Below are 57,671 nucleotides of genomic sequence, written 5' to 3' on the forward strand. Positions count from 1 at the left end.
GATTGGAGGTACGTGTTATGGCAATCATCCTCATAGCTGTTGGCGTCGTCAGCGTCGCCTATGGTGCCGCGATGGGCGTTCTGTATCCCGCCCGCGGGTTCTTCCTTGCGTGGATAGTCGTGGGCGCGGCGCTTCTTGCTGCAGGATGGGCGCATCGAACAGGTGCCTGGCAAGCGCTCCCCGTATGGACCCGCCGGATTGCCGTTGCCGTGATGACGCTGGTTGCGTGCGGTATTTTTGCAGGTTGCGCGCTCATCATGAGCGCGGCCGTCTCTACTTCGCCGGCAAGCCTAGACTACATCGTCGTCCTCGGGGCGAATCTCAACGCGGATGGCTCTCCCAAGGAGACGCTTCGCTATCGCTTGGATGAGGCGGCGGCTTATCTGGAGCGGAACCCGGAGACCGCGTGCATCGTCTCCGGCGGCCAGGGTCCTGACGAACCATGCAGCGAGGCGGAGGCGATGGCCCGCTACCTTGAGGTCACTGGCGTAGATGCTTCGCGCATTCTGCTTGAGGACCGTTCGACCACCACGGCCGAGAACCTGCGCTTTTCCGCGGCGCTCCTCGATTCCCCGGACGCCTCCGTGGGCGTCGTCACGAATGACTTCCACGTGCTGCGAGCCACCCGCATCGCGCGCCGCCAGGGACTGAGCAACGTCTATGGCATTTCAGCGCCCACAAACCCCCTCTACCTGCCGCAAGCCTGCGTTCGCGAGTGCGTGGCGCTTGCGAAGGACGCCATGGTCGGAAATCTCTAGTCGGAGGCTGCCATGATCGACAAGCACCTGACCGGGGGTGCCAAGCCCGACGTTACGCCTGGTTCGCATCAGCCTGCTGTCGCGCCATTCGACACGCCTCACACCTCTGACGAGCCCTTCGATGTCACGTATCACAAGGGCCCGGTCATCCTGCGAGGAGACCTCATCCCCGAGCGAAGCACGACGGAGGAACTCCTCAACTCCGAGGATTCGACCGAGTGGCTCCACATGGATCCCTGGCGCGTCCTTCGCATCCAGTCCGAATTCGTCGATGGCTTTGGCGCCTTGGCCGACCTCGGCCCCGCCATCTCCTGCTTTGGCTCGGCTCGTATCAAGCGCGATGACCCGATGTATGCCGCGGCGCGCCGTGCGGGAAGGCTTCTCGCCCAGCGTGGCTTCGCCGTCATCACGGGTGGCGGTCCCGGCATCATGGAGGCAGCAAACAGGGGAGCGGCGAGCGCGCGTGGCAAGTCTGTGGGCCTCGGCATCGAGCTTCCACATGAGGAGGGTATGAACCGCTGGGTCAACCTCGGCATGACGTTCAGGTACTTCTTCGTGCGCAAGACCATGTTCGTCAAGTACTCGAGCGGAGCGATCGTGTTTCCGGGTGGATTCGGCACGCTCGACGAGGGCTTCGAGTTACTCACCCTCATTCAGACGCACAAGGTCAAGAGCATACCGGTCGTCATGTTTGGCTCGGATTACTGGCGCGGCCTCTTCGATTGGATCGAAGGCCCCGTGATGGACGCGGGCATGATTTCTCCGCTCGATCCTGAGCTCGTGAAAGTCACGGATGACGTGGACGAGGCGGTCGAAATCGTTACGTGCGGCCGCTCGCTCGTGTAAGCTGTGTCACTGAAACGTAGGATAATCGCCGGAACGCCGGAACGCCGGAACGCCGCCTGTCGAGGGTGACGTGGGAAAGGACAGTCACATGGAGCGCATCGCGAGCTTCTCCGTCAACCACCTTCTGCTCGAGCCGGGCATCTACGTGAGCCGCATTGACCGCGACCCTGTGAGCGGCATGGCGGTCACCACGTTCGACCTGCGCCTCACCGCCCCCAATGACGAGCCCGTCATGAACACGGCGGAGTGCCACACCATCGAGCACCTGGGCGCGACCTTCCTGCGCAACCATGCCGAGTGGGCCCCGCGTGTCGTCTACTTTGGCCCGATGGGCTGCCGCACGGGCTTCTACCTCGTGGTCTTTGGCGAGGTCTCCTCCGAGGAGATCCTGCCGCTCGTCCGCGAGATGTTCGAGTTCGTCCGCGAATTCGAGGGCGAGATCCCGGGTGCCAGGCCCGAGGAGTGCGGCAACTATCTCGACCAGAACCTCGGCATGGCCAAGTGGCTCGCCGCGCGCTACCTCGAGCGCGACCTCGACGGCATTGACGAGGCGCACCTCAACTACCCCTCGGGTGAGTAGCCTGGGTTCGAGATAATCGTGGCTGATTACCAGCACATAGATCATGGCTTCGAGCCTGTCTATGACGAAAGCTCCCGAGTCCTTGTGCTCGGGAGCTTTCCTAGCGTGCTGTCGCGCGCGAATGACTTCTACTACGGTAACCCGCAGAACCGCTTCTGGCGCGTCATGGCCGCTTGCCTGGGTGAGCCCACGCCCACGTCCATCGCCGAGAAGCGTGGGATGCTGCTTGCGCATGGCATCGCCCTCTGGGACGTCATCGCCAGCTGCGACATTCGTGGCTCGAGCGACGCGAGCATCAAGAACGTCGTGCCCGTCGACGTCGCGCGCGTCACGTCCGCGGTGCCCATCGAAGCCATCCTGTGCAGCGGCGCGACGTCGGGGCGGCTTTACCATCGGTACCTCGAGGCCATAGCCGGCCGCGCCGCCGTCGTGATGCCCTCGACCAGCCCGGCAAACGCCGCATGGTCGCTCGATCGTCTCACAGGGCGTTGGGCCGAGGAGCTAGCGGCGCTTGGCGTTTGCTAGCGGCCCTCCTCCCGCTCGACGATACGCGCCTCGAACACGTTGATCGTGTCGACGTCAGGGCAGCAGAAGCGCGCGCATCCCGGCTCGTTGCCGGGAACGGAACCGCCGTAGCGCAGGATGTCTACGTAGGGAAACGCGACGTGGGCGGCCATGGGGCAGAGCTTGCCTCGCTCGGTGTCGAAGTCCCAGGTGTCGCCGGGCTTATGCCCGTGGTGGCAGGGGTGGGCGCCGATGCGCTCCGTAAGCGTTATCTGGATGCGGGGCCTGCGAGCCATGGGCTCCTCCTCGGGGTTGTTGGCGTGTGAGTGCTCCTAGGCGTGGCCGACCTCGGCAATGCGGTCGAGGTAAAGTTCGATGGGTATGCCCTTGAACTTGTCCTCGTTGTGCTTGCACCTGACGAGAAGGTCACGGACGACGTCCATCGCTCGCCGGGTCGACTCGACAAGCCCCGTGCCACCAAGCATGTCGGCGATGAGGACGGCGGAAAAGATATCGCCCGTGCCGGGGAAGCGTACGGGCACCTCGTCATAGGGGAGAACCACGAGCTCGCTGCCTGCGCCCTCGCTTACGAGCGTGGTGTGCTCGCCATCCACGGCGCAGCTCGTGACAATGACCTTGGCGGCGCCCAGCTCGTGCATCCCGGCGACGAGCTCCTCGGCCTCCGAGTGTGTCAGGCACCTCGCCCCCGGAACAGTTCTCTCGCGGAAGAGGCCTGTCAGGAAGGCCGCCTCGGTGAAGTTGGGCATGACGACGTCCGCGCTGCCGCACATCTCGCGCATGAAGCCAACGGTCGCCTCGGTCACGCCGTTATAGAGCGCACCCTCGTCGCCCATGATCGGGTCGACGAAGACGGTGGCTCCCGTCTCGTGTCGCGCGCGGCAGAAGTCTGCGACGAGCTTCGTCTGCTCCTCGCTCACCAAAAAGCCCGTCGCCACGGCGTCGAATTCAAAGCCGAGCTTCTCCCAAGCGTCCATGGCCCCGCGCATGTAGCCCGTGGTCTCGAGAATGTCGAAGGTGCCGTAGTCGAGCGTGTTGGAGACGAGCGCCGTGGGCAGGTTGAACACCTGATGGTGCGCGGAGGACAGGATGGGGATCATGGCGGCGAGGGCGACCTTGCCGTAGCCGGCCATATCGTTGACGAGCAGGATGCGCTTGGAATTGGCGTTGTCTGCCATGGGGGCTCCTTGGGTCTTGGGCTGTCATGCTTCGTCGTGGGGCGTTTGCGCGGAGTGGGTGATTACCCCTCGATGAGGTCGATCTGACACATGCGCATGGTGGCGAGGGCCGCCTCGTGGGTCTCCGGCGTGACGCCAGCGCAGAGTTTCGGGTTGACACGGACGGGAACCTCGGGCATGAACGCCTTGATAAGCAGGGCGTTGCTCACGACGCAGATGTCCGTGCAGAGGCCGCAGAGCTCGATCGAGGCCACTTTGCCGCCGTGGGCATTCTTGTCGAGGAGCCAGGAGGCGAGCGCGGTGGAGCCAAAGGTGCGCTTCTCGAAGACCTCCGCGTTGCGGGCGCGGCGGACGAGGTCACAGGCGGGGGTGAGCTTCCAGCCTGGCGTCCCCTTGATGCAGTGGGGGACGGGGAGGTGCTTGCCCTCCTGTGTTTCGAGGTAGTCGTCGCGGTGGGTGTCATAGGTGAAGACGACGGTTCCCTCGAACGCGCGGGCGTGCTCTGCGACATCGTTCACGATCGCCGCCGCCTCGGGCGTGCCGAGGGAGCCGTCCACGAAGTCATTCTGCATGTCGATGACGAGCAAGTAGTCGCGAGCCATTGCATCTCCTATCGGTGATGGTGCGGGGCGCATGCAAATGTGCACTTCCGGCTGTGCATTTAAACAAGGATAACGCAGGCGAAACCTAAGAAAAGAGTGGGCGAGAGACACATGCTAAGGATTTCGTGTGGCAGGGGCACTTGACGCGTTATAGTAGTCAAGTTGGAAATCCGCGCGAGCGACTTGCATCGCGCAAAGGCACGGCGCTAACGGGCGCTTCGTCATGGGGAAGGATCGTACATGAACGTTCTCGTCATCAACGCAGGCAGCTCCTCGCTTAAGTACCAGCTGCTCGACGTCGACACTCGCGAGGTCTACGCCAAGGGCAACTGCGAGCGCATCGGCATCGAGGGCTCCTTCATCGGCCACTCCGAGATGGGCGGCAGCAAGCAGCAGCTCGACGTTGCCCTGCCTGATCACAAGACGGCCATCAAGCACGTCTTCGAGATTCTCGAGAGCGTTGACAAGCCCATCGACGGCATCGGCCACCGCGTCGTTCAGGGTGGTTGGTACTTCCCCGAGTCCAAGGTCGTCACCGACGAGACCCTCGCCTGGGTCCGCGAGGTCGCCCCGCTCGCCCCGCTCCACAACTACGCCGAGGCTGACGTCATCGAGATCTGCCGCGAGATGTTCCCGGAGATCGGCAACGTCATCGTCGCTGACACCTCCTTCCACTACAACATGCCCGCCGAGGCCCACAACTACGCCCTCCCGAAGGACGTCGTCGACAGCCTGCACATCCGCAAGTACGGCGCCCACGGCACCAGCCACCGCTTCATCTGGCGCACCGTCGACGAGGTCTCCAACCACACCGCTCACAAGGTCGTGAGCTGCCACCTCGGTTCCGGTGCCTCCCTCTGCGCCATCAAGGACGGCCAGTGCATGGACACCACCATGGGCCTCACCCCGCTCGACGGCCTCATCATGGGCACCCGCTGCGGCACCGTTGACCCGGCCACCGTCTTCTACCTCTCCCGCGAGGGCCACTACTCCATCGACGAGATCGACACGATGATGAACAAGCAGTCTGGCCTCGCCGCCATCTCCGGCGTCTCTAGTGACTGCCGCGACATCGAGGCCGGTGCCGCCGAGGGCAACGAGCGCTGCCAGATGGCCATCGACATGTGGAGCTACCGCGTCGCCTCCCAGTTCGCCACCATGGTCCAGGCCATGAACGGCGTTGATACCATGGTCTTCACCGCTGGGGTTGGCGAGAACTCCGCTCACATGCGCAAGGAGGTCGTGAACCGCCTCGCTTGGATGGGCGTCAAGATCGATGACGACAAGAACGCCGTCCGCAGCGACGACCCGCGTGAGATCTCCACGCCGGATTCCAGCCTGCACGTCTGGGTCATCCCGACCAACGAGGAGCTCATGATCGCCCTCGACGTCAAGGCGCTCCTGGGCTAAGGTTCGCATCACATAGGCTGCTTTAGCTGGGCGGCGGCGAGCATGGTGCTCGTCGTCGCCTTCTTTGTTTCAACCCAATTACACCATTCTTTAGTAGGATTTATAAAGTCATGGAAATTGGGTAAAGTATGCGCAACATCCCAACCAGTACACTAATTATGGGATTCAAGTCATAGGGAAGGATAATCCATGAGCAAGAACACCTTCAGCAGGCGTCAGTTCATCACCCTTGGCCTCGGCGTTATGGGCGGTACGGCGCTCTTCGGCCTCGCTGGCTGCTCTGATGGCCCGTCTGCCACGTCCGGCGCCGCCGCTACCGCTGCCGCTGCGGATACTTCCGCCACGGGCATCGACAAGGACGCCTTCAACGGGCTTGTCGCCTCGATCGAGCCCGCCGCTGATGACGTTATCGCCGCCAACCCCTGGGCCTCCGCGATTAAGTCTGCCGGCACGTTCCGCCTGGGTGCCACCCGCACCTCGACGATCTTCTCCCAGCTCGATGAGCAGGACAACAAGGTCTACGGCTTCGACGCCGGTATCTACCTCGGTCTCATCCGCTATATCCTCGGCGACGAGAACAGCTATGAGTACACGCAGGTCACCTCTGACACGCGCGAGTCCGTCCTCCAGAATGACACGGTCGACGCCGTCTTCGCCAGCTACACCATCACGGACAAGCGTAAGCAGGTCATTTCCTTCGCCGGCCCGTACATGACCACCCAGTACGCCATCCTCGTGCTCGATGGCAACACCGACATCAACTCTGTCGATGACCTCGCCGGCAAGAAGGTCGCCGTCCAGTCCGGCTCCACCGGCCCCGAGGTTGTGGGCAAGTTCGCCCCCGAGGCGGAGATCCAAGAGTTCTCGAAGGATGACGAGTGCCGTGCCGCCCTCGAGCAGGGCCGCGTCGACGCCTATGTCGTCGACAACACCCTCCAGATGGGTAGCGTCATCAAGAACCCGGGCAAGTACCGCATCGCCGGTGAGCCGTTTGGCCCCGAGGAGTACCTCGGCATCGGCGTCCAGCTCGACAACACCGACGCTGTCAACTTCATCAACGACTTCCTGAGGAAGTTCGAGGACGACGGCAAGTGGGCCGAGCTCTACAAGATCGTCTTCGCCGACCGCTGCGGCATCGAGACGATTCCCGAGCCGCCGGCGCTCGGCGCCTAGGTTGTCGCTTGGGGCGCCCGTTCGAGTAGGTTGCGCCCCGCGCCCTCGGCAAGTTCTTAGATAGTTCGGGGCCCTCCGTCCGTTTGGGCGGCGGGCCCCTTCCCTGTAAGGAGGTACGATGGGGCTTCCAGAGCTAATCTCCGGATACGGGCCTCTGTACCTGACGGCGCTTCTGACGACGTGGCGGCTCACGCTCGTCTCCTTTGCGCTCGTCATGGTCTTTTCCGTGCTCGTAACCGTCATGCGCGTCTCGCCGTTCAAGCCGCTGCGCTTGCTCGGCGATCTCTACGTGCAGATCTTCCGTAACATCCCGGGAGCGGTTCTGCTGCTCATCGTGGTGTACGCGCTCCCTCACCTGAAGCTTCTGCTCGACTACGAGCCGAGCGTCATCCTCGCGACCGTTCTTCTCGGCACGGCGTTTGGCTCTGAGAACTTCATGTCGGGCATCAACACCATCGGTGTCGGGCAGATTGAGGCGGCGCGCTCCATCGGTCTCTCGTTTGGTCAGATTCTGCGCAAGATCGTCATTCCCCAGGCTCTGCGTTCCACCGTGCTTCCCATGACGAACCTCTTCATCGCCGTCATGCTCACCACGGCGCTCGGATCCCAGGTGCCCATGACGCCGCAGGAGCTTACGGGCGTGGTCACCTACATCAACACTCGTGAGTCCGCGGGCATCGTGACGTTCTTCGTCTCTGCCGCCGGCTACATCTCGACCGCTTTGGTGGCGGGCTTCGTTGGCAATGCCATCGATAAGAAGGTCAGGGTGATCCGATGAGCGCAAAGACGATGAGGGACGCCCTCTATGAGGAACCGGGTCCCAAGACGCGCAGGAAGATGGTCATCGGTACGGTCGTCTCCCTCGTGCTGCTCGTTGCCCTCGCCGCCTGGGTGGTGTATTGCTTCTGGGTTACCGGCCAGCTCTCTGCCAGGTACTGGGAGCTGTTCTCCTGGCGCACGACGTGGCGCTACCTGTTCAAGGGCCTCGAGGGCACGTTCGCCGTCGCGCTCACCGCGGCGGCGCTCTCGCTCGTGCTCGGCATGCTGCTCATGCTCGGGCGCACGAGCCACCTTCGCGTGTTGAGCGCCGTGTGCGCCGTGCTCACCAACGTGCTCCGCGGCGTCCCCAGCCTGCTGTTCATCTACTTCTTCTTCTTTGCTATGCCCAACCTCGGCATCAAGATGCCCGCCTTTTGGATGCTGTGCATCCCGGTGACGCTGGCCGCTTCCGGCGTCCTCGCGGAGGTCTTCCGTGCCGGCGTCAACGCGGTGCCTCGCGGCCAGACCGAGGCGGGCCTCTCGATCGGCCTCACGCGCTGGAAGGTCAAGACGAAGATCGTGCTCCCTCAGGCGATCCGATTCGTCATCCCATCGCTCATCAGCCAGCTCGTCGTCGTCGTGAAGGACACGGCGCTCGCGTATGTCGTGAGCTATCCAGACCTCATGCAGAACGCCCAGGTCCTTCGTACGAACTATGACGCGCTCGTCTCGACGTATCTTGTGGTCGCCGTCATCTACATTCTCATCAATAGTCTGATCAACAAGGCCGCGGTCACCGTTTCGCGCCGCACCGGCATCAAGATCATTCGCTAGCGGCACTTGCCAAGGGAGAAAGCCATGAACCAGACATCCGCGGGCGAGCAGCCCGTCATCGAGCTACGCCACGTCGACAAGCACTACGGCGCCCTTCACGTCTTGAAGGACATCAACCTCGAGATCGACAGGGGAGAGGTCCTCGTCGTCATCGGTCCGTCCGGATCCGGCAAGTCGACGCTGTGCCGCACGATCAACCGCCTCGAGACCATCGATTCCGGCGAGATCCTCATCGAGGGCGAGCCCCTACCGCAGGAGGGCAAGGAGCTCGCACGCACGCGTGCCGAGCTCGGTATGGTCTTCCAGCAGTTCAACCTCTTCGCGCACAAGTCGATCCTCGACAACGTGACCCTCGGTCCCATCGAGGTCCTCGGCCTTTCCAAGGACGAGGCCGAGAAGCGCGCGATGTCCCTGCTCGAGCGCGTCGGTGTGGCGGAGCAGGCCAAGAAGGTCCCCGCTCAGCTCTCCGGTGGCCAGCAGCAGCGCGTCGCCATCGCCCGTTCCCTCGCGATGAATCCCAAGGCGATGCTCTTCGACGAGCCCACGAGCGCCCTTGACCCCGAGATGATCAACGAGGTCCTCGATGTCATGACGGAGCTAGCTCGCGGCGGCATGACGATGGTCGTCGTCACGCACGAGATGAACTTCGCGCGCCGTGTCGGCAACCGCGTCATCTTCATGGCGGACGGTGCCATCGTCGAAGAGGGCACGCCTGACGAGTTCTTCGACAACCCAAAGACCCAGCGCGCCCGCGATTTTCTCAACTCGATCAAGGAGCACTAAGGCATGGTGGAGAACGAAGCTCAAACCAAGATGTCTCAGAGCCGCAGGCCCATCATTCTCGTCGCTGCGCGTTATGAGGAGGGCCACCTCCACAAGACCGAGAAGCTCGCGCCCAACGAGTGCGGTGCTACCGTCTTTATCGACGCGATTCTCGCGGCGGGCGGCCTTCCCGTGCAGATGGCCCTTACGGATGACGAGGACGTGCTCGACCAGTACGTTGAGCTGGCTGACGGCGTTGCCATTCCCGGTGGCCCGGATGTCGACCCCAAGCTCTGGGGAGACGAGCGTCCCTATGACGAGTCCCTTCTCTGCCACGTTCGTGACGCCTGCGAGGTCCCGCTCGTCCGCAAGGTCGTGGAGGCCGACAAGCCCCTGTTCACGACGTGCCGCGGAACCCAGGTGCTTAATGTCGCCCTTGGCGGCTCGCTAGACATGGACGTGCCGTCGATTCCCCGCCGGCAGGGGTCTACCTCGCACGATCACGCAGACCTCCTCACGAGGACTTGTCATGAGGTCGAGATCGACGAGGGGAGCCTCCTTGCGCGCGCGAGCGGTTCGCGTGGCTACTGCGTCAACTCGGCGCACCATTGCTGCGTGAAGGATTTGGGCGACGGACTCGTGCTCTCCGCGTCGTCCGACGACGGCATCCCCGAGTGCGTCGAGATGCCGGGGAAGCGCTTCGTGCTTGGCGTGCAGTGGCATCCCGAGTACACGTGGGAGAAGAGCGAGGAGGACTTCAACCTCTGGAAGGCGTTCGTCGCGGCGTGCTAACGTAACGGAAAGCCATCTCGCGCATAGATAATCTAATATGAATGGCCATACGATTAGACATCTATAAACGTATGGCCATTCTCTGTTTGCACGCGGCCAAGACGTGTTGGAAGGAATTGTTATGGCTCAGGACCTCATTTTCACGAAGCCCATCTTCCACGAGAAGATATGGGGAGGACGTAGGCTCGACACGGTCTTTCACTATGACATCCCTGAAGGCGCCATTGGCGAGTGCTGGGCCATCAGCGCGCATCCCGCAGGTGACTGCGAGGTCGTGGACGGGCCTTATGCGGGCAAGACGCTCTCGCAGCTTTGGGACGAGCATCATGAGCTGTTCGGCGATGCGGAGGGCGATCGTTTCCCGCTGCTAATCAAGATCCTCGACGCAGACGGTGACCTTTCGATCCAGGTGCACCCTAATGATGAGTATGCCGCTATCCACGAGAACGGAAGCCTTGGCAAGTGCGAGTGCTGGTACGTGCTCGACTGCGACGAGGACGCTACGATCATCGTGGGCCAGAAGGCCAAGGACCGCGAGGAATTCGCCAAGCTCGTGGAGGAGGGCCGCTGGAGCGACCTCGTGAACGAGGTGCCCATTCACAAGGGCGACTTCTTCCAGATCAACGCGGGAACGCTCCACGCCATCAAGGCCGGCACGCTCATCCTCGAGACGCAGCAGAGCAGCGACGTGACGTATCGCGTCTATGACTATGACCGTGTTCAGGCCGATGGCACCAAGCGCGAGCTTCACCTCGAGCAGAGCATGGATGTCGTGGACTACGCCGCCAAGGCGCCCACTTCTGGTGTCATCACGGCTCCCGAGGTCGACGGCATCACGCTCCTCGAGTCGAACGAGCGCTATACCGTCGAGCGCGTTCGCGTCGCCGGGACCAAGGCGCTCGTCCAGGACCATGACTTCGTGTGCGTGAGCGTCATCGAGGGCGAGGGTGCGGTAAATGGCGCCAAGCTCGAGAAGGGCTCCCACTTCGTGGCGCCTGCGCAAAGCGGTGACCTCGCGTTTTCCGGTGACATGACGCTGATCTGCTCCTGGGTGTAGTCGAGTTCGCGTCGACAAGTCTCTCCGGCGACGCCGTCTTGTCTGAAGGCGCAGCGAAAGCTGTTGGCGAGGGTGAGCCGCTAGCGCGCTCCTGAACCGGCCGGATATAACGTTCGTCCTGTGGGGCGGTCGCGTTGAGCGGCCGCCCCTCTGCTTACGCGTCCTTTGTCCCTGCTTAACGATACGATGCAAGCAGCTAGCAACCCGACAAGTTGGCGACGTAGATAGGACCGCAATGTTTTGCAGCAGATGTGGCCACGAACTACCTGATGGCGCCAAGTATTGTGATTCCTGCGGGTCGGCCGTCGTTGCCTCGACGGCTCCCATCGCGAGCGCGGCACCTATACCTCCCGTGGCGGGTCCGGTGCCCGTGCCTCCCACGTCGAGCCCGACGCCCATGCCTCCCGCGGCGGGTCCGGCACCCATGCCTCCCGCAGCGAGCCCGGCGCCGCTTCAGGCGCAGGACCCCGGTCAACAGCAAGCCCCGCGCAAGGGTCCTAACCCCGCCGCCATCGTCGTCGTAGTTGCGGTGCTGGCCGTACTCGTTGTGGGTGGCGTGTTCTTCCTGCGCACCCGCGGTGGCGAGGACTCGGCGCCGGCCACTCCCGCCCCATCTCCCGCGGCAACGGACTCGCGTACACCACAACAGATTGCCTACGGGCTCTACCTCGATAAATGCATCGAGTACTGTGACGAGTACGGCTACCCCGATTCGAAGGTCGTGGATGGAGACGTCTCCGTCGCGACGGGCCTTTGCGTTGCCAAGCTCGTTGACTTTGACGGGGATGGCTTCGAGGAGCTCCTCGTTTGCTACAACACGAACTCCGCCGAGAATGATTCCTCCGCCATCTTCACCGATGACCAGGTCCTCGCCTTCAAGGTCGAGGTCTGGAGCTACAAGGACGGCGCCATCTCGCTGGTCTATGACGAGCCCCGTACGGTTAGCCATGCGAACGGCGGCTCGATGTGGCTCACCGTCTTCGAGGTGAACGGCAAGCCTGCCCTCAACACGCTCGCCTATGACGCCGGCACTGATTCTTCCGGCTATTACTACGAGAACAGCGAGAGCGTCTACCACACCTTTGACGGCTCGGCCTTCTCCGCGGCGCTATCTCTCTCTGCCAGCTTTACCGTCTCCGATCAGTCCTACAAGGTCAACGGAAAGACTGCGACCGACGAGGAGTATGCAAACGCCGCGTCGAGCGTTCATGACGATGGCTCTCCCTTGGGTCTCGTGACCTTCACGACGTATAACGAGAGGTGCCTTCCCTCATCCGAGACCATAGACCTTACCAACCAGGTCATCGACGTCCTCAAGTCCGGCGAGCCCAGGCCCGTTGTCGCTCCGGCCTCCTACACGTACGAGATTGTCGCGACGACCTATACCATCGCTGACGCCTATACCGCCTCGGGCGATGGGTCAGCACTTGCCACCGTGGAGACCACCTGGTCCTACCCGCGTTTCACCCTCTGGGATGGATCGACGACTTCCGCGCTCGAGAGCATCAACGCCGACCTTCGCAACTCATGCGAGTTCGACGCGAGCGCTGCCGCCGAATGGGATTTCGATACCCAACTGATGCAGACCGACTACCACGAGGACAAGGTCATGAGCATTAGCGGGAACATCGCGAGTGTCTTGTGCGTTCGAAGCGAGACCGCCGGCGGCGTCCATGGCTTTGACGGTAGCTACGGCAAGTTCTTCGACCTTTCGACCGGCGACGTCCTTACTGCGTACGACGCTCTCGGCACGACGGAAGATGAGCTCGCCTTCAAGGGCAAGACCGCCATCCGCGCGTTTCTCGCAGATAACCCGAGCGACCTCGGGGTCACGGAGTCCGACATCGAAGCCTATGCCACGGACATGTCCCGCTACGCTCGCGACGACAAGGGCATTTTCATCATCACGCGCGGCTACGAGCTCGGCTCCTACGCCTTCGGCTCCCATCGCATCTATGTCGTCTCCAACGACGGCGGCTCCAGCTTCACCGGCACCGAAGTCGACCTAGGCCACTAACCCCGACCCTCCACAGACCAACGACCCTCCACAGACTGTAGCGAGAGAGGCCCGCCGAGCCCGTCCGGCGGGCCTCGCGTCCGTGTCACGCCGCTACAAGAAAGGCCCCCTGTCCTGCTCGCCACGAGTTTTTCGGCGCCACGCGCCGAAACTGTCTGAGTGGAGAACAGAGCCCGAGGGGCCCAAGCCTTGCAGGTTGCTACATCACCGTGATCGCGAAGGCTCGCCTGACGGTCTCGCCCGGCGCGGCCATCAGGAGCCCCTGCTTGAGTTCGAAGGTGTCGTCTTCGTCGGTGCGAGTCGCGGTGCCGCACCAGGGCTCGAGCGCGACGAAGGGCGTCGGTGTGCCGTCTGCCGCGGGAAGCGCGCTCCAGATGCCGATGTAGGGGAAGTCCGGGAAATCGACGCGAACTCCGTGACCGGAGGGGCCTACCATCGTGATCGTGTCGTCGGGGACGTTGGTGAACATGAAGGAGTCGTCGTCGAAGAGAGAGTGGCGGAGCGGCAGCGTGTCCGAGTCCTCGAACAGCGTGGTCATGTGCGCATAGTCCTGAAGGCCATCCGAGGTAAGGCCTGGCGTGGTGCCCGTCCAGGGACGCGTGAACTTGAGGGAATAGTCCTCGAACGCCTCACCCTCGACCACGGGAACGTTGAACGCCGGGTGACCGCCCAGGAAGAAGGGCAAGTCGATCTTGCCCGTGTTCGTCACCGAGAAGGTCTGGCGCAGCGTGCCCTCGCCTTCGAGGGCGTAGGTCATCTCAAGGCGGAAATCATACGGATAGCTCGCACGCATCTCAGGAGTGCTGTCGAGGCGGAACGTCACGGAGCTGCCGGTGTTCTCGATTACCTCGTGCTCATAGTTACGGGCGATGCCATGGCGACCCATGTGGCACTCTCCCTCGGCGGACATCGCGAATCCGTCGCGAAGGTTTCCCACGATGGGGAAGAGGATGGGGGCGCTGCGAGGCCACCACTTGGCGTCTGCCTGCCACAGGTACTCGATGCTACCGAGCTTGAGGCTCCTGAGCTGCGCGCCTTGCGCGTCGATGGAGGCCTCGAGCCCTCCGCGGGAGATGGTCGTGATGTCTGCCATGCGTCCTCCTCGTCACAGTCCATTCGTAGCCATGATTCTATCGCTCACGGGACCGCGCGCCGCTTGTCCCGCCATTTGGCCACGCCTAAGGAATTGTTTTGCAGCCTAACAATAAGTTATTCAAATGTATGCGAATCTGTATGCATCTATTGGGTGGCGGCGCCGGAGAGGGCGACGCGTCGGGGTCCCAAGGCGCCGATTTGGGGAGGCCGGGCCCCGAGCGACAGATTGGTGATCGCAATGGCAAGACTGCACGTGATGGAGAGGAGCCATGCCCAGCAGGTCATGGACGAGCTCCACGACGCGTTGGGGCGCAGGCTGGCGGTGAGCTCGCTCGCGCCCTGCCCCGTCGAGTTCACGGCTGCGCTCGTGAATCTGTGCTCCACGCAGAGCTGTGGCAAGTGCACTCCGTGTCGCGTGGGCCTGCGCGCGCTCGGGGACCTGTTCGACGACGTGCTCGAGGGCCGCGCGTCCGAGGGGACGCTCGAGCTCATCGAGCGCACGGCCGAGACGGTCTACCTGTCGAGCGACTGCGCCATCGGGTACGAGGCCGGCTCCATGGCCCTCACGGCAATCCGTGGCTTCCGTGATGACTTCGAGCACCACATCAAGCATCATAGCTGCGGCTTTGATCGCGCTCAGCTCGTCCCGTGCGTCTCCGGCTGTCCGGCGGGCGTCGACATCCCCGGCTACATCTCGCTGGTGGAGGCGGGCCGCTACTTGGACGCGGTGAAGCTCATCCGCAAGGACAACCCGCTGCCCATCGTCTGCGGCCTGGTGTGCGAGCACCCCTGCGAGATGCACTGTCGCCGCGGCATGGTCGATGATCCCATGAACATCGTGGCGCTCAAGCGCTTTGCCACCGAGCACATGGAGCACGACTGGCGCCCCTTGATCGCGGAGGCCACGGGCAAGCGCATCGCTATCGTGGGAGGCGGCCCCGCGGGCCTGTCGTGCGCCTACTACCTTGCCATTATGGGCCACGACGTCACGATCATCGAGCAGCGTCACCAGCTTGGCGGCATGCTGCGCTACGGCATCCCAAGCTACCGGCTGCCCCGCGAGCGCCTGCAGGAGGAGATTGACTGGATCTTGGCCTGCGGCATCCACGTCCGACTCGACGAGCCCGTGGACGGCGCGGCGTTCGCGGCCCTGCGCGACGAATACGATGCGGTTTACCTTGCCATCGGCGCGCACAACGACAAGAAGCTCGGCCTGCCCGGCGAGGACGCGGCGGGCGTGGAGAGCGCCGTCAGATTGCTGAGAAGCGTGGGCGACGGCGAGGCTCCCGACCTTACGGGCGAGCGTGTCGTGGTCATCGGCGGGGGCAACGTCGCCATGGATGTCGCACGCTCGAGCGTGCGTCTTGGTGCCGAGAAGGTCTCGATCGTCTACCGACGCCGTATCGCGGACATGACGGCCCAGGACGCCGAGATTGCCGGTGCGCAGGCTGAGGGCTGCGAGATCCTTGAGCTTACGGCACCCGTGAGCATCGAGGTTGACGAGGGCGGCCGCGCGTGCGGCGTGTGCGTGCAGCCCCAGATCATCGGCGAGCCGCGTCGCGAGCGCCCTGCCCCGCGCGCCGCCGAGACGCCCGAGCGCGTCATCGCGTGCGAGCGCGTCTATGTTGCAATCGGGCAGGACATCGACTCGGCGCCGTTCGAGGCCATCGGCGTGCCGTGCGAGCGCGGGCGGGTCGTCTGCAACCCGGACGGCTCGGTTCCCGGCTTCGACGGGCTCTTCTGCGGCGGAGATTGCCAGACGGGCCCGGCCACGGTCATCCGCGCCATCAACGCCGGCAAGGTCGCGGCGGCAAACATAGACCACTGTCTCGGCTTTGACCACAAGGTTCGCCTCGAGGTAGAGCTGCCGCCCGTCAAGTTCAAGGGCAAGCGCCTGTGCGGGCGCTGCGAGCTCAAGGAGCGCGAGGCAAGCGCGCGTACAAAGGACTGGGACCTCGTCGAGGAGGGCTTCACCGAGCAAGAGGCGAGGCAAGAGGCCTCGCGCTGCCTCAGGTGCGACCACTTTGGCTTTGGGGCGTTCCGCGGGGGAAGGATCGAGCAGTGGTAGACAACAGCATCGTGCGTGCCGCCCGGGCGGCCGCCACGCCCGTGCTTGCGGGTGACAAGACCGTGAGGCTCATCATCGACAACCGCGAGGTCGAGGTGCCCGAGCACACCACGATCCTTGACGCCGCCCGAGCCGCGGGCATTTCCATCCCCACGCTGTGCTACCTGCGTGAGCTCAACGAGGTGGGGTCGTGTCGCGTCTGCGTCGTCGAGGTCGAAGGCATCGACCAGCTCGTCGCCTCGTGCAACAACTACGTGCTCGACGGCATGGTCGTCCACACCAACAGCGAGAAGGTGCGCCGCGCCCGCCGCATGAACGTCGAGCTGCTCCTTACGCAGCATGACGCCACGTGCCCCAGCTGCGTGCGCTCGGGCAACTGCGCGCTTCAGTCGCTCGCCAACGACCTCAACGTCTATCACCTGCCGCTGCGCCGCCACCTCTCCGGGGATGCATGGGACTACTCGTATCCCCTCATTCGCGACAACGACAAGTGCGTCAAGTGCATGCGTTGCATCCAGGTCTGCGAGAAGGTCCAGACGCTGGGTATCTGGGACCTCGTGAGCCGCGCGAGCCACACCGCCGTGGGCGTCTCGGGCTCGCGCGATATCGCCGAGACCAGCTGCGCCCTGTGCGGTCAGTGCGTGACCCACTGCCCCACGGGCGCCCTGCGCGAGCGTGACGACACGGAGCGAGCGTTCGAGGCCATCGCGGACCCCAAGAAGGCCACGCTCATCCAGGTGGCTCCGGCCGTGCGTGCCTCCTGGGGCGAGGAGTTCGGCCTTGATCCCGAGGTGGCGACCATCGAGCGGCTTGCCGCGGTGCTTCGCCGCGTGGGCTTCGAGTACGTGTTCGACACGGACTTCTCGGCAGACCTCACGATCATGGAGGAGGGCTCCGAGCTGCTCGCACGTATGCAGGCCAAGGCCGCCGGCGGAAGCAGCGCACCGCACGGGCCCATGTTCACGTCGTGCTGCCCGGGCTGGGTGCGCTTCGTGAAGGGCAACTACCCCCAGTTCGTGGGCCAGGTCTCCACGTCCAAGAGCCCCCAGCAGATGTTCGGTGCCATCGCCAAGACCTGGTTTGCCCAGGTGCTCGACATGGACCCGCACAACGTTTTCTGCGTCTCGGCCATGCCCTGCGTGGCCAAGAAGGCGGAGGCGGCGCTGCCCACGATGGTGGGGCAGAGCGGCGAGCCAGACGTTGACTGCGTGCTTACCGTGCGCGAACTCGCGCGCATGATTCGCGCCTCGCACGTGGACCCGGCAAAGGTCGAGCCCGAGCCGCTCGACGCGCCGCTTGGCTTTGGTACGGGCGCCGCCGTGGTGTTTGGCGCCACGGGTGGCGTCATGGATGCGGCGCTGCGCTCGGCTTACTACCTCGTGACGGGCGAGAACCCAGACCCTGACGCCTTCAGCGAGGTGCGCGGCATGGGCGGCTGGCGCGAGAGAACGTTCGACCTCGCGGGCACGCCGGTGCGCACGGCCGTGGCGCACGGACTGGGCAACGCACGCAAGCTTCTCGACGCCCTCGTGGCGGGCGAGGTCGACTATGACTTCGTCGAGGTCATGGCCTGTCCCGGCGGATGCGTGGGCGGGGGTGGCCAGCCCATCCACGACGGCCTGGAGATGGCCGCCGAGCGAGGTCAGGTGCTCTGGGGACTCGACGCGGGGGCCAAGGTTCGCTTCTCGCACGAGAACCCATCGGTCCAAGCCTGCTACCATGACTTCCTTGGGGAGCCCCTCTCCGATCGTGCCGAGGAGCTGCTCCACACGGACCAGTCCGGCTGGAAGATGCCGGGAGAGCCCGCCTAGGCGCGAGCGCACCGCCTGCGCCATCACATATCGCTCGAGACCAACGGCCGGCCCCGCGGGGTCGGCCGTGACATCGAGGGCCCAAAGAAGGGAAGCACCATGTCCAAGAAGCTCACGAGGAGGGGATTCGTCGCCGCGTCGCTCGCCTGCGTGCTCGCGCTCGCCGGCTGCGGGTCGGCCAACTCCCAAGCCACTACCCAGGCCGCTACAACGGCTGCCGAGCCCACCGAGGTTCACGTGGCCTCGCTCAAGGGCCCCACGTCCATCGGGCTTGTCTCGTTCATGGACAAGGTCGCCAACGGCGACTCCGGCCTTGCTAACACCTATGACTTCTCGATCTCTGCTGCGGCGGACGAGATCGTCCCCAAGGTCATCAACGGGGACGTCGACATCGCGCTCGTGCCCGCCAACGTCGCGAGCGTCCTGTACAACAAGACCGAGGGTGCCGTCCAGGTGCTCGACGTCAACACGCTCGGCGTGCTCAACGTCGTGACGGGCGACGCGTCCGTGCACACGTTTGCAGACCTCGCGGGCCGCACGGTCTACCTCACGGGCAAGGGCGCCTCGCCCGAGTACGTCATGAACTACCTGCTCGAGAAAGCCGGCATCGCAGACCAGGTGACGCTCGAGTTCAAGAGCGAGGCTGCCGAAGTCGTGAGCGCGCTTGCCGCCGACCCGTCTGCCGTGGGCATCCTGCCCGAGCCGTACAAGACTGCCGCGCTCGCCAAGAACTCGTCCCTGACCTCGCCCATCAACCTCACGGACGTCTGGGACGAGTATGCGACGGACGGCTCGCGCCTGCTCACGGGCGTCACGGTGGTGCGTCGCGAGTTCGCCGAGCAGCATCCCGAGGCCGTTCGTGAGTTCGTGGAGCAGCAGGCTGCCTCCGTCGAGGCGGTCTCCGCAAACCCCGCCACCTACGCGCAATCCGTCGTTGACCATGGCATCATTGACGCTGCCCCTGTGGCAGAGAAGGCCATCCCTGGCTGTGGCCTCACGTGCCTCACGGGCGACGAGATGAAGTCCGCGCTCTCCGGCTACCTGGGCGTCCTCGAAAGCTCCGACGCGAGCTCCGTGGGCGGCAAGCTTCCCGGAGACGACTTCTACTACGTGCTCTAGGCGCGCGGAGTCGCGACTCTGTTGAGACGAGGCAACAAATACCAGCTTGAGAGGGCAACGGCCGAGCGCGTGGCGGCCGTTGCCCTGTGGGTGTGCGTCTGGCAGGCGGCAAGCGTGGCCGTGCGCCAGCAGCTCATCCTGCCCGGCCCCGTCGACGTCGCCGTGGCGCTCGCGGGGCTCGTGTGCTCCGGGGCGTTCTGGGCAAAGGTAGGCTTTTCGGCCCTGCGCATCGTTGGCGCTACGCTTGCCGCCTATGTTGCGGCCATTTCTCTGGCGCTTGCCTCGGCACGCTGGCACATCGTGCGCGTCGTGGCAAGGCCGCCGCTCGTGGCCGTGAAGTCCACGCCCGTCGTGTGCGTCGTGGTCTTGCTGCTCATTTGGCTCGGGTCTGCCAATGTGAGTGTGGCGGCTGTCTTTCTCATGGCGCTCCCCGGGCTCTACTTTCCCATGCTTGAGGGTCTCGACCATGTGAGCGTGGCGCGCCGCGAGCTGTTCTACGTCCACGGCGTGCGCGGGGCCGCGCGCTCGCTGGGCCTCGTATGGCCGGAGGCCCTGCCGTTCCTGTGCGCGGCGAGCGAGACCGTCGTGGGCATGGCTTGGAAGGCCGGAGTTGCCGCCGAGCTCATCGGCGTGCCCGCTGGCTCGATCGGCGAGCGCATCTACCAGGCAAAGCTCCTGCTCGAGACACCCGATCTGTTTGCGTGGACCATCGTGGTCATCGCGCTCGCGGCCGTGTGCGAGCGCGTTTTCCTGCGTCTGCTTAGGTCCTCTGGGCCGGCTGCGGTGCGCCTTGCTGTCATCTCCCGCGTGCATCCGGCGGGGGAGCGCGCGAGCTTGCCGCGCGGGGGCTGGGACGTGAGCGGGCTCAGGCTCTCCCATGGGGTCGCGAGCGCCGTCTCGGTGAGGGTAGCGCCCGCCGGCAGGTTGTGCGTCATGGCGCCGAGCGGTACGGGCAAGACGACGCTTATCCGCACGCTTGCCGGTCTCGAGCAGACCGTCGCGGGCTCCGTGGCCCGGCCGGACTGCGTCTCGGTGGAGTTTCAGGATGCGCGGCTCGTGGAGCGGGCATCGGCGCTGCAAAACGTGGTCCTCACGGCTGGCGAGGGCGTTTCCCCTGATGATATGTGTGCTCTTCTCGAACGCCTCGTTCCCGGCATTGATGTGGACGCGCCCGTGTGCGCGCTGTCCGGTGGGCAGCGCCGGCGTGTCGAGCTCGCGCGGGCGCTCGTGGCCCCCGGTGACTCGGTGCTGCTCGACGAGCCGTTCGCGGGCCTTGACGCGGCCGCGCGCGATCTTGCCTGCGCTGTCATCGCAGACGAGCTCCGTGGCCGCTCCCTTATCGTGGCCACGCACGACGCGCGAGACGCAGAACGCCTGGAGGCGGATACACTAGTGCTCAGCGAGTAAACCAAACCCCGGAGGTCCCATGTCTTTGTCTCTCTCGCGCCGCGCGTTCGTCCTGTCCACCCTCGGCCTTGCCGCCGGCCTCAGCGGCTGCGGCGCATCGGGCTCGGCCGGCTCTGCCGCCACGTCCGCTTCGAGCTCGGCGTCATCCTCGGCATCCTCGTGCGTGACGAGCGCCTCGGGCACCTATGCCTCGGGCACGCACCACGCCACGATCGAGATAGAGGGCTTTGGCACCATCACGCTCGAGCTTGACGCGGATTCCGCGCCCATCACGGTCTCCAACTTCGCGAAGCTCGCCAACGAGGGCTTCTACGATGGCCTCACGTTCCACCGCATTATCCAGGGCTTCATGATGCAGGGCGGTGACCCCAAAGGCAACGGTACGGGCGGTTCGGGCGAGACCATCGTCGGCGAGTTCGGCGACAACGGGATCGACAACCCCATCAAGCACGTGCGCGGCACCATCTCCATGGCGAGGTCTTCCGCTATGGACTCTGCGAGCTCGCAGTTCTTCATCATGCAAGAGGATGCGGACTACCTCGACGGCCAGTATGCCGCGTTTGGCCATGTGACGGACGGCTTGGATGTCGTCGACGCCATCTGCGACTCCGCCAAGCCGAGCGACAACAACGGCACCATCGCCCCCGCTGATCAGCCTAGGATCGCCTCCATCCGCGTGGATGCCTAGCACTTCTGCGGCAACCTTCTTCGCCAGGTCCAAGCAAACCTGGCGTCAGTCTCCAAATCCCGCTGACGGCACGATGGGCGCCGCCCGCCGCTAGGGGCGCTTTCTCTCTCATGCCATTGGGTATCAATGCTCCAATGACGTCTCGCGCCGTGCGAGCCAGGGGCAAAGGCTCGATTTTCGCGAGGCAGAGGCAACATCGCCTCGCTTTGCGGGGCAGGGGGTAATGGAGGCAACCATCATGAAGCAGACTCTTACGGGGCGTCTTCTCAAGCGTGAGCAGGCGGTCCCTGGCAGCGCCAGGGTAAACGAGGACCTTGCACCCGCGAGGCTCGTCGAGGCTGCCCTTGCCAACGGCGAGGGCGTGCTCGCGTCGAACGGCTCTCTCGTCGTCGATACGGGGGAGCGCACGGGGCGCTCTCCGCTCGATCGCTTCGTGGTCGATGATCCGGCGATCCATGACAAGGTGTGCTGGGGTAAGGTCAACACCCCCATTTCGCGCGAGAGCTACGAGCACATCTGCTCGGGCGTCGCGGGCTACCTTTACGGGCGCGAGCTCTACGTCGTCCGTGGCTTTGCCGGGTCTGATCGCAACCACTCCCGCAAGGTTTGCGTCATCTGCGAGCGCGCGAGCCAGGCGCTGTTCATCCACCAGATGCTCGTTCGCCCGTCGGCACGCGAGCTCGCGAGTTTCGGCGAGCCGGACATCTACGTCCTCGCCGCTCCGGGCTATCACTGCGACCCGGAGTCCGATGGCGTCAATTCCTCCGCGGCCGTCATCCTCGACCTTGCCCATGGCGGTATCGTGGTCGCCGGCACCGGTTATTCCGGAGAGATCAAGAAGGCGATCTTCTCCTACATGAACTACCTGCTCCCGGTCGAGGATGACGTTCTGTCCATGCACTGCTCGGCCAACATCGACCCGCAGACCGGCCAGACCGCCGTCCTCTTCGGACTTTCCGGCACCGGTAAGACGACGCTCTCCGCAGACCCCAACCGCCTGCTCATCGGTGATGACGAGCACGGTTGGTCAGAGCATGGCATCTTCAACATCGAGGGCGGCTGCTACGCCAAGGCCATTGACCTGAGTCCCATCGCCGAGCCTGACATCTATCAGGCGATTCGCTTCGGTGCCGTGTGCGAGAATGTCATTCTTGACCCAGAGAGCCGTGAGCCGGACTACACGGACGTCTCGCGCACCCAGAACACGCGCGTCGCGTATCCCGTGGAGCACATCAAGAGCGTCAAGCTTGACGGGCGTGGCGGCGTTCCGAGTGTGGTCCTGTTCCTCACGTGTGACGCCTTTGGCGTTCTCCCTCCAATCTCGAAGCTCTCGCGTGAGGCGGCGATGTACCACTTCATGGCCGGCTTCACCTCGAAGGTCGCTGGTACGGAGGAGGGCGTGGTCGAGCCCCAGCCCACGTTCTCCGCGCTCTTCGGCGAGCCGTTCATGCCGCTCGCTCCCAGCGTCTACGCAGACATGCTGGGCTCTCGCATCGACAAGACCCGCGCTCGCGTGTACCTCGTGAACACGGGTTGGCAGGGTGGAGCCTATGGCACGGGCTATCGCATCAGCCTCGCCGTGACGCGCTCGCTCGTGGCGGCGGCACTCTCGGGTGACCTCGACAACGCAGGTTACGAGCATGACGATCGCCTCAACCTCGACATCCCGGTCGAGTGTCCGGGCGTGAGCCCCATGGTACTCAACCCGCGCAATACCTGGGCGACGGGCGAGGCCTATGACGAGGCAGCGGAGAAACTCGCGTCGATGTTCGAGGCCCACATGGCCAAGCGCTATCCGGAGCTTGACACGGCCGTACTCAACGCGGGTCCGCACCATATCGCCTAGACGCGGGTTGCGAATATTAGCCTCTCCTTTGACCCCGGTCGCTCGCGGCCGGGGTTTTCGTTTGCTGTGCATCGGTGCCTTTCGCGCCCCTTGCGAAGGGGCGGGTGGACTCTCCCTGGGCGATTTCTCGCGAATGCCTTATGCTCGCCTGCTGCTTGTCGGGCGGTATCGTTCGGCTATTTCGACAAGGATGCGCCGGCTAGGATGCGAGGCCACAAAAAGCGGGGCGCCCGCAGGTGAATGCGAGCGCCCCGTTGGCGTGCGATATGTGACGCCCTGTTACTCGGCCATCTGAGCCTGGACGGCGGTGATGGCGACGACGCCCACGATGTCGTCAGCGGAGCAGCCGCGGGACAGGTCGTTCACCGGCTTGGCGATGCCCTGGAGAATCGGGCCGTAGGCCTCGGCGCCACCGAAGCGCTGGACGAGCTTGTAGCCGATGTTGCCAGCCTCGAGGTCCGGGAAGACGAGGATGTTGGCGTTACCGGCGACGGTGGAGTTCGGGGCCTTGAGATCAGCGACGCTCTGGACGAGAGCCGCGTCGAGCTGCAGGTCGCCGTCGAGGGCGAGCTCGGGGTTCTTCTCGTTGGCGAGCTTGACGGCCTCCTGAACCTTGGTGGGAACATCGCCCTTGGCGGAGCCCATCGTGGAGAAGGAGAGCATGGCGACCTTGGGCTCGACGCCGGGCATGAAGGCCTTCCAGGACTCGGCGGAGGCAAGGGCGATCTCGGAGAGCTCGTCGGCGTTGGGGTTGATGTTCAGGCCGCAGTCGGCGAAGAGGAGGGTGCCGTCGGCGCCATACTGCTCGGTCTTGGTGCACATGATGAAGAAGGCGGAGACGAGCTTGGTGCCCGGGGCGGTCTTCAGGATCTGCAGGGCGGGACGCAGGGTGTTGGCGGTGGAGTGGCAGGCGCCGGAGACCAGGCCGTCAGCATCGCCCATCTTGACCATCATGGTGCCGAAGTAGGTGGCGTCGTTCATCTGCTCGAGGGCCTCGGGAAGGGTGACGCCCTTCTTGGCGCGGAGCTCGGCGAACTTCTCGGCGTAGGCCTGCTTGCGCTCGGCGGTGCGGGGGTCGATGACGGTGACGCCCTCAACCTGGATCTCGTCCGGGTTGCCGAGGATAACGAGGTTGGCAAGGCCCTCCTCGACGATCTTCTTGGCGGCCTCGATGGTGCGTGGATCCTCGCCCTCGGGAAGGACGATGGTCTTCTTCTCAGCCTTTGCAGCAGTCTTCATACGATCTAGGAAATCGCTCACGTTCGCTCCTTTTTTGGCGTTTTGCTGGCAATGGATGACACGATAGTCATTATAAGGTTGTCTGCTATAGAATGACATGCAGATTGGACGCACGTTATCGCTCTAGAACGATGGCGTGCGTCACGTTTGAACCGCAAGTTTGTCGAGAGGACATGAATGGGTATCGCAAACGGGCTTCCCGCTGGTTTTTCTGCCGACAGCTACGACATGATCGTCGTCGGAGCTGGCTATGCGGGTTCGGTCTGTGCTCGCCGTCTCGCGGAGGCCTGTGGCTTCCGCGTCGCCGTCATCGAGCGCCGCGACCACATCGCTGGTAACGCGTATGACTACGAGGACGAGGCTGGCATTCTTGTTCACAAGTATGGTCCGCACATCTATCACACGCAGGACGAGCGTGTCCACCAGTTCCTTTCTCGCTTCACCGAGTGGACGGACTACCAGCACAAGGTACTCGCCAACATCCACGGCACGCTCATGCCGGTCCCCTTCAACCACAAGAGCCTGAAGCTCGCCTTTGGCGAGGAGCGCGGCGAGGCCCTCTACCAGAAGCTCGTCGAGACCTTCGGCGAGAACAAGAAGGTCCCCATCCTCGAGCTCCGCGAGAAGAACGATCCGGATCTCCAGGAGGTCGCGGATTACGTCTACAAGAACGTCTTCCTCTACTACACGATGAAGCAGTGGGGCACCACGCCCGACCAGGTCGACCCCTCCGTCACCGGTCGCGTCCCGGTCTTCGTCGGCGATGACGAGCGCTACTTCCCGCGCGTCGCTCACCAGGGCATGCCGGCGGAGGGCTACACCAAGCTCTTCGAGCGCCTGCTCGACCATGATCTCATCGATGTCTTCCTCGGCGTCGACGTCCGTGACATCCTTACGATCGACGAGGACTACGCGAAGGTCTGCGGCAAGCCCTACGGCGGTGAGATTGTCTATACGGGCCCGCTCGACGAGCTCTTCGGCCTCGATCTCGGTGCCCTTCCGTATCGTACGCTTGACATGGTGTTCGAGACCCTCGATGAGGACCAGTTCCAGCCCGTGGGTACCGTCAACTACACCACGACGGAGGATTTCACCCGCATCACCGAGTTCAAGAACATGACCGGTCAGGTCGTCCCGGGCAAGACCACGATCATGAAGGAGTACTCGAAGGCCTATACGCCCGAGAGCGGCGAGACTCCCTACTACGCCATTCTCGAGGACGAGAACAAGGCGCTTTACCAGCGCTATCTCGACCGTGTGAGCCGTCTCACGAACTTCCACCCGGTGGGTCGACTCGCCGAGTACCGCTACTATGACATGGACGGCGTCGTCGCCAGCGCGCTCGACCTGTCTGACGAGCTCGTCGCGGCTCACAACTAGCTCGTTCTTTTAGGGAGTTGCCGGCGTCCATGCGGCGCCGGCGCTCTTATCCGTATAGGCAATGCCTTGCTAAGGCAGAGGGCAACCAGGAGATTTCTCGTATGGCAAAGGGCAAGACCATAACCTTCGGCATCCCGTGCTATAACTCGGCCGAGTATATGGATCACTGCATCACCTCGATTCTCGAGGGCAGCGACTACGCCGATGACGTGCAGATCGTCGTCGTTGACGATGGCTCCACCAAGGACAACACGTACGAGAAGGCCCTTGAGTGGCAGAACCGCTATCCCAGCATCATTAAGGCCGTTCATCAGGAGAACGGCGGTCATGGCATGGCCGTCCTTGCCGCGCTCGAGAACGCCGAGGGCCTCTATTTCAAGGTCGTTGACTCGGATGACTGGCTTGACGAGGACGCCCTCTCGAAGCTCCTTTCGACGCTTCGTGACTTCGAGTGGCGTGACATGCGCGTGGACCTCGTCATTAGCAACTACGTCTACGAGCACGTCGAGGACAACACGCACAACGTTGTCGACTTCAGGTATGCGCTTAAGCGCGGCAAGGTGATTACCTGGGATAAGATCGGCCACTTTAACATGGCTCAGAACCTGCTCATGCACTCGCTTTGCTATCGCACCGACGTCCTTCGTGACGGCGGCGTCCCGATGCCCGCCCACACCTTCTATGTGGACAACATCTATGCCTATGTGCCGCTGCCGCGTTGCAAGACGCTCTATTACCTCGACGTTGACCTCTATCGTTACTTCATTGGTCGCGATGACCAGTCCGTCAACGAGAAGGTCATGGTCAGCCGCATTGACCAGCAGCTGCGCGTCACGCGCATCATGATGGACGCGTATCACCTCTATGACGACGTCGAGAGCACCAAGCTCCGTAACTACATGATCGGCTACTTCACCCTGATGATGGCCGTCTGCTCGATCTTCTCTCGCCTGAGCGATGCTCCGGACGCCATGGAGAACTGCGACAAGCTCTGGGTGCACCTCAAGCACTATGACAAGCGCATGTACCGCCGTGCTCGCATGGGTGTCGTGGGCATCGCGACGAACCTCCCCACGAAGGCGGGGGAGAAGTTCACGCTGGGCATCTATCGCATCGCCTCGAAGCTGATGAAGTTCAACTAGAGCAGCGTTTGCCCTGCGCACCGCTTGCGCTTGCGGCGCGTGCCGACCTGAAAAAGGGACAGTCCCTTTTTCAGGTGCTGCGCATCATTTGACGTTTGCGGGACCCGTTCGTGTGGGCGGGTTCCGTTTTTTAGCGATCCCCACCTGTTGGGGCGCGTGCCATTGTTTATCTGCAGAGGTCCCAGAACGCGACGGCTGTGGCGGCGGCGACGTTCAGGGAGTCCACGCCGTGCTGCATGGGGATGCGCACGGTGAGGTCACACGCCTCGATCGTCTCGGATGCCAGGCCGTCGCCTTCGGTGCCGAAGAGCATCGCGAGCTTCTCGATGCCGTAAAGCTCTGGGTCACCAAGTGAATAGGAATCGTCGCGAAGAGCGAGCGCCGCGGTCTTGAAGCCGAGCTTGCGGAGGAGCGCCATGCCGTCCGCATCTGCAGCGCCCGCGCTGGGCCAGACGTCAAAGCGCGCCCAGGGAACCTGGAACACGGTTCCCATGCTCACGCGGACGGCGCGCCTCACGAGGGGGTCGCAGCAGGTGGGGGTGAGAAGCACTGCGTCCACGCCAAGTGCCGCCGCGCTCCTCATGGCGGCACCGACATTCGTTGCGTCGGTCACGCCTTCAAGAACGGCAACGCGGCGAGCTTCGGGCATGGAGGCGAGGAGCTCGGCTGCGCTCAGCTCAGAGGGGCGGCGCATGGCGCAGAGGACGCCGCGCGTCACGTTGTAGCCCACGAGCTTCGATATCTCCTCATGGGGGAGCACGTAGACGGGGAGGTCGTCGACCGGTTTAATCTCGAGATGGCCGGCATGCTCGAGGACCTCGGCGCCCGCCATGCCCTCGACGAGCCTCACGAGGTCCGCCTGCGTTTCGACCTGTCTCTCTTCTAGCAAGAGGGAGAAGGGCTCGAGTCCCTGTGCGATAGCGAGGCGAACGACCTTCTCGCTCTCGGCGACGAGCACGCCCGAGGTGGACTCGAGGCGACTCCTGAGCTGGCGATCCGTAAGACGCGCGTAGACGTCAAGGCGCGAGTCGCTTGCGGAATCGATGCGAATGATGCCCATGCTCTTATCCCTTTGCTACGGTCCCGCGGACGGAGGCGAGGCGGCTTGATGCCCGTCCTTGTTGGGACAAATGTCGCTATCTGTTAAACCGATGCCATGGAAGCCGAATGGCGGGAGTCATTGTCTTCTCCATGCGCTACGATACAGCATACTGTGTGTCGGGAAACAAGCGGCTGCGTAGGCCGGGGAAGACAGATAGCCTCAATGCGGAAAGAATCGAAGCCCGGTATGGGAAAGCACACCGCCGTCCCTGAGAAGCCGGAAGGTCGCAAGGGTAAGGTCGCGCTTATCGTCCTCGCGGTGATCGCCGGCGTCGTCCTCGCAGCCTACCTTGCCGGCGTTCTTGCGTTTTCATTTCTGTTCATGCCCAACACCACGCTTGACGGCACTGATGTCTCGCTCAGGCTTGCGAGTGACGTGAGCGCGGAGTTTGCCACCAAGGCTTCTACCTATAAGACGAAGGTCAAGGGAGACGGCATCGACCTTGACCTTTCCGGGAGCGACGTCAACCTGACATTTGACCAGGGCGCCTATACCAGGGATATCGTTTCGCAGCAGCATGCCTGGGAATGGCCCCTGCGCATCCTTGCCTCTCGTGATATCAAGCCTACGACGGGTGCTTCCGTCGATGTGGATAAGCTCGACGCGTTGCTGTCACCCCTCGTCGATGAGATTAACAAGACGGCGACCCAGCCCACGGATGCCACGATTGGCTTCTCGGAGCAAACGCAACAGTACGAGGTCGTGCCCGAGGCGGTTGGCACCGCCATCGACATGGACGCTACCGTCAAGAAGATCTCGACGGATGTCATGAGCCTGCCTGCGAGCATCACGCTCGATGATTCCTGCCTCGTCCAGGCCAAGGTCACGCAGGATGAGCCGAGCCTGGCCACCGCCGCCCAGAACGCGAATCGCTTCATGAAGGCCGACATCCCGCTTACGCTCAACGGCATGCAGGCCGGCGAGGTCACCCGCACCCAAATCTCGAACTGGATCGCGCTGGATGACCAGCTCAACGCCACGATTGACGCCAACAAGCTGAACGAGTGGCTAAAGACCGATTTCTGCGCCCTGTATGACACCCGCGGCGCGGAGCGTACCTACACGCGCCCTGACGGCAAGCAGGTCACCGTTCCTGCCGGCACGGGTCATTGGGAGAACCTCTATGGCTGGACCATTGACGAGGAGGCTCTGGCGCCCATGCTCCAGCAGGCTGTCGAGGCCGGCTCTACGGATCCCGTCGCGGTCCCCACGAAGCACGAGGCCAACGCCGCTCCTGATGCGGGCCGCAGGGATTGGGGCAATCGCTACATCGATGTTGACCTTACCGAGCAGCATGTTCGCATGTACGACGACTCGGGTGCGGTCATCTGGGAGTCTGACTGCGTCACCGGTGACCACTCCAAGGGCCATGACACGCCCACGGGAGTCTTCACGCTCAACGGCAATCGCGCATCCGGAGACGTCGAGCTCCGCGGTGCCATCGATCCTGCGACGAAGCAGCCGTCCTACATCAGCCACGTGAAGTACTGGATGCCCTTCATCGATAACCTTTGGGCTTTCCATGACGCGAGCTGGCGTGGAAGCTTTGGCGGCACCATCTATCAGTACGCCGGCAGCCATGGGTGCATCAACCTGCCATCCGATAAAGCCGCTGACCTCTATTCTGCAACTCAGATCGGCGACGTGGTGGTCGTTCACTACTAGGCCTCGCTCATTTCCTATAGTAAGTTGACCAGTAAATCGTGGTCAATCTATGGGCATCCTGGAACAGTGCGTTAAAAACGGCGCGTGCGTCATACCATGGCAGGACGTCCATCGACCACGGGGGTGCGCCGTGCCGCAGTGCTTTGCCACAGAGCAGCAGATCAAGTACCTGACGCTTCTCTCTGAGAAGTTCCCTACCTGTCAAGCCGTTTTTACCGAGGTCATCAACCTCGAGGCAATCCTCAACCTGCCCAAGGCGACTGAGCATTTCATCTCGGATGTCCATGGTGACTTCGAGCAGTTTGACCACATCATCAACAACTGCTCTGGCGTTATTCGCGAGCGTGTTCGCGCGGTATTTCGCCATCGCCTCACCCCGAGCGAGCAGGCAGAGCTCTGCACGCTCGTCTACTATCCCGATGAGAAGCTCAGGCGCATCAAAGAGACGAAGCAGGATACGCCTTCCTGGTATAGAGCTTCTCTCGGCATGCTTATCGAACTCGCCCGTTACCTGTCTGATGCCTACACTCGCTCAAAGGTGCGTAAGGCCATGCCGGTGGCATATGCCTACATCATCGACGAGCTCCTCCACGCGAGCCCCGGCGAGCAAGCCGATCGCGCCGCTTATCACGGGCGCATTATCGAGTCGATCATCGAGACGGGAAGCGCCGGGCACTTCATTCGCAGTCTGGCGTCGCTCATCAAGCGCCTCGCCGTCGATCACGTGCACGTTGTGGGAGACATCTATGACCGTGGCGCCCACGGTGACGCCATCGTAGACCGCCTCTTGCGCTATCACTCGCTCGATATCCAGTGGGGCAACCACGACATCTGCTGGATGGGTGCCGCAGCTGGCTCCGCCGTGTGCGTGGCGACCGTCGTGCGCAACAACGTCCACTATGACACCCTCGACATTCTCGAGGGCTCTTATGGCATCCAGCTCCGTGAGCTTGCGCTCTTCGCGGAGAAGACCTATCGCGACGGCGAGTCGCTGAGCCCCACCGAGAAGGCCATCTCCGTCATCATGTTCAAGCTCATGGGGCAGGTGATCGCTCGTCGTCCCGAGTTTGACATGGGGGATAGGCTCCTGCTCGAGCATGTGAACGCCGAGAGGGGCACGGTCCGTATCGGCGGGCACGAGTACGAGCTCACCACGAAGGACTTCCCAACGCTCGACCTGAAGCATCCTTACGAGTTGACGGAAGACGAGCAGCGCGTCGTCACGAGCCTTGTGGACAGCTTCACGAACAGTCGCCGCCTCCGCCGCCACGTTGACTTCCTCTACGAGCATGGCTCTGTCTACCTCGCCTACAACGGCAACCTCCTCTTCCACGGCTGCGTCCCCATGCGCAAGGACGGCAGCTTCCGCCCGATCAGGGTGGGGGACCGTCACATCGCCGGCCGCGCGTACCTCGACGCATGCGACCGCATCGCTCGCCGTGCCTGGCACGATCACTCCGAGGAGACGCTCGACTGGATGTGGTACATGTGGTGCGGCCTCTCGAGCCCGCTCGCCGGCCGCAAGGTGAAGACCTTCGAGCGCACCTTCGTGAAGGACCGCTCGACGTGGGTCGAGGACCAGGACCCCTACTTCGAGCTTGCCTGCAGGCCCGATGTCTGCCAACACGTGCTCGAGGAGTTTGGCCTCTATGGCGAGGGTGGCCACATCATCAACGGCCACACGCCCGTGTCGAAGGCCTCCGGAGAGACCCCGATCCGCGGCGCTGGCAAGCGTCTCGTCATCGACGGCGGCTTCTGCCGCGCATACCACTCGAAGACGGGTATCGCTGGCTACACGCTCATCGTTGACGCGAACGGCATGAGGATCAAGGCGCACCGTCCGTATGACGAGATTGGCGATGTCGTGGCAGACCGTGGCGACATCTATTCGGATGATGACCAGCTTGAGGTGAACCCTCGTCCGCTGAAGGTCGCGGACACGGACACGGGCGCTCATATCCGTGCCCAGATCGATGACCTGACGGCCCTTCTTGACGCCTATCGCAACGGCGAGCTGCCTGAACGCGGTGACGCTGCCTAGCTTTTCAATAATCGCTCGGATGTCTGTTTCAGGACCGTCCGCTTGGGTATCCTTGACTCCATCTAAAGCCGGAGCCAAGGACGGACAATGAACGACAAGAAAAAGCGCCAATCGATGATCTTGTACGTGATCATCGCCATCGCGGCGATCGTCGCGTTGCAATCGGTGGTGTACCCAAGCCTCGAGCGCGCCCAGGTGCGTGAGGTCTCGTACAGCGAGTTCATCGACATGGTTGACGATGATGAAGTTGCCGACGTCCACCTCGACACCGGCAGCGGCAAGATCACGTTTACGAGCAAGGACGAGGAGAACGTCACCTATCGAGCCACCATGTGGCCCAATGACGACACGCTCTCTGAGCGCCTGAACAAGCACAACGTCACCTATTCGGCCCAGATCGCGGATCAGAACTCCGGGTTGTGGATGTACATGCTGCTCGTCTACGGCCTGCCCGTGCTCCTGGCGATCGTTGGCGGTATCTGGCTTAACCGTCGCATGAAGAAGATGATGGGCGATGACGGCCCGTCCATGAACTTCGGCGGTGGCGGCTTTGGCATGGGCGGCGGGCTCGGCAAGAGCCACGCCAAGGAGGTCAAGGGCACCGAGACGGGCGTCAAGTTCGCGGACGTCGCCGGTCAGGACGAGGCCAAGGAGTCGCTCCAGGAGATCGTCAGCTTCCTCAAGAACCCCGACAAGTACACCGAGATTGGCGCGCGCTGCCCGCGTGGCGCGCTTCTCGTTGGCCCTCCGGGTACGGGCAAGACGTTGCTCGCAAAGGCCGTCGCTGGTGAGGCTGGCGTTCCGTTCTTCCAGATCGCCGGTTCTGAGTTCGTCGAGATGTTCGTCGGTCGTGGTGCCGCGAAGGTCCGCGACCTGTTCAAGCAGGCCAAGGAGAAGGCTCCCTGCATCATCTTCATCGACGAGATTGACGCCGTGGGCAAGAAGCGCGATGGCTCCCTCAACTCCAACGACGAGCGCGAGCAGACCCTGAACCAGCTCCTTTCCGAGATGGACGGTTTCGACAACCAGAAGGGCATCGTGGTCCTTGCCGCGACGAACCGCCCCGAGTCCCTCGACCAGGCGCTTCTGCGTCCCGGCCGCTTCGACCGTCGCATCCCCGTCGAGCTCCCTGACCTCGCTGGCCGCGAGGCCATCCTTCGCATCCACGCGAATGACGTGAAGATGGAGAATGGCATCGACCTTGGCGTTATCGCTCGTTCGACACCTGGTGCCTCTGGTGCTGATCTCGCAAACATTATCAACGAGTCCGCCCTGCGCGCCGTTCGCTTTGGTCGCAAGCGTGTGACCCAGGAGGACCTCGTCGAGTCGGTCGACGTCGTCATCGCTGGCGAGAAGAAGAAGTCGACCGTTCTCTCCGAGCACGAGAAGGAGGTCGTCGCCTACCACGAGACGGGCCACGCCATTGTCGCCGCGGCTCAGAAGGGCTCCGCCCCTGTCTCCAAGATCACCATCGTTCCGCGTACCTCTGGCGCCCTCGGCTTTACCATGCAGGTCGAGGAGGACGAGCACTTCCTCACGACCCGCCAGGAGGCCAAGAACAAGATCGCCGTCCTGTGCGGTGGCCGTGCCGCCGAGGAGATCATCTTCGGCGAGATGACGAGTGGTGCAAGCAACGATATCGAGAAGGCGACCTCCATCGCCCGCGCCATGGTCACCCAGCTCGGCATGAGTGACAAGTTTGGCATGGTGGCTCTCGGCCAGCAGCGTAACCGTTACCTGGGCGGCGGCGCCGAGCTCACCTGTTCGGAGGGAACCGCGCAGCAGATCGATGCGGAGGTCCAGCGCCTGGTCGAGGAAGGCCATCAGACCGCCCTTAACACGCTTAAGGCCCATCGCTTCAAGCTGCATGAGATTGCCCACTATCTCCAGAAGAAGGAGACGATCACGGGCGAGGAGTTCATGAACATCTTCACGCGTGACGACGGTTTCGCGCCTACGCTTCCTAAGACTCAGGAATAGGTGATGGGGCTCCCCAGGTCATGTGCCGGGGAGCCCCTGCGCTATTAACGTCCGGGACGTCATCTATGATGGTATCCGGGCGTTATTTTGTTGGATCGATCGAGAGACATGAAGGAGGCGACGTGGGAGCAGGCGCAAGCAAGAGGGATGTGGGGCTCGATCTTTTTAGGTCCGTGGCGATGTTTGCCGTCGTCGCGGTTCACGCCGTTCCGTATCTCGGAGTCGTGTGCGGCGCCGATGTTACCGAGGGTCTCGCGAAGCTCTTCCTTCTCTGCGATCCGGTGTTCTTCGCCCTCTCGGGCTATTTCGCAATCCGGCCGCTCAAGGGAACGTTGCGCGACTATTACCTTGGTAAGTTCGTGAGCGTTGTCGTGCCGATTATCGTCTATTCCGTCGTGGCCTATGCCTTTGCGGCGAGGTTTGGCTATCTAGGCGCTCTGGGGCTTGACGGGGACGCTTCCTCCGCCGTTTCCCCCGCGGGCTACCTCGCTTTCGCCTCGAGCATCATCTCTGGCGCGTGGTGGTTCGTCCCCGTTCTCATGCCGATGCTCCTGGGTGCCCCGTTCCTGTTCGTCATGTTTGAGGCCCTGAGCGGCTCGCAGCTCAGGCTGCTCGTCAAGGTCGTTATCGTGCTCTCCCTTTGGGGCGTCGCCTGCGATCTCGTTGCCTCACTTTCTGCGTTTGGCGTGACCTGGGCGCCCGACCTCTCCTCGACCCTGCTTCACCTCATTCCGGCGCGCATGGAGCCGCTCTTTGGATACCCGCTCTTCTTCTGCATGGGGTATGCGCTCCGTCGCCTTGGACCGGTCACGGCGAGCGAAGCCCGCAACCACGCCCTTCTCCTCGGTCTTCTCTTCTGGGTTGGCGACGCCCTCCTCGCGCAGTTCGGCTTTGAGCGCTCCAACCCCAGCCATCTTTGGGTTTTCTCCACAGTGGGAGCGTTCGTGCTTGCGGCGAGGGTACGCGTGAGGGGCTCCCGCGCAACGCGTTTCATAGAATGGACGAGTCGTCGCAGCTATTCGATCTATCTCTTTCAAGCCGCTGCTATCGTGCTCGTCTTTGGGCATGCCGACCTTGCGGCTTTTGATGGGACCACGCGCGTCTGCCTCTGGCTGGTGGCGACCTTTGCCTCGTACGCGCTCTCCTGGTGCGCGGCATCCGTTCTTGACACCGTACTTCTCGCTCCCATTCAACGTTGCCTCAAACAAGCCTTCGGGATAGCTGACGCTCGGCAGGTATCAACTAAGGCTAACTAATTAGTAGAAAATACTTATTGATATCTAGTCGCAATTGGATATACTACTAATTAGCTCACATAAGGAAGGAGGGGACATGGCAGCAAGAAACACGGTCCAGAAGACCATCATTCGTGACGCGCTTGTCGAACTTGCTAATCATCCCACGGCGGATGAGGTCTATGAGGCCGTTCATGCCACGCATCCCTCCATCAGCAGGGCAACGGTCTTTCGCACGCTTTCGAGGCTCTCGGATGAGGGAGTGGCGCTGCGCGTCAGAATCAACAATGGCGCGGATCACTTCGATCACCAGACCTTCCCGCACTATCACGTTCACTGCGTCGAATGCGGCAGGGTGGATGACGTGATAATGCCCGCCGTTGACGATCCAGCGCTTCTCGACGAGAGGGCGTCTGCCGTATCTGGGTACGCTGTGAGTGGACACGAGCTTCAGTTCGACGGCGTGTGTCCGGCTTGCCAGAAGGCGCATGAGGTTGCCTCGTCCCAGGTGAGTGAAGCTTAGACATCTCGGTCAGCAATGGCCGTCATGCATAGGAGAGGATGGCGGTGCCTGGGAGCGCCGACACAACAAAGGAGGATCATATGGATAAGTGGGTTTGCAAGGTCTGCGGTTACATCTACGAGGGCGCCGAGCCGCCCGCGGAGTGCCCGGTCTGCCACGCTCCGGCCAGCGCTTTCGAGAAGGTCGAGGGTGAGCTTACCCTCGCCGCCGAGCACGAGTACGGCATCTATGACAAGACCGTCAAGGACAACCCTGAGATCTCTGACGAGGACAAGGCCTACATCCTCGAGCAGCTTAAGGCCAACTTCACCGGCGAATGCTCTGAGGTCGGTATGTACCTCTGCATGGCCCGCATCGCTCACCGCGAGGGCTACCCTGAGGTCGGTCTCTACTGGGAGAAGGCCGCCTACGAGGAGGCCGAGCACGCCGCCAAGTTCGCGGAGCTCCTTGGTACCGAGCTTGAGCCGAACATGAAGGCCACCACGAAGGACAACCTTGCTTGGCGCGTTGACTGCGAGTTTGGTGCCACCCAGGGCAAGTTCGAGCTTGCCTCCTGCGCCAAGAAGAACGGCCTCGACGCCATTCACGACACCGTCCACGAGATGGCTCGTGACGAGGCCCGTCACGGCAAGGCCCTCAAGGGCCTGCTTGAGCGCTACTTCGGCTAATGCCGGGCAAGAGCAAAAAGAGCTCATCCAAGTCCAAGCCCTCGGGGCCGGTGCCTTGCGCCGTGCTCTGGGGGCTTGGCCCTGATTCGGAGCGTGGCGCGGCCGTGCGCTCCGTGCTTCGCGAGATGGGCCTCGTCTGTCGCACGGCTATGCCTGAGCGTCTCGGTGATCCTGCGGGAGCTTTCGCCCGCCTCCCGGCGATGAGGCCGCGCCCCGTGCCCTATGCGGGCCCGATGCCGGCAGGGGAGTTCGTTCTCCTTTGCGGCCTCACCCAGCCCCAGGTGGAGGAGTTCTGCGCGCGCTGCCGCGAGGAGGATTGCGTCGTGGGTGCCAAGGCCGCCCTCACGCGTGAGAATCGCATCTGGCCCCTCGTCCGTCTCATTGAGGCCGTCAAGGCCGAGCATGCGGCCATGACGGGAGAAGGTTCCGCGACTTCCTAAAGCGAGCCTCATCGCCCGTCGAATACGTGCTAAGATATCCCTTCGAAAAGCTGTGATGGGGAAGAGTAACCTGGTCACTGTGGCATAGAGCGAGCGGGGACGGTGGGAGCCCGCAGTCACACCCAAGCGAAAATCACCCCGGAGCTGCGGCCCAAACAGGCGCGCGTAAGCGTTGTCCCCAGTAGGCGTCGCCGGAATGGTCCCCGTGACGGGCCAGCCGAGTAAGGCGAGTTCCTCGCCCGCTGGGTGGTTAAGCGAAACGTCACGGCGCAAGCCGTATCCAGGCGCTTCGTCCCGGCGGTCGGGGCGGGCGCTTTTTTCGTGCGCATTTCACGCGCGCGGGCGCTTGGCTGATGTGGGCAAATGCCCGCGAAAGGAGTTTTTGCAGGTGGCAAACGAGTACAAGCAGACGATGAACCTCCCGAGTACGAGCTTCCCGATGAGGGCGAGCCTCGCTGCCCGCGAGCCCGAGCGCCTCAAGGCCTGGAACGACAACAAGGTCTATGAGCTGGCGCGCAAGAAGAACGAGGGTCACGACAAGTTCGTCCTGCACGATGGCCCTCCGTACGCTAACGGCCCGATCCACATCGGCCACGCCATGAACAAGATCTCGAAGGACATCATCAACCGCTACTGGTCGATGATGGGCCGCGACGTCCCCTACGTTCCCGGCTGGGACTGCCATGGCCAGCCCATCGAGCACAAGGTGGAGGAGAAGGTCGGCACCGCAAAGTTCAACGAGATGCCCACCTCTGAGATCCGCGAGATGTGCAACGAGTTCGCTGTCGAGAACATCGAGCTCCAGAAGGCCGGCTTCCGTCGCCTTGGCGTCCTCGGTGACTGGGACAATCCCTACCTCACGCTCTATCACCAGCACGATGCCGCTGACATCGAGGTCTTCAAGAAGATGTTCGACAAGGGCATGGTCTACCGCGGCCACAAGCCCGTCCACTGGTGCTCTCACTGCCACACGGCCCTCGCCGAGGCAGAGATCGAGTACGGAGACGAGGTCAGCCCTGCCATCTTCGTGCGCTTCGAGATGACGACCGTCCCCGCCGGCCTCGAGGCCTGGGCGGGCAAGCTGTTCGTCGACATCTGGACCACCACCCCGTGGACCCTCCCTGCGGATGACGCTGTCATCCTGCACCCGGAAGCCTCTTACGTCGCCGTCATCCACGACGGCCACGCCGAGCTCATGGCCCAGTCCCTGGTCGAGCGCGACTGCGCGAAGTTTGGCTATGGCGACGTCGAGCTCGTCCTCGGCGAGGACGGCGAGCCCTGGAGCATGACGGGCACCGAGCTCTGCCACAACAAGTACAAGCAGCCGATCTTTGGCGACCAGGGCATCGAGGGCGAGTTCATCTACGCTGACTACGTTACGCTCGACGACGGCACCGGCATCGTCCACGCCGCTCCCGGACACGGCGTTGACGACTACCTCGCCGGCCAGAAGTTCGGCATCCCCGTGGTCATGCCCGTCGACGACGACGGCCGCTTCTACGTTGGCGACACCATGGGCACCGGCGGCCCGTGGTCTGGTCTCGAGGTCAACGAAGCCAACCCGAAGATCATCGCCTGGCTTGACGAGCGCGGCATGCTGATCCTCCACGAGGACATCAACCACAGCTATCCGCACTGCTGGCGCTGCCACCAGCCCGTGCTCTTCCGCGCCACTGACCAGTGGTTCATCTCCATGGACAAGACCGGCCTTCGCGAGGAGGCTCTCGACACCATCGAGAACAAGGTCGCTTGGTACCCCGAGCACGCCAAGAACCGCATCGGCGCGATGGTTGAGGGCAGGCCTGACTGGTGCATCTCCCGTCAGCGCAACTGGGGCGTGCCCATTCCGAGCTTCACCTGCGAGGACTGCGGCGAGACCGTCATGAACGACGCCACGCTCGACGCGGTCATCAAGCTCTTCCACGAGAAGGGCTCCGACGCCTGGTTCACGGACGCTCCCGAGTCCTACCTCGGCGATGCCTGCGTCTGCCCCAAGTGCGGCGGTCACCACCTCAAGCCCGGCAAGGACATCCTCGACGTCTGGTGGGACTCCGGCGTTTCCTGGAGGGCTGTCTGCGAGTTCCGTGACGAGCTCCAGTATCCGGCGGACATGTACCTCGAGGGTTCTGACCAGCACCGCGGCTGGTTCCAGAGCTCGCTGTTGACCTCGCTCGGCGCGAACGACGTCGCCCCATTTAAGGCTGTCGTCTCCCAGGGCTTCACGCTCGATGGCCAGGGTCGCAAGATGAGCAAGTCGCTCGGCAACGTCATCGACCCGAACAAGGTCTGCGACGAGATGGGAGCTGACATCCTGCGCCTTTGGGTCGCCTCCACCGACACGAGCCACGACGTCGCCGTCGACCACGAGATTCTCGCGCGCACCTCTGACGCCTACCGCCGCTTCCGCAACACCTTCCGCTTCCTCCTCGGCGAACTCGAGGGCCAGTTCGATCCCGAGCGCGACCTCGTGCCGGTCTCCGAGATGGAGGAGTATGACCGCCTCGTGCTGGCTCGCGCCTGCGAGATGCACGAGAAGGTCAGCGAGGCCTACGCCGGATACCGCTTCTACCAGGTCTATCGTGCGCTCTATGACTTCGTCGTCACCGAGCTCTCCAACGGCTACCTGAACGCCACGAAGGATCGCATGTACTGCGACGCTCCTTCCGCCAAGACCCGCCGCAGCGTCCAGACCTGCTGGTACTACCTGCTCGAGATGCTCCTTCGCGATCTCCAGCCGATCCTGTCGTTCACCTGCGACGAGGTCATGGAGCACCTCCCGGCCTCCGCTCGCGACGGCCAGAAGTTCGCCGCTCTCCTCGATTGGTGGACGGCTCCTCTCGCCCACGACGAGGTCGAGGCCCTGCTGCCCGCCTACAACGCCATGCTTGAGGCTCGCGGTGCCTACACCAAGGCCAACGAGGCCGCCCTCGCCTCTGGTGTCGTCACCGAGAAGACCAGTCAGGCCACGCGCTGCGTCCTGACGCTCCCGGCGGAGTCCTACGAGCTCCTCAAGGGCTCCGAGGCTCTCCTCGCTGAGGCCTTCGTCTGCTCTGAGGTCGAGCTCGCCTCTGGCGACGAGCTCGCTTGCGAGGTCCTTCCTGCTCACGGCGAGAAGTGCCCGCGTTGCTGGAACTGGCGTCCGCTCGGTGCCGACGGTCTGTGCTGCCGTTGCAGCGAGGCCGTTGCCGAGGCCGCCGCGAAGGCGGAGTAGCCTTGACGGGCTCTCGTCGCATAGCTGCGTTTGCAGGGGTCGCCGCCTGCGCCGTCGCGCTTGACCAGGTCACCAAGGCCTGGGCGCGCGAGGCGCTGGCCGGCGGCCCCGTGCCCTTCATTCCCGGCGTGCTTGATTTCTCCCTCGTCATGAACACGGGCGCGGCATTCTCGATCGGCTCTGGTTCAACCTGGGTCTTCGTCGTGCTTGCCGTCGCCATCTGCCTGGGTCTTGCCATCTGGGTCGCTCGCGAGCACGAGATGCCCGCCTCACTTGTCTGCGCGCTTGGCGCCGTTGCAGGCGGGGGAGTGGGCAATCTCATCGACCGCGTGGTGGCAGGCCGCGTGACTGACTTCTTCTGCACGACTTTCATCGACTTCCCGGTCTTTAACGTCGCCGATATCTTTGTCACCTGTGGCGTAGTCATTGCCTTCGTGCTTGCCTGGCGCTGGGATGCCGCTCGCGAGGCGGAGGATGACTCGGGTGCCGCCAACACCGCGTCGAATGCCGAGAACACGCGCGAGGAGAATTAGCATGGCGCAGCGCATAGTCGACCTTCTTGTGGGGCCGGAGTCCGATGGCTGCCGCCTTGACGCGTTTCTTGCGACGGGCGAGGGCATGCCGTCTCGATCTGCCTGCTCAAAACTCGTGGAACAGGGCCTCGTCACGATCAATGACACGCCAGCGACCTCGAAGAGCGAGAAGGTCCTTCTCGGAGACAGGGTGCGCGCCACGGTTGATGACCCCGAGCCCCTCGTGCCCGAGGGAGGCCTCGCGCCCAACCCCTACATCGACCTCGACATCCGTTATGAGGACGATCACCTCATCGTGCTCTCCAAACAGCCGGGTCTCGTCTGTCACCCTAGTCCTGGTCACGTTGATGACACCCTCGCGAACGCCCTCGTCGCCCACTGCGGGCTTGCTCACCTGGGGACGCTTCAGGGTGATGACCGTCCAGGCATCGTCCACCGCCTCGACATGGATACTTCCGGTCTCATGCTCGCCGCCAAGGACGACTCAACTCAGAAAGCGCTCCAGGACCTCATCCGCCTGAGGACTCTCGACCGCCGCTATGTCACGCTGGTCTGGGGTTATGTCGCCGCGGATTCGGGCACCATCGACACGGGCATCGCGCGCTCCACGCGCGATCGCATCCGCATGGCCGTCTCTGACGAGCCCGGTGCGCGTGAGGCGATCACGACCTTCCGTGTTCTCGAGCGTTTCGAGGCGGCGCGTCGCGACGAGGGCTACACGCTGCTCGAGTGCCATCTCTACACCGGCCGCACGCACCAGATTCGCGTTCACATGCGTCATATCAACCACCAGGTTATCGGCGACCCGCTCTATGGGCGTGGCGACCTTGCCCAGAATCTTGGTCTCACGAGGCAGTTCCTGCACTCGTGGAGCGTCTCTTTTGCGCACCCCGTGTCCGGAGAGACCGTAGAGCTTCGCGACACACTCCCTAATGACCTCGCAGCTGTACTAGAATCGCTCGAAGGTCGTTCGATGGGCCGCACCGAGGCGGGGGAGGGCATTTGCCCCATGCTCCTTGGGCGTGCCTAACACTCGTTTGGCCATGGTCGCATAAGCATTCGATTCGAGCGAGAGGCCGTTTTGGAACTCAATCGTCTGGGTATCACGCCCATTGTGGTCTTCAACTTCATCATTTGGTGCTTCTTCACCTTCGCGTACTTCTACCAGTTCGTCTACATCCTCGTGACGTGGAGGCGCGGAGAGGTCAAGCTCCCGGAGGCAAAGAAGAACCATCGCTATGCCTTCTTCATCGCCGCGCACAACGAGGAGAGCGTCATCGCAAACCTCGTGCGTTCGATCAAGGCTCAGGACTACCCCTCTGAGCTCATCGACACCTTCGTGGTGGCAGACGCCTGCACTGACAACACCGCGGAGGAGGCAAGGCGAGCCGGCGCCATAGTCTATGAGCGTAATGACCTCGCCCGCAAGGGTAAGAGCTGGGTTCTTGACTACGGCTTTGCCAGGGTCCTTGAGGAGTATCCCGGTAAGTACGAGGCCTTCTTCGTCTTCGACGCGGACAATCTCCTGTCTCCTACCTACGTGACGGAGATGAACAAGGTATTTGACCAGGGCTACCTCGTGGCCACGAGCTACCGCAACTCCAAGAACTTCGACTCGAGCTGGATTAGCTCAGCCTATGCGCTGTGGTTCCTCCGCGAGGCTAAGTTCCTCAACAACTCACGCATGCTCTGCGGTACGGGCTGCGCCATCTCCGGCTCCGGCTGGATGGTCTCGTCACGCATCATCCAGGGCATGAACGGCTGGGACTTCCACACCCTCACTGAGGACATCCAGTTCTCGACGTTCTGCGCCGCCAACGGCATCCGCATTGCATACGCCCCGGCCGAGTTCTATGACGAACAGCCGATTGACCTCAAGAGCTCCTGGACCCAGCGCATGCGTTGGACTAAGGGCTTCTACCAGGTATTCTTCTCGTATGTGGGAGACCTGTTCCGTGGCGTCGGCAAGAAGCGCTTCGGTTCCTATGACATGCTGATGACCATCGCGCCGGGCAACATCCTGACGCTCGTCTCTGCCTTCGTGAACACGGTCTATCTCGTCATCGGTGGTCTAAGCCACGGCTTCCTTGCCACGCAGAACGAGCTTTCCATGGCTGTGGGCTCGCTCATGATGACGTTCGGCTCGATGTACGTGACGTTCTTCGTTCTCGCCGTCATCACGACGATTTCTGAGCGCAAGCACATCATCTGCCGCAAGGAGCGTCGCTGGCGCATCTTTACGAACCTCTTCACCTTCCCGCTGTTCATGATGACCTACATCCCCATCTGCATCGCGGCCCTCTTCAAGAAGGTCGAGTGGGTTCCCACCAAGCACACGGTTTCCATCTCCATGGATCAGATCAACGCCGCCGAGAACTCATAGAACCCCTGCTACATTGGTTCATTGCGTGGCCATGCGTTCGCTCCAACCGGGCGTTCGTGTGGCCACGCTTTCTTTATGCGTTGCGTGTTTGCGCTTGCGGCGTGCACCACCTGAAAAAGGGACAGTCCCTTTTTCAGGTGGTGCACGCGTCGCGTGCCAATTTGCGTGGCAGTCGGCGACTTTCGTTCGCGCGTTGTGCGACCTGCCAAAAGGTTAGGTCCCCTGAATTAGATAGTGGTAGCAAGCCATCGGTATCAGACGTTACAATTGTCAAGATTGAGTCGGCATACGGCCAGCGGACTCCCGTCCGCGGCAATAGACAGATTGGGAGAGCATACATGGCAACGTTCTTCGAGGGCGAATCGCACACTTTCTCTGAGTACCTGCTCGTACCTGGCTATTCTTCTTCTGAGAACATCCCGGCTAACGTCTCCCTTAAGACGCCCCTCTGCCGCTACAAGGCCGGCGAGGAGCCGAGGGTCACGCTGAACATCCCCATGGTCTCCTCCATCATGCAGGCCGTTTCCGGCGAGCGCATGGGCATCGCCCTCGCCACCGAGGGTGGCATGAGCTTCATCTACGGCTCCCAGACCCCCGAGGCCGAGGCCGCCATGGTCAAGGCCGTCAAGGACTACAAGGCCGGCGTTGTCGTGTCTGACTCCACGCTCACGCCTGAGATGACGATGGAGCAGGTCATGCGCCTCAAGGAGCAGACCGGCCACTCCACCATGCCCGTGACCGAGGACGGCTCGCCCCACGGCAAGCTCCTCGGTATCGTTACGAGCCGCGACTACCGTCCCTCCCGCGATGACCACCAGGCCAAGGTCGCCACGTTCATGACCCCGCGCGAGCAGCTCATCGTCGGCACCGAGGAGACGACCCTCAAGGTCGCCAACGACATCATTTGGGACAACAAGCTCAACGCCCTTCCCATCGTCAACGCCGATGATTGTCTCGTTGGCATCGTCTTCCGTAAGGACTATGACTCTCACAAGTCCAACCCGGACGAGCTGCTTGATGCTCACAAGCGCTATATGGTCGGCGCTGGCATCAACACCCGTGACTACGCCACCCGCGTGCCCCTGCTTCTCGAGGCTGGCGCCGATGCCCTCTGCATCGACTCTTCCGAGGGCTTCTCCGAGTGGCAGAAGCTCACGATCGATTGGATCCGCGAGAACTACGGCGAGGACGTCATCGTCGGCGCCGGTAACGTCGTTGACGCCGATGGCTTCCGCTACCTCGCCGAGTGCGGCGCTGACTTCGTCAAGGTTGGCATCGGCGGCGGCTCCATCTGCATCACCCGCGAGACCAAGGGCATCGGCCGTGGCCAGGCCACTGCCCTTATCGACGTCTGCCGCGCCCGTGACGAGTACTTCGAGGAGACCGGCATCTACGTTCCCGTCTGCTCCGACGGCGGTATCGTCTATGACTACCACATGACCCTCGCCCTCGCCATGGGTGCGGACTTCATGATGCTCGGCCGCTACTTTGCCCGCTTCGACGAGAGCCCGACCAACCGCGTGAACGTCAACGGCCAGTACATGAAGGAGTACTGGGGCGAGGGTTCTGCCCGCGCTCGCAACTGGCAGCGCTATGACCTCGGTGGTGCCGCGAAGCTTTCCTTCGAGGAGGGCGTCGACTCCTACGTGCCGTACGCCGGCTCGCTGAAGGATGGCGTCAACATGACCATCTACAAGATCAAGTCCACGATGTGCAACTGTGGTGCCAACAGCATCAAGGAGCTACAGGAGAAGGCTCGACTAACGCTAGTCAGCTCGACTTCCATCGTCGAGGGTGGCGCTCACGACGTCGTCCTCAAGGACCGCACCCAGTCTGTGTCCTATAACTAGGACCACGTAGAATCGTTTCTGTGGCGCCGTCCTTCGAGGAAGAGGGGCGGCGCTTTTTGTTGTGGGGAGACGTGGCGGCGCTCGGATCGCGGGCAATCTGTTCGCCGTGGTAACCATTTGGATAACCGGGCGTTTTCCGCGATCTCCTTATTGTCAGTAAAGCTGTTACTATTTAGCAGTTATCCGCTTGTATCCATGGAGGGCACGTACGATGTGCGACGAGAAGACTAACGATAGGTACGAGTTCCCCGCCTATGACGCTCAGGCCATTGAGGAGAAGTGGCAGCGCGTCTGGGCCGAGGAAGGCACCTACAAGACCGACGAGGATCCCAGCAAGCCCAAGAAGTACGTGCTGGAGATGTTCCCGTACCCTTCCGGTGACCTTCACATGGGTCACGCCCGCAACTACACCATCGGCGATGCCATGGCTCGCCAGGCTCGCATGCGCGGCTTCGACGTGCTTCACCCCATTGGATTCGACGCCTTTGGCCTTCCCGCGGAGAACGCGGCTATCAAGCACAACACCCAGGCTGGCAAGTGGACGTACCAGAACATGGATAATGCCCTCGCCACCATGCGCCGCATGGGCTTCTCCTATGACTACGACCGTCTCGTCCGCACCTGTGATCCCGAGTATTACAAGTGGGGCCAGTGGATGTTCCTCAAGATGTGGGAGAAGGGTCTTGCCTATCGCGCCACATCTCCGGTGAACTGGTGCCCCAAGTGCCAGACGGTCCTCGCCAACGAGCAGGTCGTCGATGGCAAGTGCTGGCGTTGCGGCTCCGTGCCCGAGAAACGCGAGCTCTCCCAGTGGTACCTCAAGATCACTGACTATGCGCAGGAGCTCCTTGACGACCTCGACAAGCTCGAGGGCTGGCCTGAGAACGTCAAGGCCCAGCAGCGCAACTGGATCGGCCGTTCCGAGGGCGCGGAGATCGACTTCACCCTTGCCGCCGAGGACGGCGTGACGCCCACTGATCGCAAGATCACCGTCTTCACCACCCGCGCCGACACCCTCTTCGGCGTCTCGTTCTTCCTGCTTCCGCCCGAGAGCCCGCTTGCCGCGGAGCTTGTCGCCGGCACCGAGCACGAGGCTGCCTTCAAGGAGCTCAAGGCCGCCACGGAGAAGGTCTCCAACGTCGACCGCCAGGGCTCTGAGCGCGAGAAGCACGGCATCTTCACCGGCCGTTATGTCATCAACCCGATCAACGGCCGCCCGGCCCCCATCTGGGTCGCAGACTACGTCCTCATGGACTATGGCACCGGTGCCGTCATGGGCGTGCCCTGCGGCGACCAGCGCGACTTCGACTTCGCCAAGAAGTACGGCCTCGAGATCGCGCCGATCATCTGCGAGAAGGACGACCCCCTCTACGAGGAGCTCAAGGACGAGCGTGAGCTTCGCGTCACGTCCGTCGACTGGGACCACGCCATGGTCGCCGAGGGTTACCTCGTCCAGTCCGGCGAGTTCACCGGCCTCAAGGGCGGCAAGCACTCTGAGGCAGTGGACGCCATCCTCGGCTGGCTCTCCGAGCGCGGCCTTGGCCGTGCGAAGGTCCAGTTCCGTCTCCGCGACTGGCTCATCAGCCGTCAGCGCTACTGGGGCAACCCCATCCCGATGATCCACTGCGACTGCTGCGGCGACGTCCCCGTCCCGTATGACCAGCTGCCGGTCACCCTGCCCGAGAACCTCGACCTTGGTGCCGGCGAGACCCTCGCCGAGTACGCCCCCTTCTATGAGACGACGTGCCCCAAGTGCGGTAAGCCCGCGAAGCGCATCACGGACACGATGGACACCTTCACGTGCTCCAGCTGGTACTACCTGCGCTATTGCGATCCGCACAATACCGAGCTCCCGTTCTCCAAGGAGTCGGTTGATCGCTGGATGCCCGTCGACAACTACATCGGCGGCATCGAGCACGCGATCCTCCACCTTCTCTATAGCCGCTTCTGGACCAAGGTCCTTCGCGATCTCGGCATGATTGACGCCGACGAGCCCTTCACCAACCTGCTCTGCCAGGGCATGGTCAAGGACGAGAACGGTGAGACCATGTCCAAGTCCAAGGGCAACGTCGTGCCGCCCTCCAGCGTCATCGGGCCCTTCGGCGCGGACACCATGCGCCTCGTTATCCTCTTCATCGCCCCGCCCGAGAAGGACTTCGATTGGGACGAGAAGGCCGTTGCCGGCGCCAATCGCTTCATCAAGCGCGCCTGGTCGATCGTATGGCAGCTCTCCGAGGGCGCCCAGGCTGGTGACTTCGACCACACGAAGCTCGATGGCCAGGCGGCCGAGCTCTTCCGCACGCTCAACGGCCTTGGCGCCCGTTGCACGGCCGACTATGATCGCGGCCAGTTCAACACCGCCATCTCCGCGGTCATGGAGATCGTGAACGCCGCGAGCAAGTACCTCATCGAGACCCCGGCCGATGAGCGCAACCACGAGCTGGACTATCGCGTCGCCCACGACATCGTGGCGATTCTCGCACCCATCTGCCCGCACTGGGCCGAGGAGCTCTACCACGAGGCCCTGCACCTCACCGGCTCCGTCTACAACGAGCCGTGGCCGGAGTTCGACGTCGAGCTCTCTCGCGCCGACACCGTCGAGATCGCCGTTCAGGTCATGGGCAAGGTTCGTGCCCGCGTGAATGTCGCCGCTGACGCCAGTCGCGAGGACCTTGAGAAGGCCGCCCTTGAGGCCGTCGCCTCCCAGATCGAGGGCAAGACCGTTCGCAAGGTCGTCGTCGTTCCCGGCAAGCTCGTCAACGTCGTCGCCAATTAGTCCGTCTATGCGGGGCGCTTCTTGCGCCCCGCCGTCATGTTATGAGGTGAGGTCGGTCATGAAGTGTCCGCATTGCGGTCGTGACCTTGGTGAAGGTCTGCTTCCCACTCGCTGTCCCGGTTGCGGGAGCGCCTTGTCTGGCGCCAAGAGGGGGCATAGGGCCAATCGTCACGAGCAGCGCGCGTCCGCCGACCTCGCCGCCGCCTCTCGCAGGAGTGTCGAGGGCCTTTCCGGCATGGGCGCGGGCCGTCGCTCTCGCGGGGAGACGGGCAAGCGCGTCGCTCGTCTTTTCCTTGGCTTTCTGCTGGTCGCGGTGTTCTGCTGCCTGGTCTTCTTCATGGCCTATCGCGCCGAGCTCATTGGCGGCAGGACAATCCCCAACGTCGTCGGCTCTGGCACCGAGCAGGCGACTTCTCGCCTCTCTGACAAGGGCTTTAACGTCGGGGTGAACGAGGTGGAGTCGACCGAGCAGCTAACCGGTCGCGTTATCTCGACCAACCCGCCCGCCGGCACGCGTGCCGACAAGGGCTCGACCGTGACCATCGACGTTGCGAAGAACCCCGAGACAGCGGCTGCGAGCGATGCCCCGGTAACAGCCGAGGAGTCCGTCACGGAGGCGGGGGAGTAGCGCTTCTCTTGCGAGTGGCGTCTCTTTTGCCTGACGAGGACACTCCGGAGGCTCCGGTGCGAATCGCTTTTCCACCGATCCACATCTGAGCAAGGTTTCGCGAGGAGGATGCGAGTTGTGTGCTCGACTTGTGACATATCTGCACACATAAAATGCATCTTGACGTGTTACCTGCCTGTTTATTAAACTGTCACCGATAAGAGTACTTGATTGAGGGATGTGGGGTGGAGTTTTCGCCCCGCATCTCTTTGTGTGTAAGCGGGGGTTATACGCTCCGCGCTAGGAAGGAGGGTCACATGGCAGAGGACAAGGCCGCGGCAATCCTCGACGTCCTCGAGGTCGCTGGCGCCCAGCATGGCATCGACGTCGTTGACGTGGAGGTCGTTGGCGCCACCAAGGCCCCTACGGTTCGCGTCCGCATCGACTGGGCCTATGACCCGGAGAACGCGGAGGGGGGCACCATCTCGCTCGATGACGTCGCCGCTCAGACCGAGTGGGTCTCCGAGGTCCTCGACGCGTTCGATCCGTTCGCCGGCTCCTACACCCTCGAGGTGAGCTCGCCGGGTCTCGATCGCCCGCTTCGTCGCGAGAGCGACTTTGAGCGCTTCGCTGGCGAGACCGTCGCCCTCACGACGACTGCGGTCGAGGGCCGTCGCCGTTTCTCCGGCAAGCTTGTTGGCATCCGTGACGGCTCCGTCGTCATCGCCGATGACGAGGGTGAGGTCGAGATTCCCCTCTCCGAGGTGCGTCGCTGCACCATCAAGCCCACCTTCGAGAAGGGTGAGAAGAAGTCCTTCGACAAGCCCAAGAAGGGCAAGGCGCAGAAGGCCTAACGGCTTTCGTTCGCGGGTTTGCCCGTTTCGCACTCAGTTTGGATACGAATGGCCTAGAGCCATATGAGAGATAACCAGGAAGGAACGCACATGGCATCTGAGATGATGGAAGCCCTGATGATGCTCTGCCAGGAGAAGCACATCGACGAGCTCTACCTGCTCGACCGCCTCGAGCAGTCGCTCGCCGCGAGCTACGCCAACGTCATGCACCTCGACTTCGGCGCCAAGGTCACCATTGACCGCACCACCGGCAAGATCTACGTCTACAAGCTCATCCCGAAGGATGACTCGATGGACGAGGAGGGCAACTACACCGAGTTCGACGAGGTCGACGTTACGCCTAAGGACACGAGCCGCATCGCCGCGCAGCACGCCAAGGCCGAGATCAACGCCATCGTCCGCAACGCCGCTCGCGAGCAGATCTACGAGGAGTTCTCCGCTCGCGTCGGTGACATCATCACCGGTACCGTCCTCCAGTCCACGCCTGACTTCACGATCGTCAAGATTCGCGAGGGCGTCGAGGCCGAGCTCCCGCACTTCGATCGCAAGCGTCACCCGGAGGAGCGCAACGAGCGTCCGGCTGGCGAGCGCTACAGCCACAACCAGCGCATCAAGGCCGTCATCATCGACGTCCGCGACCCGAACGCCACCGTGCAGCCCGTCCGCGGCGAGCACTCCCGCCCGTCCATCGTCGTGAGCCGCACCCACCCGGAGCTCCTCCGTCGCCTCTTCGAGCTCGAGGTCCCCGAGATTTACGACGGCGTCGTCGAGGTCCGCTCCATCGCTCGTGAGGCCGGTGTCCGCTCCAAGGTCGCCGTCTCCTCCCTCGATGACCGCCTCGATCCGGTCGGTGCCTGCGTCGGCCCCAAGGGCAGCCGCGTGCGCACCGTCGTGGGCGAGCTCCGTGGCGAGCGTGTCGACGTCGTCCTGTGGAGCGACGACCCGGCTCGCTGCGTCGCCAACGCGCTCTCCCCGGCGAAGGTCTCCCGCGTCCTGTTTGACGAGGACACCAACTACGCCACCGTCATCGTCCCGGATGACCAGCTGTCCCTCGCCATCGGCAAGGAGGGTCAGAACGCCCGCCTCGCCGCTCGCCTGACCGGCATGCACATCGACATCAAGAACGAGTCGCTCGCCGCCGGCATGCTCGAGGGCATCTCCGCGCCTTCTGCCGAGCCCGAGGACCTCATCGACGTCGACGAGGCTCATCGCTGCGAGTATGTCGGCGCCAACGGTGTCCGCTGCCGCAACATGGCTCGCCCCAACTCCCGCTACTGCGGCGTCCACGAGGCCATTGCCCTTGCCGGCGACGACGTCGAGGTCTCCGACGACCCGGACTCCCTGATTTAGGACGCTCGAGCCCAGACGGCTCACTTGACTTGAAACCCCGCGGGCAAGACCCGCACTGATTGCCCGCACAGGAAGGTAGGTCACATGGCAAAGACCCGCGTACATGACCTTGCCAAGGAATTTGGCATGACGAGCAAGGAGATGCTCGGCCACCTCGCCGACATGAAGATCCCGGCGAAGTCCGCCTCGAGCACCCTCGAGGATGCCTACGTCTCGATGATTCGTAAGAAGATGGCTCCGATCCTCGAGGCCCGCGCCGCGGAGATCGAGGCTGCCAAGCAGGCCGAGGCCGAGGAGAAGGCCAAGGCCGAGGCCGAGGAGCGCGCCCGCGCCGAGGAGGAGCGTCTCGAGGCCGAGAAGCGCCGCGAGGCCGAGCGTGCCAAGGAGGCCGAGGAGCGTGCTCGCCTCGAGGCCGAGCGCAAGCGCAAGGAAGAGGAGCGCGCCGAGGCCGAGCGCAAGCGCAAGGAAGAGGAGGAGCGCAATCGCGTCCGCGACAACGCCCCCAAGTCCGTGCCTTCTATGACCAGCCTGCTCGACCAGATCGCCCAGCAGGAGCAGATCCTCAAGGCTCAGCGCGAGGAGCAGGCCGCCAAGAAGGCCGAGGCCGCCCCGAGCCGTGCCCGTCGCGGCAACCAGCACACCTCCGCGAAGAGCGCCCCCAAGGACGAGGGTCCCGCCACGCCCGAGAAGGCCGCCGCTGCGCGCGGTCGCGGCAAGCGCAAGGGTCACGCCGATGATGACGGCGAGGATCGCTACAGCCGCATGGCCAAGGCAGCCGAGGAGTACAACCGCGAGCGCGTCCTCGAGGAGGCTCGCGCGAGCGTCGAGGAGGCGTCCCGCGAGTCGACCGGCCGCCGCAAGAAGCGCAAGGAGCGCCGCCAGAAGCAGGCCGAGCAGGCCGCCAAGGAGCAGGCGATCGAGGAGGCCATCGCCAACGACCAGAACGTCGCCGAGATTGGCATGGTCAAGGTCCCGACTGGCTCCACCGTCGCCGAGCTCGCCGAGCTGCTCGACGTTCCCGCCTCTGACATCGTCAAGCGCCTGTTCCTCCTGGGCAGCCCGCTCACGATGACGCAGTCCATGTCCGACGACCTTATCGAGCTCGTCGCCGATGACCTCGGTCGCGAGGTCAAGGTCATGAGCAAGGAGGAGGAGAACTCCTTCACGTTCTACGACGATCCGGCTGACCTTCTCCCGCGTGCTCCCGTCGTGACTGTCATGGGCCACGTCGACCACGGCAAGACGTCGCTGCTCGACGCCATCCGCCACACCGGCGTTGCCAGCGGCGAGGCTGGCGGCATCACGCAGGCCATCGGTGCGTCCCAGGTCAAGATCGGCGACCGTACGATCACCTTCATCGACACCCCTGGTCACGAGACCTTCACCGCCATGCGTGCCCGTGGTGCCAAGGTGACGGACATCGTCATCCTGATCGTCGCCGCGGACGACGGCGTCATGCCCCAGACCGTCGAGTCGATCAACCACGCGAAGGCCGCCGGTGTGCCCATCATCGTGGCCGTCAACAAGATCGACAAGCCCGGCGCCAACCCCGACAGGGTCCGCCAGGAGCTCACCGAGTACGGCATCATCCCGGAGGAGTGGGGCGGACAGAACATGTTCGTCAACATCTCCGCGAAGAAGAAGATCGGCATCGATGAGCTTCTCGAGACCGTCCTTCTCCAGGCTGACGTTCTTGAACTCAAGGCCAACCCGAACACCTTCGCGTCCGGCAACGTCCTCGAGGCCAAGCTCGATCGCGGCCGCGGCTCCGTCGCCACGGTCCTCGTGACCCGCGGCACGCTCCACATCGGCGATTCCCTGGTTGCCGGCATGGCCTACGGCTCCGTCCGCGCCATGCTCGATCCGAAGGGCCGTCCGGTCACCGAGGCTGGCCCCTCTGACCCGGTCGAGATCCTCGGTCTCCAGAGCGTTCCTGCCGCCGGCGACGAGTTCCGCGTCTTCACCGAGGCCCGCGAGGCCCGCGCCCTCGCCGAGCAGCGCGCCCTCAAGGCCCGTATCGAGGAGCAGAACCGCGTCAAGCACGTCACGCTCGAGACACTCTTCTCCACGATGGAGGACGCCGAGGTCAAGGAGCTTAACCTCGTCATCAAGGCCGACGTCCAGGGTTCGATCGAGGCTCTTCAGGACTCCCTCGACAAGATGGACCAGTCCGAGGTCCGCATCAACACGATTCACTCCGCCGTCGGTGCCATCACCGAGACGGACGTCACCCTCGCCGACGCCTCCAATGCCATCATCATCGGCTTCGGCGTGCGTCCGGACGCCAAGGCTCGCTCCGCCGCTGAACACCAGGGCGTCGAGATTCGCTGCTACGACGTCATCTATAAGGCCCTCGAGGACCTCGATGCCGCCCGTATCGGCATGCTCAAGCCCACCGAGGTCGAGGTCTCCACGGGCATGGCGCTCGTCCTCGACACCTTCAAGGTTCCGAAGGTCGGCATTGCCGCTGGTGTCCGCGTCGAGGAAGGCGAGATCGCTGCTACCAACTCCGTGCGCCTCGTCCGTGACGGCATCGTCGTCTACAACGGCAAGATCGCGTCCCTGCGCCACTACAAGGAGGACGTCAAGACCCTCCGCAGCGGCCTCGAGGGCGGCATCGGCCTCGAGAACTTCCAGGACATCAAGCCTGGCGACCAGATCGAGGCCTACCGCATCGACGAGGTCGCGCGCACCGAGTAGCCTCGGGCGGGTATAACGCTAGTAACGTACCTGGGGCGGCCCAACGTGGGTCGCCCCTACTTGACCAAAGAAGGTGGAAACGATGAAGCAGAACTCCTCTTCGCGTAGGAACGGCGAGATTGCGCGTGAGAAGCTCGCCAGCATCCTCCTGTTCGAGATCTCCGACCCCGATCTCGAGCTTGTGACCCTCACTGGTTGCGAGGTGTCCGTCGACCGCTCCTTCGTTCGCGCCTACGTCTCCTGCGAGCCCGAGCGCTACGAGTCCGTCATGGCGGCACTGAATCGCGCCAAGGGTCGCCTCCGTTCGCTGCTTGGCCGTGCCCTCGGTTGGCGCGTGACCCCCGAGCTCGCCTTCTCTCTCGACACCACTACCGACGAGGCCGAGCGCATCGCCGTCGCCCTCGAGAACCGTCCTCCCACGATCGACGTCGAGAAGGACGAGTTCGGCTATCCCATCGTCGATGGCGCCGGGGACGATGAGGACGCCGATGGCGCTGATGATGTCGACGCTCTCGAAGAGGACGCTGAGGCTTAAACCATGAACGTAGGGGACGAGAAGGTCTTCTCAGAACAACGAGAGAAGTTCGCGCAGGTGGCGGCACTCATTGATGCTGCGACCGAGATTGTCATCTGCGCGCACACCAACCCGGACGGCGACGCCCTGGGTTCTGGCCTTGCGCTCGCGCAGCTCATCTCCCAGCACTGGGAGGGCAAGCACGTCACGAACCTGCTCGCAGACAACGACCCTGTGCCGCGCCTGTACCGCTTCCTCCCTGGGGCGGACTCCTTCGTTCGCGCAAGCGCGTATGAGGGCAACCCTGACCTCTTCATCATTGTCGACCTATCCGTTGCCTCGCGTTTGAATCAAGCCCAGGCGGTGCTCGAGCGCAGCGCTCATGTCGCGGTCCTTGACCACCATCCGTCCACGACGCCTTTCGGCGACGTTGCGCTCATTCGTCCTGACGCGGCCGCTGCCGGCGTGATCATCGCGGAGTTCGCGCTTGCGATGGGAGCCACGATCACTCCCGATATCGCCAACTGCCTGTTCTGCGCGATCGTGACGGATACGGGCCGCTTCCAGTACCAGAACGCGGATTCCGAGGCGTTCGAGTGCGCCAGCATGCTTGTGGATGCGGGCGCGTCGCCTTCGCTCATCTCGCTCAACGTCTATCAGAGCTTCAGGCTCGCCTACCTCCACCTCGAGAGCGTGGTCATGGGCAGGATTGTGACGTTCGAGCACGGGCGTATCGCCTACAGCTACGCCACGAGGAAGGACCTTGAGCGTACGGGCGCCTTGCCTGACGAGTGCGACGGCCTCATCGACGTCGTTCGTAGCGTCGAGGGTTCCGAGCTCGCCCTCTTCCTCAAGGAGACGCCGGACGGCCTCATTCGCGGCAACCTGCGCTCCAAGGGAGACCATGACATATCCGGCGTCGCGCGCGCCTTCGGGGGAGGTGGCCACAAAGCCGCGTCCGGCTTCACGACGGACATGGGCATCGATGCCACGCTCGCCGCGGTCCTGCCGCTCATGCGAGCCGTCCTCGCCGCGGGTCCCGGCGAGAGTCCCGGCCCCATCGCTCGACAGCTATCGTTGAACATCGACCGAGAGGCATAACGACACCTATGCGACGTGGCATATCTGCAATCAACGCCCTTCTCGCGGTTGACAAGCCGTGTGGCATGACCTCGCATGATGTGGTCTCCCGCGTGAGGCGCGCGCTCGGCGAGCGTCGCGTGGGGCATGCCGGCACGCTCGACCCGGACGCATCCGGCGTGCTCGTGGTTGGCGTGGGACAGGCGACCAAGCTCCTTGGCATGCTCACGCTCGACCGCAAGAGCTATCGCGCGCGCATCGAGTTTGGCTCGCAGACCACGACCGATGATGCCGAGGGCGAGGTCATCGCATCTTCTGCGGTGCCTTCCGAGCTTTTCGATGCTGACACCGCCGCGCGTGCGGTGTCAGGCCTTGTGGGCGAGCTTGATCAGATGCCTCCCGCCTTCAGTGCCATCAGCGTGGGCGGCAAGCGTGCCTATGCGCTCGCGCGCGAGGGCAAGGAGGTTAAGCTTTCGCCTCGCCATGTGATCATCCACGAGGCGGGCCTGCTTTCCGTCACCGGCGAGGGTACGGTAGAGTCGCCTCTCGTCTGGGAGTGCGACTTCGACGTGTCGAAGGGCACCTACATCAGGAGCATTGCGCGTGACCTGGGCCTTGCGCTCGGGACTCATGCTCACCTCTGCGGCCTGAGGCGCACGAGTGCGGGCATGGTGGAAATCGCCGACTGCGTGTCGCTCGACGAGCTAGCCGAGCGCGGCCGCGACTTGATGGCGGACCGCGTGCTAGACCCGGTTGCCTGCCTCGGTATCGCCACGCGCGCGGTCGAGGTCGCCGAGATTGCGGATATCACCTGCGGGCGTCACATTCCCATGGGCCTCGTCTCGCTCGATGGCGTCACTCGCGAGCCAAGGCCTGGCGAGCCGATTGCGCTCGTATGGGACCACGCCCTCGTGGGCGTGTGGCAACGCCGCTCGACCGATCTCGTCTGCTCCACCAACTTCCCGCAGGCAATCGAAGGGGTTCGCTGATGGCTGATTTGCTCCGCAAACTTTTCCCGGGCAATCGGGAGAGTTCGCTGACGGCTAAGACCGCAAGGGAGCAGGCCGCGCCTGCGGGGATGCCCGAGGCCGTGGCTGCTGCAAGCTCTACGGAGCTTGGCCGCGAGCTCATGGACCTCGCGCCAGAGAGGCCCCTCGCCGCCGCCCGCGCGCGAGAGCTTCTCTCGCTCTCGGTGTGTCTTCTCGACACGCCCGAGCCGGCGGCGCTAGCCTCTCTGGCAGTCGAAGGCTCCGAGGGTTCCGATAAACTTGTCTCGTACATGACGTATGGGCGGAAGCTCCTGAGGTCCAATCGCTATGTTTGCGTAATCGGCGCCTTTGATGGAGTGCATCTCGGCCACCAGGAGCTCCTTCAGCGTGCGGCGCGAGATGCGGCAGAGCGGGGAGACAAGCTCGCCGTTCTCACGTTCACGCCAGACCCGGCGGACGTGCTTTCCGGTCCCACCCCCTCTTCAAAGCTTCTTTCGGACGAGGGACGCGTGAACGCGATGCTCGCATTCGATGGGGATGTGGATTGCTCGGATGTCAGCTCGGTCGTCTGCGTCGACTTCGACCGCGAGTTCGCGTCGCTCACATGGGTTGAGTTTGCCGGCGAGGCACTTGGCCTCATCTTTGGCGACGAGTTCGAGGACTATCTCGAAGCCGTCTTCGTTGGGTCTGACTTCCGCTTTGGCGCCCATGGGGAGGGCAACCTCGAACTGCTCCGGAGGGTCGGTGATATCCGCGGCTTTGACGTCACGGGCGTCGAGCTCCTCGAACAGGGCGGTGCTCCCGTTACGGCGACGCGCATCCGCGGGCTGGTGCATGCGGGGCGTGTCGAGGAGGCCGCCGGGCTTCTCGGCCGTCCGCACATGGTGGTTGGCAGGGTCGAGCACGGCAGGGGAGAGGGGGCGTCGTTTGGCTTCCCCACGGCAAACATTGTCTGCGAACCCTCTGCATGCGTGCCCGAGCAGGGTGTCTATGCCGGCTTTGTCACGGTTGCGGATGAGGATGGTATCCGCCGCGCCTATCCCGCCGCCATCAATGTCGGCCTTCCGCCGAGCTTCGAGGGCGAGGCGCCCGAGGGCACGCTTCTCGAGGCGAACCTCATCGGCTTTGACGGGGACCTCTACGGCAGCAAGGCGTGCGTCTCCTTCGTGAGGTGGCTGCGCGACTCCCGCCCGTTTGCCACGCTCGAGGAGCTTGAGCGAACGGTGCTCGGAAACATCGACTGGACGGGCCGCGCGCTCGGCGGACGGGGCATCAGAATCAACTAACTACGAGGTCAGGGGGTGTCACATGATTACCGAGGAGGACAAGGAGCGCGTCCGCCAGGCGACTGACATCGTCAACCTCGTCTCAGAGACCGTTGTGCTCAGGCAGAGGGGTGGCGACTTCTGGGGTTGCTGCCCGTTTCACCACGAGAAGAGCCCGTCGTTTCACGTGACGCCGTCGACTGGCCTGTGGCACTGTTTCGGTTGCCACTCGGGTGGCGACGTGTTCGACTACGTCATGAAGCGCGAGGGCCTCGACTTCCTCGACGCCGTTCGCTTCCTTGCGGAGCGGGCCCACATCGACATCGAGGAGGGCCAGGGTACGGCGAGGCGCGGGCCCAAGCGCACGCGCGTGATCGACGCGCTCGAGGCCGCCCAGGCCTCCTTCTCCACCCGCCTCATGCGCGGGAGGGGTGACGGCGCCGCCGCCGCGCGTGCTTACTTCGCGAGCCGTGGGTTCAACTCGGACATCTGCTCCCGCTGGCATCTCGGCTATGCCGACCCGTCCGTGTCCCTCGTGCGCGAGCTCCAGCAGGCAGGCTTCTCGCGCGGCGAGCTTGAGGCCGCTGATCTCGGCGTCTCTCGCGGCGGCGGCCTTCGAGACCGCTTCTTCGACCGCGTGATGTTTCCCATCCACGACGAGCAAGGCCGCTGCATCGGCTTTGGCGGCCGCGTGATGGGTGATGCCAAGCCCAAGTACCTCAACACGCGCGAGACGAGCGTGTTCCACAAGTCCAAGCACATGTTCGCCTTCGATTATGCGAAGGCGAACATCGCCGCGCGTGGTTTCGCCATCGTGACC

At 63.3% G+C, this 57,671-nt stretch carries 48 protein-coding genes (1 of these 48 running past the window's edge); 42 read left to right on the plus strand and 6 right to left on the minus strand.

The window, feature by feature from the left end; all coding sequences use genetic code 11:
* Positions 1 to 17 precede the first annotated feature (17 nt).
* From Q0H23_RS00005 to Q0H23_RS00020, 4 genes are all read left to right on the plus strand, one after another.
* Positions 18 to 758: a YdcF family protein gene (locus Q0H23_RS00005; RefSeq protein ID WP_293834422.1), complete on the plus strand. Its 741-nt coding sequence runs from the start codon at positions 18 to 20 to the stop codon at positions 756 to 758.
* A gap of 12 nt (positions 759 to 770) precedes the next feature.
* A complete protein-coding gene (locus tag Q0H23_RS00010) occupies positions 771 to 1,604 on the plus strand; it encodes a TIGR00730 family Rossman fold protein (protein ID WP_293834425.1) in 834 nt (277 codons plus the stop codon).
* Positions 1,605 to 1,692: 88 nt separating this feature from the next.
* Complete coding sequence (locus Q0H23_RS00015; protein WP_293834427.1) at positions 1,693 to 2,184, plus strand: S-ribosylhomocysteine lyase; 492 nt, start codon at positions 1,693 to 1,695, stop codon at positions 2,182 to 2,184.
* An 18-nt stretch (positions 2,185 to 2,202) separates the two neighbouring features.
* A complete protein-coding gene (locus Q0H23_RS00020) occupies positions 2,203 to 2,709 on the plus strand; it encodes a DNA-deoxyinosine glycosylase (protein ID WP_293834430.1) in 507 nt (168 codons plus the stop codon).
* Here the strand turns inward: Q0H23_RS00020 and Q0H23_RS00025 are convergent.
* From Q0H23_RS00025 to Q0H23_RS00035, 3 genes are all read right to left on the minus strand, one after another.
* On the minus strand, positions 2,706 to 2,984 hold the full coding sequence (locus tag Q0H23_RS00025) for a TIGR04076 family protein (protein ID WP_293834432.1): 279 nt from the start codon (positions 2,982 to 2,984) through the stop codon (positions 2,706 to 2,708). The two genes, Q0H23_RS00020 and Q0H23_RS00025, sit on opposite strands and share 4 nt — an antisense overlap.
* 36 nt (positions 2,985 to 3,020) lie before the next feature.
* Complete coding sequence (locus tag Q0H23_RS00030; protein ID WP_293834434.1) at positions 3,021 to 3,884, minus strand: PfkB family carbohydrate kinase; 864 nt, start codon at positions 3,882 to 3,884, stop codon at positions 3,021 to 3,023.
* A 62-nt stretch (positions 3,885 to 3,946) separates the two neighbouring features.
* Positions 3,947 to 4,486, minus strand: a complete 540-nt coding sequence (locus Q0H23_RS00035; RefSeq protein WP_293834436.1) for an isochorismatase family cysteine hydrolase — start codon at positions 4,484 to 4,486, stop codon at positions 3,947 to 3,949.
* A gap of 240 nt (positions 4,487 to 4,726) precedes the next feature.
* On the opposite strand from Q0H23_RS00035, the gene Q0H23_RS00040 reads away from it, so the two are divergent.
* From Q0H23_RS00040 to Q0H23_RS00075, 8 genes are all read left to right on the plus strand, one after another.
* Positions 4,727 to 5,896: an acetate kinase gene (locus Q0H23_RS00040; protein ID WP_293814064.1), complete on the plus strand. Its 1,170-nt coding sequence runs from the start codon at positions 4,727 to 4,729 to the stop codon at positions 5,894 to 5,896.
* A gap of 189 nt (positions 5,897 to 6,085) precedes the next feature.
* Complete coding sequence (locus tag Q0H23_RS00045) at positions 6,086 to 7,069, plus strand: transporter substrate-binding domain-containing protein (protein WP_293834438.1); 984 nt, start codon at positions 6,086 to 6,088, stop codon at positions 7,067 to 7,069.
* A 118-nt stretch (positions 7,070 to 7,187) separates the two neighbouring features.
* Entirely contained in the window at positions 7,188 to 7,847 is a 660-nt protein-coding gene (locus Q0H23_RS00050) for an ABC transporter permease subunit (protein WP_293814066.1), read from the plus strand.
* The gene (locus Q0H23_RS00055; protein WP_293834439.1) at positions 7,844 to 8,662 is read left to right on the plus strand and encodes an amino acid ABC transporter permease; all 819 of its coding nucleotides are present in this window, start codon (positions 7,844 to 7,846) and stop codon (positions 8,660 to 8,662) included. Before Q0H23_RS00050 ends, Q0H23_RS00055 begins: the two co-directional genes overlap by 4 nt.
* 24 nt (positions 8,663 to 8,686) lie before the next feature.
* Positions 8,687 to 9,445, plus strand: coding sequence for an amino acid ABC transporter ATP-binding protein (locus Q0H23_RS00060; RefSeq protein ID WP_293834440.1), 759 nt, complete (start codon positions 8,687 to 8,689; stop codon positions 9,443 to 9,445).
* 3 nt (positions 9,446 to 9,448) lie between these two features.
* Positions 9,449 to 10,216: a gamma-glutamyl-gamma-aminobutyrate hydrolase family protein gene (locus Q0H23_RS00065; protein WP_293834442.1), complete on the plus strand. Its 768-nt coding sequence runs from the start codon at positions 9,449 to 9,451 to the stop codon at positions 10,214 to 10,216.
* A 121-nt stretch (positions 10,217 to 10,337) separates the two neighbouring features.
* Complete coding sequence (gene manA, locus Q0H23_RS00070; RefSeq protein WP_293834444.1) at positions 10,338 to 11,273, plus strand: mannose-6-phosphate isomerase, class I; 936 nt, start codon at positions 10,338 to 10,340, stop codon at positions 11,271 to 11,273.
* Between the two features lie 235 nt (positions 11,274 to 11,508).
* Positions 11,509 to 13,290, plus strand: coding sequence for a zinc ribbon domain-containing protein (locus Q0H23_RS00075; protein WP_293834446.1), 1,782 nt, complete (start codon positions 11,509 to 11,511; stop codon positions 13,288 to 13,290).
* Positions 13,291 to 13,489: 199 nt separating this feature from the next.
* Here the strand turns inward: Q0H23_RS00075 and Q0H23_RS00080 are convergent, their stop codons facing one another.
* The gene (locus tag Q0H23_RS00080) at positions 13,490 to 14,383 is read right to left on the minus strand and encodes an aldose 1-epimerase family protein (protein ID WP_293834448.1); all 894 of its coding nucleotides are present in this window, start codon (positions 14,381 to 14,383) and stop codon (positions 13,490 to 13,492) included.
* A 240-nt stretch (positions 14,384 to 14,623) separates the two neighbouring features.
* Here Q0H23_RS00080 and Q0H23_RS00085 point away from each other — a divergent pair, with 240 nt between their 5' ends.
* The 6 genes from Q0H23_RS00085 to pckA all read left to right on the plus strand — a co-directional run bounded on the left by Q0H23_RS00085 (position 14,624) and on the right by pckA (position 23,324).
* Positions 14,624 to 16,453, plus strand: coding sequence for an NAD(P)-binding protein (locus tag Q0H23_RS00085; RefSeq protein WP_293834450.1), 1,830 nt, complete (start codon positions 14,624 to 14,626; stop codon positions 16,451 to 16,453).
* The gene (locus Q0H23_RS00090) at positions 16,447 to 18,264 is read left to right on the plus strand and encodes a [FeFe] hydrogenase, group A (RefSeq protein WP_293834452.1); all 1,818 of its coding nucleotides are present in this window, start codon (positions 16,447 to 16,449) and stop codon (positions 18,262 to 18,264) included. The genes Q0H23_RS00085 and Q0H23_RS00090 overlap by 7 nt, the downstream gene beginning before the upstream one ends.
* A 99-nt stretch (positions 18,265 to 18,363) precedes the next feature.
* On the plus strand, positions 18,364 to 19,383 hold the full coding sequence (locus Q0H23_RS00095) for an ABC transporter substrate-binding protein (RefSeq protein ID WP_293834454.1): 1,020 nt from the start codon (positions 18,364 to 18,366) through the stop codon (positions 19,381 to 19,383).
* A gap of 21 nt (positions 19,384 to 19,404) precedes the next feature.
* On the plus strand, positions 19,405 to 20,790 hold the full coding sequence (locus tag Q0H23_RS00100) for an ATP-binding cassette domain-containing protein (RefSeq protein WP_293834456.1): 1,386 nt from the start codon (positions 19,405 to 19,407) through the stop codon (positions 20,788 to 20,790).
* A gap of 19 nt (positions 20,791 to 20,809) precedes the next feature.
* Entirely contained in the window at positions 20,810 to 21,478 is a 669-nt protein-coding gene (locus Q0H23_RS00105) for a peptidylprolyl isomerase (RefSeq protein WP_293834458.1), read from the plus strand.
* Positions 21,479 to 21,716: 238 nt separating this feature from the next.
* Positions 21,717 to 23,324, plus strand: coding sequence for a phosphoenolpyruvate carboxykinase (ATP) (gene pckA / locus Q0H23_RS00110; RefSeq protein WP_293834460.1), 1,608 nt, complete (start codon positions 21,717 to 21,719; stop codon positions 23,322 to 23,324).
* A gap of 279 nt (positions 23,325 to 23,603) precedes the next feature.
* On the opposite strand, the gene pta is transcribed toward pckA, so the two are convergent.
* The gene (gene pta, locus Q0H23_RS00115; RefSeq protein WP_293834462.1) at positions 23,604 to 24,584 is read right to left on the minus strand and encodes a phosphate acetyltransferase; all 981 of its coding nucleotides are present in this window, start codon (positions 24,582 to 24,584) and stop codon (positions 23,604 to 23,606) included.
* Between the two features lie 156 nt (positions 24,585 to 24,740).
* Here pta and glf point away from each other — a divergent pair, with 156 nt between their 5' ends.
* Positions 24,741 to 25,943, plus strand: a complete 1,203-nt coding sequence (gene glf, locus Q0H23_RS00120; protein ID WP_293814078.1) for a UDP-galactopyranose mutase — start codon at positions 24,741 to 24,743, stop codon at positions 25,941 to 25,943.
* A gap of 101 nt (positions 25,944 to 26,044) precedes the next feature.
* Complete coding sequence (locus Q0H23_RS00125) at positions 26,045 to 27,085, plus strand: glycosyltransferase family A protein (RefSeq protein WP_293814079.1); 1,041 nt, start codon at positions 26,045 to 26,047, stop codon at positions 27,083 to 27,085.
* Positions 27,086 to 27,251: 166 nt separating this feature from the next.
* Here the strand turns inward: Q0H23_RS00125 and Q0H23_RS00130 are convergent, their stop codons facing one another.
* On the minus strand, positions 27,252 to 28,145 hold the full coding sequence (locus Q0H23_RS00130; protein ID WP_293834465.1) for an RNA methyltransferase: 894 nt from the start codon (positions 28,143 to 28,145) through the stop codon (positions 27,252 to 27,254).
* 228 nt (positions 28,146 to 28,373) lie between these two features.
* On the opposite strand from Q0H23_RS00130, the gene Q0H23_RS00135 reads away from it, so the two are divergent.
* The 22 genes from Q0H23_RS00135 to dnaG all read left to right on the plus strand — a co-directional run.
* The gene (locus tag Q0H23_RS00135; RefSeq protein ID WP_293834467.1) at positions 28,374 to 29,852 is read left to right on the plus strand and encodes a L,D-transpeptidase family protein; all 1,479 of its coding nucleotides are present in this window, start codon (positions 28,374 to 28,376) and stop codon (positions 29,850 to 29,852) included.
* Positions 29,853 to 29,982: 130 nt separating this feature from the next.
* Positions 29,983 to 31,893 (plus strand): fructose-1,6-bisphosphatase, encoded by a 1,911-nt coding sequence (locus Q0H23_RS00140; RefSeq protein ID WP_293834469.1) that lies wholly within the window; start codon positions 29,983 to 29,985, stop codon positions 31,891 to 31,893.
* A gap of 87 nt (positions 31,894 to 31,980) precedes the next feature.
* The gene (gene ftsH, locus Q0H23_RS00145) at positions 31,981 to 33,873 is read left to right on the plus strand and encodes an ATP-dependent zinc metalloprotease FtsH (RefSeq protein ID WP_293814083.1); all 1,893 of its coding nucleotides are present in this window, start codon (positions 31,981 to 31,983) and stop codon (positions 33,871 to 33,873) included.
* A gap of 122 nt (positions 33,874 to 33,995) precedes the next feature.
* Positions 33,996 to 35,129: an acyltransferase gene (locus Q0H23_RS00150; RefSeq protein ID WP_293834471.1), complete on the plus strand. Its 1,134-nt coding sequence runs from the start codon at positions 33,996 to 33,998 to the stop codon at positions 35,127 to 35,129.
* A 76-nt stretch (positions 35,130 to 35,205) separates the two neighbouring features.
* Entirely contained in the window at positions 35,206 to 35,631 is a 426-nt protein-coding gene (locus Q0H23_RS00155) for a transcriptional repressor (protein WP_293834473.1), read from the plus strand.
* Between the two features lie 80 nt (positions 35,632 to 35,711).
* On the plus strand, positions 35,712 to 36,299 hold the full coding sequence (locus Q0H23_RS00160; protein ID WP_293814086.1) for an NADH peroxidase: 588 nt from the start codon (positions 35,712 to 35,714) through the stop codon (positions 36,297 to 36,299).
* The gene (locus Q0H23_RS00165) at positions 36,299 to 36,739 is read left to right on the plus strand and encodes a DUF3783 domain-containing protein (protein ID WP_293834475.1); all 441 of its coding nucleotides are present in this window, start codon (positions 36,299 to 36,301) and stop codon (positions 36,737 to 36,739) included. Before Q0H23_RS00160 ends, Q0H23_RS00165 begins: the two co-directional genes overlap by 1 nt.
* Positions 36,740 to 37,127: 388 nt before the next feature.
* Positions 37,128 to 39,950, plus strand: coding sequence for an isoleucine--tRNA ligase (ileS, locus tag Q0H23_RS00170; RefSeq protein ID WP_293834477.1), 2,823 nt, complete (start codon positions 37,128 to 37,130; stop codon positions 39,948 to 39,950).
* Positions 39,951 to 39,952: 2 nt separating this feature from the next.
* Positions 39,953 to 40,483: a signal peptidase II gene (lspA, locus tag Q0H23_RS00175; RefSeq protein WP_293814089.1), complete on the plus strand. Its 531-nt coding sequence runs from the start codon at positions 39,953 to 39,955 to the stop codon at positions 40,481 to 40,483.
* A 1-nt stretch (position 40,484) separates the two neighbouring features.
* A complete protein-coding gene (locus tag Q0H23_RS00180) occupies positions 40,485 to 41,513 on the plus strand; it encodes an RluA family pseudouridine synthase (protein WP_293814090.1) in 1,029 nt (342 codons plus the stop codon).
* A gap of 51 nt (positions 41,514 to 41,564) precedes the next feature.
* Positions 41,565 to 42,866, plus strand: coding sequence for a glycosyltransferase family 2 protein (locus tag Q0H23_RS00185; RefSeq protein ID WP_293814091.1), 1,302 nt, complete (start codon positions 41,565 to 41,567; stop codon positions 42,864 to 42,866).
* Positions 42,867 to 43,204: 338 nt separating this feature from the next.
* On the plus strand, positions 43,205 to 44,716 hold the full coding sequence (locus Q0H23_RS00190) for an IMP dehydrogenase (protein WP_293814092.1): 1,512 nt from the start codon (positions 43,205 to 43,207) through the stop codon (positions 44,714 to 44,716).
* Between the two features lie 211 nt (positions 44,717 to 44,927).
* Positions 44,928 to 47,492 carry a leucine--tRNA ligase gene (gene leuS / locus Q0H23_RS00195; protein ID WP_293834480.1) on the plus strand — a complete coding sequence of 855 codons (2,565 nt, stop codon included), beginning with the start codon at positions 44,928 to 44,930 and terminating at the stop codon, positions 47,490 to 47,492.
* Positions 47,493 to 47,625: 133 nt separating this feature from the next.
* The gene (locus tag Q0H23_RS00200; RefSeq protein WP_293834482.1) at positions 47,626 to 48,120 is read left to right on the plus strand and encodes a PASTA domain-containing protein; all 495 of its coding nucleotides are present in this window, start codon (positions 47,626 to 47,628) and stop codon (positions 48,118 to 48,120) included.
* A gap of 296 nt (positions 48,121 to 48,416) precedes the next feature.
* The gene (rimP, locus tag Q0H23_RS00205; RefSeq protein ID WP_293834484.1) at positions 48,417 to 48,953 is read left to right on the plus strand and encodes a ribosome maturation factor RimP; all 537 of its coding nucleotides are present in this window, start codon (positions 48,417 to 48,419) and stop codon (positions 48,951 to 48,953) included.
* 90 nt (positions 48,954 to 49,043) lie between these two features.
* Positions 49,044 to 50,303 (plus strand): transcription termination factor NusA, encoded by a 1,260-nt coding sequence (gene nusA / locus Q0H23_RS00210; protein WP_293814096.1) that lies wholly within the window; start codon positions 49,044 to 49,046, stop codon positions 50,301 to 50,303.
* An 84-nt stretch (positions 50,304 to 50,387) separates the two neighbouring features.
* A complete protein-coding gene (gene infB / locus Q0H23_RS00215; RefSeq protein WP_293834486.1) occupies positions 50,388 to 53,003 on the plus strand; it encodes a translation initiation factor IF-2 in 2,616 nt (871 codons plus the stop codon).
* An 82-nt stretch (positions 53,004 to 53,085) separates the two neighbouring features.
* Positions 53,086 to 53,538, plus strand: coding sequence for a 30S ribosome-binding factor RbfA (rbfA, locus tag Q0H23_RS00220; protein ID WP_293834488.1), 453 nt, complete (start codon positions 53,086 to 53,088; stop codon positions 53,536 to 53,538).
* A 3-nt stretch (positions 53,539 to 53,541) separates the two neighbouring features.
* Positions 53,542 to 54,618 (plus strand): bifunctional oligoribonuclease/PAP phosphatase NrnA, encoded by a 1,077-nt coding sequence (locus tag Q0H23_RS00225; RefSeq protein WP_293834490.1) that lies wholly within the window; start codon positions 53,542 to 53,544, stop codon positions 54,616 to 54,618.
* Between the two features lie 8 nt (positions 54,619 to 54,626).
* Complete coding sequence (gene truB / locus Q0H23_RS00230) at positions 54,627 to 55,586, plus strand: tRNA pseudouridine(55) synthase TruB (protein WP_293834492.1); 960 nt, start codon at positions 54,627 to 54,629, stop codon at positions 55,584 to 55,586.
* Positions 55,586 to 56,872, plus strand: a complete 1,287-nt coding sequence (locus Q0H23_RS00235) for a riboflavin kinase (protein ID WP_293834493.1) — start codon at positions 55,586 to 55,588, stop codon at positions 56,870 to 56,872. The genes truB and Q0H23_RS00235 overlap by 1 nt, the downstream gene beginning before the upstream one ends.
* A 22-nt stretch (positions 56,873 to 56,894) precedes the next feature.
* Positions 56,895 to 57,671: the 5' portion of a DNA primase gene (gene dnaG, locus Q0H23_RS00240; protein ID WP_293834494.1), read on the plus strand. It continues 1,122 nt past the right edge of the window; only the first 777 of its 1,899 coding nucleotides appear in the window; it begins with the start codon at positions 56,895 to 56,897; the stop codon falls past the right edge of the window.

It is taken from the genome of uncultured Parolsenella sp. (genome assembly GCF_934660935.1).
Taxonomy (GTDB): Bacteria; Actinomycetota; Coriobacteriia; order Coriobacteriales; family Atopobiaceae; genus Parolsenella.

Bases quoted from the DNA above. Each gene is read 5' to 3' on its own strand.
- Q0H23_RS00005 (WP_293834422.1), top strand. From the start codon at position 18: ATGGCAATCATCCTCATAGCTGTTGGCGTCGTCAGCGTCGCCTATGGT.
- Q0H23_RS00010 (WP_293834425.1), top strand. From the start codon at position 771: ATGATCGACAAGCACCTGACCGGGGGTGCCAAGCCCGACGTTACGCCT.
- Q0H23_RS00015 (WP_293834427.1), top strand. From the start codon at position 1,693: ATGGAGCGCATCGCGAGCTTCTCCGTCAACCACCTTCTGCTCGAGCCG.
- Q0H23_RS00025 (WP_293834432.1), bottom strand. From the start codon at position 2,984: ATGGCTCGCAGGCCCCGCATCCAGATAACGCTTACGGAGCGCATCGGC.
- Q0H23_RS00030 (WP_293834434.1), bottom strand. From the start codon at position 3,884: ATGGCAGACAACGCCAATTCCAAGCGCATCCTGCTCGTCAACGATATG.
- Q0H23_RS00035 (WP_293834436.1), bottom strand. From the start codon at position 4,486: ATGGCTCGCGACTACTTGCTCGTCATCGACATGCAGAATGACTTCGTG.
- Q0H23_RS00040 (WP_293814064.1), top strand. From the start codon at position 4,727: ATGAACGTTCTCGTCATCAACGCAGGCAGCTCCTCGCTTAAGTACCAG.
- Q0H23_RS00045 (WP_293834438.1), top strand. From the start codon at position 6,086: ATGAGCAAGAACACCTTCAGCAGGCGTCAGTTCATCACCCTTGGCCTC.
- Q0H23_RS00050 (WP_293814066.1), top strand. From the start codon at position 7,188: ATGGGGCTTCCAGAGCTAATCTCCGGATACGGGCCTCTGTACCTGACG.
- Q0H23_RS00055 (WP_293834439.1), top strand. From the start codon at position 7,844: ATGAGCGCAAAGACGATGAGGGACGCCCTCTATGAGGAACCGGGTCCC.
- Q0H23_RS00060 (WP_293834440.1), top strand. From the start codon at position 8,687: ATGAACCAGACATCCGCGGGCGAGCAGCCCGTCATCGAGCTACGCCAC.
- Q0H23_RS00065 (WP_293834442.1), top strand. From the start codon at position 9,449: ATGGTGGAGAACGAAGCTCAAACCAAGATGTCTCAGAGCCGCAGGCCC.
- manA (WP_293834444.1), top strand. From the start codon at position 10,338: ATGGCTCAGGACCTCATTTTCACGAAGCCCATCTTCCACGAGAAGATA.
- Q0H23_RS00075 (WP_293834446.1), top strand. From the start codon at position 11,509: ATGTTTTGCAGCAGATGTGGCCACGAACTACCTGATGGCGCCAAGTAT.
- Q0H23_RS00080 (WP_293834448.1), bottom strand. From the start codon at position 14,383: ATGGCAGACATCACGACCATCTCCCGCGGAGGGCTCGAGGCCTCCATC.
- Q0H23_RS00085 (WP_293834450.1), top strand. From the start codon at position 14,624: ATGGCAAGACTGCACGTGATGGAGAGGAGCCATGCCCAGCAGGTCATG.
- Q0H23_RS00095 (WP_293834454.1), top strand. From the start codon at position 18,364: ATGTCCAAGAAGCTCACGAGGAGGGGATTCGTCGCCGCGTCGCTCGCC.
- Q0H23_RS00105 (WP_293834458.1), top strand. From the start codon at position 20,810: ATGTCTTTGTCTCTCTCGCGCCGCGCGTTCGTCCTGTCCACCCTCGGC.
- pckA (WP_293834460.1), top strand. From the start codon at position 21,717: ATGAAGCAGACTCTTACGGGGCGTCTTCTCAAGCGTGAGCAGGCGGTC.
- glf (WP_293814078.1), top strand. From the start codon at position 24,741: ATGGGTATCGCAAACGGGCTTCCCGCTGGTTTTTCTGCCGACAGCTAC.
- Q0H23_RS00125 (WP_293814079.1), top strand. From the start codon at position 26,045: ATGGCAAAGGGCAAGACCATAACCTTCGGCATCCCGTGCTATAACTCG.
- Q0H23_RS00130 (WP_293834465.1), bottom strand. From the start codon at position 28,145: ATGGGCATCATTCGCATCGATTCCGCAAGCGACTCGCGCCTTGACGTC.
- Q0H23_RS00135 (WP_293834467.1), top strand. From the start codon at position 28,374: ATGGGAAAGCACACCGCCGTCCCTGAGAAGCCGGAAGGTCGCAAGGGT.
- ftsH (WP_293814083.1), top strand. From the start codon at position 31,981: ATGAACGACAAGAAAAAGCGCCAATCGATGATCTTGTACGTGATCATC.
- Q0H23_RS00155 (WP_293834473.1), top strand. From the start codon at position 35,206: ATGGCAGCAAGAAACACGGTCCAGAAGACCATCATTCGTGACGCGCTT.
- Q0H23_RS00160 (WP_293814086.1), top strand. From the start codon at position 35,712: ATGGATAAGTGGGTTTGCAAGGTCTGCGGTTACATCTACGAGGGCGCC.
- Q0H23_RS00165 (WP_293834475.1), top strand. From the start codon at position 36,299: ATGCCGGGCAAGAGCAAAAAGAGCTCATCCAAGTCCAAGCCCTCGGGG.
- Q0H23_RS00180 (WP_293814090.1), top strand. From the start codon at position 40,485: ATGGCGCAGCGCATAGTCGACCTTCTTGTGGGGCCGGAGTCCGATGGC.
- Q0H23_RS00190 (WP_293814092.1), top strand. From the start codon at position 43,205: ATGGCAACGTTCTTCGAGGGCGAATCGCACACTTTCTCTGAGTACCTG.
- leuS (WP_293834480.1), top strand. From the start codon at position 44,928: ATGTGCGACGAGAAGACTAACGATAGGTACGAGTTCCCCGCCTATGAC.
- rimP (WP_293834484.1), top strand. From the start codon at position 48,417: ATGGCAGAGGACAAGGCCGCGGCAATCCTCGACGTCCTCGAGGTCGCT.
- nusA (WP_293814096.1), top strand. From the start codon at position 49,044: ATGGCATCTGAGATGATGGAAGCCCTGATGATGCTCTGCCAGGAGAAG.
- infB (WP_293834486.1), top strand. From the start codon at position 50,388: ATGGCAAAGACCCGCGTACATGACCTTGCCAAGGAATTTGGCATGACG.
- rbfA (WP_293834488.1), top strand. From the start codon at position 53,086: ATGAAGCAGAACTCCTCTTCGCGTAGGAACGGCGAGATTGCGCGTGAG.
- Q0H23_RS00225 (WP_293834490.1), top strand. From the start codon at position 53,542: ATGAACGTAGGGGACGAGAAGGTCTTCTCAGAACAACGAGAGAAGTTC.
- truB (WP_293834492.1), top strand. From the start codon at position 54,627: ATGCGACGTGGCATATCTGCAATCAACGCCCTTCTCGCGGTTGACAAG.
- Q0H23_RS00235 (WP_293834493.1), top strand. From the start codon at position 55,586: ATGGCTGATTTGCTCCGCAAACTTTTCCCGGGCAATCGGGAGAGTTCG.